The organism is Streptomyces sp. 7R007 (genome assembly GCF_054850255.1).
Window position 1 is genome coordinate 1 of record NZ_JBTWMV010000036.1, and the last position, 57,671, is coordinate 57,671.

Genomic DNA, 57,671 nt, shown 5'->3' on the forward strand with positions numbered 1-57,671 from the left:
CTGTACGCGCGCGAGGTGGCCCTCGCCGACCAGGGCGCCCATCTCGGTGGCAGGGTCGAGAGGGTCTCCGATGCGCAGTTCGCGGGCCCGTCGTACCACCGCCTCGCTGACCTGTTCGGCGATCGAGCGGTGCACGAGCAGCCGGGAGGGGGCGGTGCACATCTCGCCCTGGTTGAAGAAGATGCCCCAGGCCGCGGTGGCGGCGGCTTGGTGCAGATCGGGGGCGTCCGGGAGGACGATGTTGGGCGACTTGCCGCCCAGTTCCAGCCAGACACGTTTGAGGTTGGAGTCCGCGGCGTAGCGCAGGAACTGCCGGCCGACGGCGGCGGAGCCGGTGAAAGCGAGGACGTCGACGTCGGGGTGGAGTCCGAGAGCGCGTCCGGCGGTGGGCCCGTCACCGTTGACCACGTTGAGGACGCCCGGCGGCAGCCCGGCCTCGGTGGCGATCCGCCCCAGCAGCAGCGCGGACAACGGCGAGTTCTCGGACGGCTTCAGTACGACCGTGCAGCCGGCGGCCAGCGCCGGAGCCACCTTCCAGCCGGCCAGTGTCAGGGGGAAGTTCCACGGGACGACCGCGCCGACCACGCCGGACGCCTCACGGGTGACCAGTGCGAGGGCGTCCGGCGTGGTGTGCGGGGAGAGGTCGGCGAGTTTGTCGGCCAGCTGGCCGTACCAGCGGAAGGTGCTGATTGCGGCGCGCAGTTCGATGTCGTGGGCGTCGGTGATCGGTTTGCCCATCTCCAGACTGATGGTGAGCGCGATCTCCTCCCGCCGCTCTTCGAGCAGTTCGGCGATGCGCACGAGGACCCGTCCCCGCTCTGCGGGCGCCAGGCGCGGCCAGGGGCCGGCGTCGAACGCCCGGCGGGCGGCTGTCACGGCCGCGTCCACCTCGGCGGCGCCCCCGTCGGCGACCTGCGCGATCACCCGACCGTCGCGGGGCGAGACGGCGGCGAAGACCGCGCCGCCGCCCACGTCGACGCCGTCGATGTGATGCGCGCCGGACAGGTCGAAGGACTTGGCACGGCGCAACCACTCCTCGTGCGTGACGTCCGACATGGGGGTACCCTCCAAGATCATTTGGAATCAGACAACAAGGGCCGGCCACGGCGCCGAGGTCTTGGGCGCCACCCGCCGCCTGGTCGACGTTTCCTCGACCAGGCGGCGGGCTTGGCCCGCTGAGCGGCTGCCGGGTGACTCAGCCGTCGACGGCGACGGTGACGGTTCGGGCCGGCCAGGACGCGGCCATACCCAGGAGCAGGACCGCCGGGACGGTGAGCTCCAGCCAGACGGCGGTGCTCTGTGCGCCCCCGATCAGCGTGGTGAAGTTCTCGATGATCAGCCAGATCGCGCCGACGATGCCGACCGCGCCCAGGGCCGGGGCGACCCGCGTGTTCCACAGCCGGGCGTCCAGGCGCCCGCGGCGGAAGAAGACGACCACGGAGAGGGAGGTCAGCAGGTACAGCAGCATGATCCCCAGAACGGCGACCCCGCTTCCCCAGGAGAACAGGGTGAGAACCGGGTCCTGGCCCGCGAGCGCGAACGGAACCACCATCACGACGGCGACAGCCGTCTGAACCCAGCCGGCCACGCCGGGTGAGTGGCGGCGGTTGATCGCCGAGAGCCTGCGGGGCAGCAGCCCTTCACGGCTGAGCGAGAACAGATAGCGGTTGGCGGAGTTGTGGAAGGCGAGGATCCCCGCGAAGAGGGAGGTCACCAGCAGGACCGGCAGGACGTCGTTCGCCCAGGCCCCGAACAGGTCCGAGATCGGCGCGAAGACGAAGCTCGTCGAGTCACCGCCGGCGAGTGCCTTGCCCGCGGCCGCGGGCGCCGCGGAGGGACCGTAGGAGGAGATCAGCATCCAGGAGGCGAAGGCGTAGAAGCCCGCAACGACGGCGACGGCCAGATAGGTGGCCCGCGGCACGGTCTTGCGGGGTTCGCGTGCCTCCTCGCCGTAGATCGCGGTGGCCTCGAAGCCGACCATGGAGGCCACCGCGAACATGAGCGCGACTCCCGGAGCCCCCTTGACGGCGTTCGCGGGGGAGAACGACTGGACGAGGCCCAGCCCCTCCGGCCCGCCGCCCCTGAACAGGGTGACCAGCGAGAAGACACTCAGGATGCTGAACTCCGCCATGACGAAGACGGCCAGCACCTTGGCGCCCATCTCGATGCCCGCGGCTCCCAGGACCTGGACGATCACCATCGTGACCAGGGCACAGGCCCACCAGGGCACGTTGACGCCCGCGTGTTGCGCCAGCAGGCCGCTCACGGTCGCCCCGTAGAGACCGTACATGGCGGCCTGGATCGCACAGTAGGACAGCAGCGCCACTCCGGCGCTGCCGGAACCGAGGCGTTGGCCGAGCCCCGTGCGGATGTACATGTAGAAGGCGCCGGCGTCCACGACATGCCGCCCCATGGCCACGAACCCCACCGAGAAGAGCAGGGTGATCACACCGGCCGTCACGTAGGAGGCGGGCACACCCGCGCCGTTGCCGAGGCCGACGGCGATGGGGACGGCGCCCGCGACGCCGGTCAGCGGCGCCTGGGCGGAGAGCACGAAGAAGAGGATGCCCAGGACGCCTAGGGAGTTGGGCTTGAGCTTGCCTGCCGTGGAGGCGTCGGGCGCCGTGTCTGTGGCCACCGTCGGACTTTCCACTCGGATCACCTGCCAGGATGGGGAGAATTTCATTTCAGGCCAAACGAGTTGCCTCATAGTGGGCTGGAGCTATCCATTTGGCAAGGGGGTGGGGAGGCATTCCCGACCGGGCCGCGATTCCTTACGGAGCCGTAACCGTCACTTAACGCGCCGAGCGGCGTCCCGGCGCCGGCCCGCGGGAGCACCAGGACATGCCGTGGAGGCGGTCGGACGCCCGAGGAGCGGCCCGTGAAGGACCGGCCCTCAAGCTCGGCAGGCGCGGGATCGCGGGGTCTGCGAGACCGAGGACCTATTCCGTCGGTTCGGCATCGACGTGGCCGTCGACCGGACCGTCGGTGGCGAGGCGTCGGAGGAGGAGGCGCAACTCCTCGATGGCCGCGTCGGTGGTGCCGGGGCCGCCGAAGACCAGCTGGTGCAGCACCAGCCCGTCCAGGGCTGCGAAGACGAGCCGGGCGAGCGGGCGGCCGGTTCCTTCGGGCAGCATGCGGGTCAGCTCGCGCTGGGTGGCGTCGAAGTACTCGTCGTACAGCGTCCGCAGATGCGGCAGCAGTTCGGGGCGCCGGCGGGCCTCCAGCAGCAGTTCGTACTGGAAGGCCTGTTTGTCCGGTTCGACGGTGACCATCTGTGACACCCCGGCCGCGAAGTCCGCGGTCTCGCCGGTGCCGGGCTCGAGTGCGCTGGTGTCCAGCGAGGTGCGGACCGCGTGCGCGAGCGCCTCCTCGATGAGAGCGTCCCGGGAGCCGAAGTGGTGCACGACCAGGCCGTGCGTGGTGCCCGCCTCCTGCGCGACCGCCCGGTAGGTGAGCTTGCGCAGCCCGCCTCGGGCCACGACCCGCACGGCGGCGTTGAGCAGGGCCTCGCGGCCCTCGCCGTAGTTCATGCGCCGGCGCGGCTTGCGGCCCTCGGTTTCCCCGGGCCCCTGGGGTCCTCCCTCGGCGGGTGCGGTCATGTGCGCGACCTTACCCGCCGGGTCGGACACGGCCGTAGGGCTGGTCGGCACCAGGATCCCGGTCACCGCCGGGGCGGCCGGATGCCGCGGAACTCCCAGTCGCCGCCGAGTGCGGTGGACAGCACCTCCTCGGACTCGGTGGGCTGGGCGCCGACGTCGGCACGGATCGGAGTCGGGCCGGTCACGACGTGGTTGGTGAGGCGCCCCAGTCCCTCGACCTCCACCTCCACGACGTCACCGGGCTGCACCGGGCGGGAGTTGGCGGGCGTGCCGGACAACAGCACGTCGCCCGGGTACAGGGTGATGGTGCGGGCGATGTCGGCGACGAGGTAGTGCATGTCCCACTTCATCTCGTCGGTCGAACCGTCCTGCACCACGCGCCCGTTGACGTACGTGCGCAGGCTCTTGCCGTGGAAGTCCCAGTCGGTGACCAGGCCGGGGCCGAGCGGGCACAGGGTGTCGGAGCCCTTGACGCGGAGCATGGAGCCGGCGTCGGTGTCGCGGAAGTCGTGCAGACCGTAGTCGTTGGCGATCGTGTAGCCGGCGATGTACTCCCCAGCCTCTGCCGGGGAGACGTTCCGCGCGGTCCGGCCGATGACGATGGCGACCTCGCCCTCGTAGTTGAGCCACTTGCAGCCCTCGGGGCGCACGATCGCGCCCTTGTGGGCGTTGAGGGCGGAGGTCGGCTTGTGGAAGTAGGTGGGCGTGTCGGGCAGTTCGATCCGGAACTCGTCCACGCGGCTGCGGTGGTTGAGGTGGACGGCGATCACCTTCGACGGCACGACCGGGGGCAGGTGCTGGGCCTCCTCGGTCTTGACGCGGCGGCCGTCCCCGGCGACGAGCTCGTCCCCGTCGACGGTGACCTGGACGGCGGCGCCGTCGAGGAGGATGCGGCGGTATTCGGGCATGGCGTGACTCCTCAGGTACGGCTGTGGGGATGGCGGGGCGCGGCGGTCACGGGTGCCCGGGTGCCGGTCCAGCCGTCGGCCGGGCGGTCGAACCAGAGGTGGACCTGGCCGGTGCCGACGGAGTTCTCGTACTCGCCGTACTGCCGGGCTCTGGCGGTGCAGGCGTGTTCGCCGAGGGCGCCGGCCATCATCAGGTAGTGGAAGAACCTGGCCTCGGGCTTGTACCTCCAGAACTCGTCCATGGTGTCGAGGACCTTGTCGTGGCGGCCCTCCTTGAACCAGGCGATGCGCTCGCGGTCGGCCTCGCGCGCTTCGGGTGTGCGGATGTGCACGGGATCGCTGGCCTCGTGGTCGCGCAGTTCGCGCAGCGGCCAGAAGGTGTGCGAGAGGGCGCCGGAGGCGATGAGCATCACGCGGCGGCCGGGGGTGGCGGTGACGGCGTCGGCCACGGCGCGTCCGAGCCGCAGGTGGTCCGTCATGTCGCCGGTCTGGCAGACGCCGATGGTGACCCAGCGCTTGTCGGGCAGGCCCTCGCCGAGGTACTTCCAGAGGTTGATGGTGGCGTAGTAAATGGGCAGGTACTCGTCCTCGATCGCGGTGATCCACGTGCCGTGCTTGTCGGCGAACGAGGCGATGTTGTGGGCGAGTTCGGGGTCGCCGGGGAAGTCGTACGGCATCCGGCACATCCCTCGCGGCAGTTCCTCGGAGGTGAAGAGGCCGGCCCGGCGCTGCTGTGCGGTGACGACGAACTCGACGGTGGTCGCCCAGTGGGAGTCGAAGACCACGACGGTGTCGTAGTCGTCCCGTTCGAAGACGTCCCGGCGCAGTTGCCGCAGGCCGGTAACGAGGGTGATCTCCTTGCCCTCGTTCAGTTGCAGCCGCTCAGCCTCCGGCAGCACGATGGTGGGGACGTGGGCGAGCAGCCCGGCCCCGACGATCTCACCCATGGTCCGTCCATCCCTTCGGAGCGGTGACGGTGTTCTTCACGTCGCAGTAGAAGTCGAAGCTCCAGGTGCCGCCCTCGCGGCCCACTCCGGAGAGGCGGGAGCCGCCGAAGGGGGCCTGGAGGTCGCGGACGAAGAAGCAGTTCACCCACACCGTGCCCGCGACGAGCTGCCCGGTGACGCGTTCGGCGCGTTCCGGGTCGCCGGTGGCGACGGTGGCGGCCAGCCCGAAGCGGGTGCCGTTGGCCAGCCGGACGGCCTCGTCCTCGTCCGTGAAGGTCTGCAGCGTCAGGACCGGGCCGAAGACCTCCTCCTGCACGATCTCCGCATCCTGGTCGACATCGGTGAGCAGGGTGGGCGCGTAGTACTGGCCATCCTCCCGGTGCCCGCCGATGACCGCGCGGGCCCCCGCGGCGATCGCCCGCTGCACGAACCCGTCGATCTTCTCCAGCTGGCGGGGGTGGATGTTGGGCCCGATGTCGGTGGCCTCGTCGCGCGGATCACCCTGCTTCAGCGCGCTCGCCTTCTCGACGAACCGGCGCGTGAACTCCTCGGCGACCGACTCCTCGACCAGCAGCCGGGTGCCCGCCAGGCACACCTGGCCGGCGTTGTCGTACTGCTCCACGGCGAGGTCGACGGCGAGGTCCAGGTCTGCGTCCGCGAATACCAACAGCGGCGACTTGCCTCCGAGTTCGAGGCTGAGCGGGGTCAGGTTGGCGGCGGCGGACGCGGCGATCCGCCGGGCCGTGGGCACCGAACCGGTGAAGCTGATCCGGCGCACGTCCGGGTGGGAGGTGAGGGCGTCGCCGATCTCGGTGCCGTAGCCCTGGACGACGTTGAGGACACCGGGCGGCAGCCCGGCCTCGGCGGCGATGTCGGCCAGCAGCGAGGCGGTCAGCGGGGACCACTCGGCGGGTTTGAGGACGACGGTGTTGCCCGCCGCCAGTGCGGGGGCGACCTTCCAGGTGGCCAGCATCAGCGGCGCGTTCCACGGTGTGATCAGCACGCTGGGCCCGGCGGGGTCCCAGCTGACGTGGTTGGTGTGGCCGCGGGTATCGAAGTCCTGGTGCTCCAGCTTCAGCAGCCAGTCGGCGAAGAAGCGGAAGTTGTGGGCCACGCGGGGCATCACGCCGCGGCGGTGGGAGCGCAGCAGGGCTCCGTTGTCCGTGGTCTCGACGATCGCCAGTTCCTCGAGCCGTTTGTCGACACCGTCGGCGATGGCGTGCAGGAGGCGGGCGCGCTCCGCGCGGGAAGTGGCCGCCCAGGCGGGGAAGGCCGCCTTGGCCGCGGCGACGGCTGCGTGCGCCTCGGCCGGCGTACCGCGGGAGATCTCGCCGAGTACGGCGCCGTCGATCGGCGAGAGGTCGCTGAAGGTTTCGGCGGAGGCGACGCGCTCGCCGCCGATGAAGTGGCGGGTGTCGACTGCGACCCCGGCCACCGTGAGGGTGTGTGCGGTCATGTCCGGTCTCCAAGTCCTGGTAGTGGCTACGGTTGCTCGGCGCCCGACGTGCCGGACTCCAACAGCCGCCCGCCGTCCCAGACGACGCCGACCTGGCGGTAGTAGGCGGCGATCGGTTCGCGGATCTCCAGGCGGGCCAGTTCCTCCGTGGGCGCCTCGAACAGCTCCAGCTCGGCGTCACCACGCCAGGCCTGGCCGCCCTCGACGGAGGCCGCGCCGGACTCGATCAGCTCGTCCAGCGCGAGCCCCTTGCCCTTCTCGACGGAGGGCAGCCAGCGGTGGTGGGCCATGGGGTGGCCGTTGACGAAGCCGTTGGTCTGCGACGGCTCCCGCAGGGTGACCACCGCCTGCGCCAGGCGCCGGTCGGCGGCGGCGAGGGTGGCGCCGAAGCGGGCGCCGGCCTCGATGCGGGGGGCGGGCCCGTACGGGTGCGGGCGGGTCTGGTGGATGGAGCCGAGCTTCTTCGGATAGCCCTGGTGCAGTCCGCGGGCGATGGCGAAGTCCTTGTCGACCCAGATGTACACGCAGCGGGTGTAGGTCTGGCCGCGGTACTTGCAGCGGACGACCGCGAAGGCCTCCTTGTACTGGGCCAGCACGGGGTCGAGCAGCTCCGCGCCCGAGACGGAGCACGACTGCCAGTCGGCCCAGATGAGGGCGACCGCGCCGGGGTCCTCGTCCGCCGGTTCCAAAGGCGCGGGCAGCAGCTCGCGGACGCGGGCGGGATCGGTGCGGTACTCGACGGTCAGCAGGTCGCCCGAGTAGTGCCACGGCGGGGAGGGGATCAGCGACGAGGCTCCCGTCGCCGTCTTGGGATGGAAGTAACCACGGACAGGGGACATGGCGGGAGGTCCTTACACGGTGAGGGCGGGCTGCTTCAGGAGCTGGGCGCGGTAGCGGGCGGCGCTCATGGCGGCGGCCGGGCCACCGAGGGCCACGACGCCCACGAGGCGGCCACCGGTGTGGTAGCCGACCAGGACGTCGCCCTCCGGGTCGCCGTCCAGGATCCGCATGTCGTCCTTGCCGAGCGCGGGCGCGCCGAAGGACTGCAGCCGGAAGTCGTGCTGGTCGCTCCAGAAGGTGGGCAGTGGTGCGAACGGCTCCGGTTCGCTGTCCGCGCGGGTGAGATGGGCGACGAGGACCTTCGCGGCGTGCCTGGCGGTCTCCGTCGGGATGGACCAGTGCTCGACGCGGCGGGGCACGCCGTCGTAGCGGGCGTTGGGGAAGCGGGCGACGTCGCCGACCGCGACGACGTCCGGGTGCCCGCCGGCCCGCAGCTGCCCGTCCGTGAGCACGCCGTCGGACAGATCGAGGCCATTGCCGTCCAGCCACTCGACGTTGGCGACCGAGCCGACCGACTCCACGACCACGTCGGCCGGAAGGACCGTGCCGTCGCCGAGGACGACACCGGTGACCCGGTCCCCGCCCTCGAAGCCGGCGACGGAGGTCCCGAGCGCGAAGCGCACCCCGCGCTCCTCGTGCCGCTTCAGCAGCTCACGCCCCAGCAGGGCGCCCAGGGGGCCCACCATGGGCAGCGGCAGCGGATCGACGACGGTGACCTCCCGCACGCCGAGTCCCACGGCGGTGGCGGCCACCTCGCAGCCGATGAACCCGGCGCCGACGACGACCACGCGGGCCCCGGGCCGCACCAGTGCCTTCCGCAGGCCCTGGGCGTCGGCGAGCGTACGGACCGTGTGGCGCCCGTCGAGCGGTCCGGGGCAGCGCAGCCGCCGGGGCCGCATGCCGGTGGCGACCACCAGGCCGTCGTAGGACAGCGGGGAACCGTCGTCGAGTTCGACGAACCGCTCGTCGAGCCGGGCCGCGACCGCCTTCGTACCCAGGCGCCACGTGACGTCGGCGGCGGCTGCCTTCGGTGTGAGGGCCAGCGACTCGAACGGGGCTTTTCCGGCCAGGACCTCCTTGGACAGCGGAGGCCGGTTGTAGGGCATGTGCGGCTCGTCACCGACGACGGTGATCGCGCCGGTCCAGCCTGCGGCCCGCAGTTGTTCGGCGGCCCGCAGGCCGGCCATCGAGGCGCCCACGACGAGGATGTGCCCGCTCATGGGGGCTCAGTCCTCGATCCGGATGGCCTGCAGCGGGCATACGTCGGCGGCTTCCTCGACCTCGTCGCGCAGCGTGTCGTCCGGGTCGGAGACGTATACGAGATGTCCCTCTCCGTCCATCGAGAAGACGTCGGGGGCGGCGAAGACGCACTGGCCGTGGTCCTGGCACTTGTTGTTGTCGACGACGACCTTCATGGCCGGTCCTCCGGAAGGCGTGGGATCGGAGCAGGAGAGAGAAAGGAAGAGGGGCCCGGCCGCTGTCGGCCGGGCCCCGGCCAAAGGGCCACGGGATCCGCGCCCTTACTCGTTTGGCTCCAAACAAGGTAGGGATCCATCTCGATCGGAGTCAACACCTATCCGGGTGGATAATTTTTTGCCACCATCCCCTTGCGGGACGGTGACAGTCGTCCATATCGTTCGACCTCAAACGACTACCCCCAGGGGCTGCTCCCCCCTTCACGCCCCGTCTCCGTCCTCCGCGCCCTCCTCGTTCTCAGGACCACAGGACGCGGGGACGCGCCTGTCCTTCCGTCCAAGGAGACCCCGGTGAGCACATCCGACACCTCCGACGTCCGCCGGCACATGGAACAGCTCGCCGCCGAGGGCGTCGACGTGGTCCGCGTCGTCTATCCCGACCTCATCGGCACCGACCGTGCCCGCGACGTCCTGCTCGGCCATCTGCCCGCGGCCGTCGCACACGGCCTGGCCTTCTGCAAGGCCGTCTACCACACCAGCCCGCAGGGCGACGTCGTCCCCGTCCCAGGCGGACTGGACGCGGGCCTGCCCGACATCGCCGTACGACCGGACCTCGGCACGCTGACCAAGCTGCCGTGGGAGCCCGGTGTCGCCACCTGTCTCGGCGAGGTCACCGAGCCCGCCACCGGCGACCCGGCTCCCGAGTCACCCCGCGACCTGCTGCGCGCCGTCGTCGCCCGATGCCAGGACCACGGCCTGCATCCCGTCGTCGGGCCCGAGTTGGAGTACTTCCTGCTGGAACCCGCCCCCGGCACCCCCACCGGATGGCGGCGCGCCCCCGAGACCGTCGGCGCCGTCTACACCGCCGGGTTGCGCGCCGACCCCGGCAACCACCTGCTGCGCACCCTGCGCCAACTGCACGACCTGGGACTCGGCGTCGTTACGGGCAACCACGAGTTCGACGGCGGCCAGTACGAGATCAACCTGACCCACTCCGACGCCCTGGACGCCGCCGACCGCGCCTTCCGGTTCAAGGCCGCCGTCAAGGAACTGGCCCGCAAGGAAGGCAAGCTCGCCACCTTCATGGCCAAGCCCTTCGAAGGCGCCGGCGGTTCCGGTTTCCACCTGCACCTCTCCTGCACCGGCACCGACGGCAACAACGCGTTCGACGACCCCTCACACCCCTACGGCCTGTCCGCCACCGCCCGGCACGCCCTCGCCGGCATCCTCACCCACGCCCCCGCCCTGGCCGCCCTCGCCAACCCGACGATCAACTCCTACAAACGCTTCGGTCCGGACACCCTCGCCCCCTGGCTGGTCGACTGGGGACTGGACAACCGCAGCGCGATGGTCCGCATCCCGCCGGAGCGCGGCTCCTCGGCCCGCCTCGAACTCCGCCTCGGCGACGCCAGCGCCAACCCCTATCTGCTGATCGCGGGCACGCTCGCCGCCGCCCTGCTGGGCGTCCGGGCCGGCGAAGACCCGCCCGCGCCGCTGGAGGGCTACGGCTACGACATCACCCGTTCCCCCCTCCTGCCGACGACGCTGTCGGCCGCGCTGGACGCCCTGGAGTCGGACACCGCCCTCGCCGACGTGCTCGGCAAGGGCTTCACCGCCTCGTTCCTCACCTACAAGCGCAACGAGATCGAACGCTTCGGCCGGCACGTCACCGACTGGGAGTTCACCGAGTACGCCTACCACCTGTAAGCCCCCGGCTCCCGACCAGGAGATCACCGTCATGAGCAGCCCTGCCGTGCCCGCCACCCCCACCACATCCGCCGAGCTGCGGGAGCGCCTCGCCGAGCCCCTCCCGCTGGAGGAGGTGAACCTCGCCGACCTCGACCACTTCACCGACCCCACCACACCCTGGCGCATGTTCCACACCCTGCGCCACGAGGACCCGGTGCACTGGCAGCCGGAGGAGGCCCCCAACTCCGGTTTCTGGGCGGTGACCCGGCACGCGGACATCGCCCGCGTCGACCGCGACCCGGAGACCTTCACCTCCGCGAAGTTCGTCAACCTCGAAGAGGTCGACGAGGACCAGATCAAGAAACGCGCCTCCATCCTCGAACTCGACGGCGTCCGCCACCGCGCCCTGCGCAGCCTGCTCCAGCGTCAGTTCGGGGCCTCCGTCATCAACGGCTACGCCGACTTCCTGCGCGGTCTGACCGCGACGACACTGGACGCCGCCCTGGCCAAGGGCACCTTCGACTTCGTCAGGGAAGTGTCCGCCGACTTCCCCATCAACGTCCTCGCCCGGCTCCTCGACGTACCCCCGGAGGACAACCAGCAGCTGATCGACTGGGGCAACCGCATCATCGGCAACACCGACCCCGACTACGCCGACGTCCTCCTGCACAGCGAGGAGAGCGAGAAGTACCGCGACCTGCCCTTCCGCTCGCCCGCCTCCCTCGAGGTGTTCGCATACGGACGGGAACTGGCCCGGCAACGGCGCGGCGGCAACGGCAGCGACCTCGTCTCCCGCCTCGTCAACCAGACGCCCCGCGACGGCGTGCCACTGTCGGCGCAGGACTTCGACAACTACTTCCTGCTCCTGGTCGTCGCCGGCAACGAGACGACCCGCCACACCATCACGCACTCGATGCTGGCCCTGCTCCAGCATCCGGAGCAGCTGGCCCGCCTGCGCGAGGACCCCTCCCTCATCCCCACGGCGGTGGAGGAGTTCCTGCGCTGGGCGTCGCCGGTCTACCACTTCCGGCGCACCGCGACCCGGAACGTCGACCTCGGCGGCAAGCGGATCAAGGCGGGCGACAAGGTCGTCATGTGGTTCGCCTCCGGCAACCGCGACGAGGAGGTCTTCGGCAACCCGTACGACTTCGACGTCACCCGGCGCGACAACGACCACGTCACCTTCGGCAAGGGCAGCCCGCACCTGTGCCTGGGCAACCTCCTCGCCCGCACCGAGATCCGCATCATGTTCGAGGAACTGATCCCGCGTCTGGCCGGCATCCGCCTGGCCGGTGACGTCCCACGCGTGCGGTCCAACTTCGTCAACGGCATCAAGAAGCTGCCGGTCGAGGTCACCCTCACCTGACCCTCCGGCTGTCGGCCCGCCCGGCGCCGTGGACCCGCCCGCGCCTTGGGCGGGGTGCCGTCGGCCCGCTCCCCACCATGCATCGACTAGAGGATCGCCACGATGACCACTCCCCGCATGCAGCTCGTCCTGAGCGAGAACTGGACCATGACCGGCGGCCGCGCGGACCTGCCGGCCGTGGTCCGCTGGGCCCGCGAGGCCGAGGACGCCGGATTCGACTCCGTCATGATCAGCGAACACATCGTGCTCGGCCCCGACGCCGGCGCCAACGGCGTGATGGGCAACCCCCGCGACTACGCCCTGCCGGGCAACCAGGACCCGCACACCCCGTGGCCCAACTCGCTCATGCTGCTCAGCGCGATCGCCGCCGTCACCGACCGCCTGCGTCTGGCCGCCTCGGCGGTCATCGCTCCCCTGCGCCACCCCCTGCTCCTGGCCCGCGAGCTCGGCACCCTCGACCTCCTCTCCGAGGGCCGTCTGATGGTGCTGCCCAACGTCAGCTGGAGCCGGGACGAGTACGCGGCACTGGGCGTCCCGTTCTCCCGGCGCGGCAGGCTCCTCGACGAGCACCTGGAGATCTGGGCCAAGCTGTGGGGCCCCTCCCCCGTGTCCCACGAGAGCGAGTACTACACCTTCCAGGACGTCTACTTCGAGCCCAAGGCCCACCGCCCGGACGGCCCCCGGCTGTGCTTCGGCGGCGCGGGCATGCACGACGCGATGGTCCGCAGGATCGTGCGCTACGGCCATGCCTTCAACCCGCTGGGCAAGGTGACGCCCGAGCAGATGCAGACGCTGAAGGCCGCGATGGCGGCCGCGGGCCGTGACATCGCCGACCTGGAGATGATCGGGGGCACACGCGCCGTGTTCCCCGACGACGACTCCTGCGCGGACCTCGCCCAGGCCCTCGAACCCATCCCCGAGCAGATGGCGCAGGGCTTCACCACCTTCTGCATCAAGCCCTCTCAGTTCACCGACGACCCGAACGGCGTGGGCGCGTTCTGCCGCGAGGTGATACGCCGCGTGGAGTCCCTGACCTGAGAAAGAGCGGCAGCCGCAGAAGAACGACCCGTACGAGCCAAGGACCACCAGATGACGCATCCCGAAGAAGCCACCGGCACCCGTTCCACCCGTCCCCCAACACCCGCTGGGGCGACCAGAGATCCCCGTCGTCTCCCTGACGTGTCCGGCCTGGTCGTCGGCATCCTCGGCGGTACCGGTCCACAGGGGCGCGGCCTCGCCTACCGGTTCGCCCACGCGGGTCAGCAGGTCGTCATCGGCTCACGGAACGCCGGCCGGGCTGCCTCCACCGCAGCAACCACAGGCGAGGGTGTCCGCGGTGCCGACAACGCCACGACCGCGCGGGAGAGCGATCTGGTGATCGTCGCCACTCCCTGGGAGGGACACGCCGAGCTGTTGACCGCTCTCCGCGAAGAACTCGTCGGAAAGATCGTCATCGACTGCGTCAACCCGCTCGGCTTCGACGAGAAAGGGGCTTACGCACTCAGGCCCGCAGAGGGCAGCGCCGCGCAGCAGGCCGCGGCCCTGTTGCCGGACTCCCGGGTGACCGCCGCCTTCCACCACCTCTCCGCCGTCACCCTGGAAGACCGGCAAATCGAGACGATCGACACCGATGTCCTCGTCCTCGGCGACGAACGCGCCGCCACCGACATCGTCCAGGCACTCGCCTCGCGTCTCCCCGGCGCACGGGGCGTCTACGGCGGACGACTGCGCAACGCCCACCAGGTCGAGTCCCTGGTCGCCAACCTGATCTCGGTCAATCGCCGCTACAGGGCCCACGCCGGCCTGCGCGTCACCGACGTCTGAGGAAGGAGGGCGGTGCAAGTCGGCACTTCGGCCCCAACCGCCCGCCTGTTGTACTGAGTTGTTCACCAGCTGGGCACTTCCCCGCGAGGAGGGCGGCGGCTCCCACGGCTTCTTGGCCGCGGTGGTTTTCGAGGGAGTCCGGAACCTGGACGGCACGGTTGAGGATTACCCGCACCACAAGCTCTTCTCGTTCATCCCGGGCTGTCTCGTTCAAGGTGTGGGCCAAGTCGGCGGCCTCGTCGTTGTCGAATGGGCCAAAGTCCCAAGTCAACACAGTGGCCGCCTCGTCCTGCAATACGAGTTGATCACCGCATCGACCACCGACAACGGGTCAGGAGAGCAGGACACGTTTCCGAAGGCGCGTGAACTCCGCGCGTTCGAACATCTGCCGCTTGAGCATCTTGATCCGGATGACCGTTCCTTCAACAGCGCCGGAGTTCCCGTCGGTGGTCAGTCCGGCGGTCACCGCGTCGAAGTCGCTGCCCAGCCCGACGGCAAAGCCACGGGTGCCGGGGAGGCTGGCCACTGCGGCCGGAAGTGTGGCGAACGCATCCTCGCCCAGGCCGTAGGTTGCCGCCCGCGACCTCGCGGACGAGTCATGTCATGACTGCCTGAAACTTCTTCATGCAGGTGAAACAGTGCTTGTCCGAAGGCTCTTGTCTGTTGGGATCCTCCGGCTTGTCCACGCCGCACAGCGTGGAGTTCTTGTCCGCCGCCAGGACGTGCCACACCTGTTCTCCTGAGGGGTCTGGGCCCCACCACATTTCATGCATCGTCAGCTTCCGGGGTCGGCGTGGAGGACTCTCCCATACGAGCACGGCGGAGACGGGCGCGCCTCTTGCCCGCGGCCAGGCGGGTGACACCGGCAGCCGGCTTCCGGAGGGCTGCACCAGACCAGGACGAGATCGACCGCGCCGGCAGGGCTGATTCGCAGTCGGCATCCCGCGAGCCAGACTTGTAGAGTGAGGTGACGGTTTTCCTGCGTAGCGGCGAGGGTGGACGATGCAGCTGACATCTGCACAGGCATTCCATCATCGGTGGTGCGCGGCGCTGGCCGCCCAGGACACGGCCGCTCTGGGTGAGCTCTACCATCCCGACGCGGTGCAGCTGTCGGTGAGCACCGGCCGCACACTGCTCGGTGCGGAAGCGATCGCGACTGGTTACGCGGAGTCCTTCGGCATCGCAGGCGCTGTCAACACGACAGGAGTCGAGAATTTCATCGACCTCGGCACTTCGTTCGTCGCGGAGTCCACGCAGTCGACCAGCTTTGCGCAGGCCACGTCCTACGACGTCTTCGCCCTTGACGGCGGCCGCGCCCGCTTCCACGCCAGTGGCTCGCTCTTCCCACGCTCGCCCGGCGCGTTACCAGCTCAGGACCCCGCCGCCCCGGGCCAGGCGTTTTTCCGCCAGCTCTGGAACGCCATCAGCATGCAGGACGCCGCGACACTCACCAGTCTCTACGCCCCTGACGCCGTGCACGCCTCCGTGGCCGGCATCATGCGCGGCGGCCAGGTGATCACGGACAGCCTCCGGCAGCGCTGGCGGCAGGTCGGCCCTCCGCAGCTCAGGAGCCTGTCATGCTTCGTCGAGGGCCCTGGCGCGCTCGCGGTCGAAGGCATGGCGAACCTCGGCTTCGGCCCAGATGTACGACTCGACGTGGAATTCTACGAAGTCTGGCTGCTGCACCAGGGTCGGGCGGTGTTCGTCACTAGCGGCCTGATCAGCCCGCGTCCGGCCGAGCTGCGCCAAGGTCTTCAAAATTACGCCGACAACCAGATCCGCAACATTCAGATCGTCGCCCAGGGTTTGGCCCATCTCCACGCCCCCCGGTATTGGTACTAGCTTGCGATGCCGATCTTGCGGTTACAGCAGAGCTTGGCCGGAACCGCCACCGTGCACGGAGGAAGATGTTTCAGCGGCGCACTGTGACGGGCAGTAGCGTCACGCTGTTTGGCCCCCGGCCACAGCAGCCAACTGGCATTTCTTGGAGGGGACATGGCCACCGGCACGGTGAAGTGGTTCAACGACGCGAAGGGCTTCGGTCTCATCGTCCCGGATGAGACCGGCGAGGAACTCCCCGTTCATTACAGTGAGATCCGAGTGGACGACGGCTTCAAGTCACTTGCGGAGAACCAGAAAGTCCAGTTCGAGATCAAGACCGGTCCCAAGGGCGCACAGGCTGTCAACGTCGTGCCGCTGTAGCCCCGGCACTACGCCCCAGACAGCGCTCGGCGCCTGTGTGTCGAGCCGAGACGGCGCGGCACGAATGCTCATCCGGACCAGTCTCCACTCCTGCCGGCCCGCCCAGTCGAGGAAGAACAGCGGTTGTCTCACCTGCCGTTGAGCTCGAACGATAGGACTTCTGAGGATCCTGTTTCCTACAAGGAGGAGCACTTTCCAGGCGAAAGGAACCTATTTCGTCGTATCCCCGTGTCTGTGTCCAGGGAGACGGTCGGCAGGTAGCCTCACAAGCCGGTGCGGTCCTACTGCCGAGAAGGTCCAAAAGATCGGCCTCGGCCAAGCGATATCCGCGCAACTGGCGTCCTGGCGGAAGCCGCGGAGTGTCCACAATCCGGTGCGGTTCACCCTGATGTCTTGCTCCAGCGCCTGCACCGAGGTGGGGACGCCACGGCGGCTGAGCTTGTCGATCAGCAAGCCGAACCACCGCTCACGGAGCTTGTCGATCAGCAGCGGATCGGGCGAGATCTTGAACTCCTCCACCCCGTGCGGCTGCAGGCCGAAGGCCTGCCAGATGCGGTGCACGCTGGTGGGCGCAATCCCCACTCTCCCGGCCGGCTCACGCTCAGACCAATGGGTGCAGCCCCCGGCGCCTCCTCCGGGGTTCGCACCACCACTTCCTCCGCCTTCGCGTCAGTGATGGTACGAGGGACCCCAGGTCTCGGGCTCATCGCACAGACTGTCCAGCCGACGGCGCAGGAACCGCGCCCGCCACTTGTTGACGGTGCTACGGCTGACGCCCAGACGGGCAGCGACCGCGGTGTTGCTCTGGCCTTCGGCGCACGCCAGCACGATCATGGCCCGCTTCGTCAGGCCCTGCGCGATCGAGCGACGCGTCGCCCAACCGCGCAGCAGGGTCTCCAACTCGTCCTTCATCAGCTCCAGCGGCTTCAGCTTGCTGCCCATGCCCCCCAGCACACCGCCAACCCGGAGCCGGGGCCAACTCCGCGGAAACGGAACAGAACACGACTCACGAGTCGACCACGTACCTCGAAACCGGCTCGCTGGACCCGCGAATCACACCGTCGAACATCCTCCACTTCGACGACCGCTGGACCCTGGCCGCCTCGGGAATCGTCCGCCGGCCGCGAGACCAGACCGCCAAAGCGGGCCGCACCGGCCTCTGCATCGGCACCGAGGGCTTCGCCGCCCCGGAAGCGTCCGTAACACCGCACGAGGCCACGGCCTCCAGCGGCATCTGCGGCATCGCCAGGGTCATCGCCTGGGCCCTCACCGGGAAGGTGTCGGAGGCCAGGCTGCCGCTGCTGCACCGCCCTCCAGACCATGGCGCCCCGTCGCCGCGTGGGCATCCGCCAGGACCCGCACCGCCGCCCCGGACAGCCCACGACCTGCTCGCCCTCATCGAGCGGAAACACGCGGACATCCCGCCCATGCGCCAGGCGGAGGTCAGCGCCGGGGCGAGCAGCGCCGCCGCACAACCGCCGTCCGGGGCGTTGAACGCGGAGGTACGCGTGTTGATCGCGGACTGTGCGATCTCGTGCTGCTTGCGCCGCGCCTCCATCCGCTCTTCTCGGGGCGGTGGCCGCTGACCCGCCCTCCACACGGTGACCGCACAGGCGCCCCCTTCACACGCCTTTAACTCGCGGGACACGAGGGGGAATCGGGAGCCACTGAGCATGTTTTTGGATCCAATCCGACGCAGATTTCATCCATCTCAGGATCGGTGCCCTAGGAGGCCCCATGCCGGACCACACACCTGGATCGCCCTCGACCTCCGCCGCCTCGTCGTCGGTGTCGGCAAGCGCCTCGCACGATGTCTCGCGCCGGACGATGCTCCGGGGCGCCGGCCTGCTCGGGGTGGGCGTGGGGTTCGGGCTGCCCGCCCTGCTCAGCGCCTGCGGCGCCGCGGCCGATGACGCGAGCGCCGGCGGCAAGGGAGGCACCCTCACCCTGGCCATCGACGCCACCAGCGCCGTCAACGACCCCGCCTTCTACACGTCCCTGGGCGACTGGATGGCCGTCGACTGCATCTGCCGCGGCCTGACGTTCATCTCCTTCGAGACGAACGAGCCCACGCCGGATCTGGCGAAGAAGTGGACCATATCCGATGACAAACTGACGTACACCTTCACCCTCCGCGAAGGCGTCAAGTTCCACGACGGGACCACCCTGACATCGGCGGACGTCCTCGCCAGCCTCGGCCGGCAGTTCGACCCCGACGACAAGACCCTGCCCAAGGGCGCCACCCGGCCGCTCGCCAGCATGGGTGCCAACGTCGCCTCGCTCACCGCACCCGACGACATGACCGTCAAGATGGTGCTGAAAAAGCCCGACCGCACCATACTCGGCAAGCTCTCCGACATCGGCGGCCGCATCATCTCCAAGGCCGCGCTGGACAAGTACGGCGCCGACATCGGCAAGCACCTCGTGGGCACCGGCCCCTTCGCCTTCTCCGCCGCCACCTCGGGGCAGTCCATCACGCTCAAGGCGTTCGACGGCTTCCGACTCGGCACGCCCCCCATCGACCGGCTGGTGCTGCGCCAGGTCCAAGACCCCTCCACCATCGTCAGCTCCCTGCTCAGCGGCGACGTCTCCGCCACGCAGTTCGCCCCCTACTCGTCCGTCTCGCAACTGCGCAAGGACAGCGCGGTGAAGGTGTACGACACCCCGCACAACGCCAACGCGATCATGATGATCGACGCCCGCCGGGTCCCGGAGCTGAAGGTCCGCAAGGCCATCAACCTCGCCATCAACCGCAAGGCGATCCTCCAGCAGGCGTTCTACGGCATCGGTGCCGAACCCAAGGGCTACGCCATCCCGCCCGCCCAGACCGGCTACGACACCGCCCTGGCCGACATCAGCACCCAGGACACCGCACAGGCCAAGCGTCTGGTCGAGGAGGCCGGCGCGCAGGGGCGCACCCTGCGCCTGATGGCGGCCAGCGACTCCTGGCACCCCAAAGCGGCCCAGATCATCGCCCAGAACCTCACCGACGTCGGCTTCAAGGTCGCCACCACCTCCGTGGACCCCGCGACCTACTTCAGCCGGCTCCTCGACGCCGAAGACGACTACCACGACCTGATGATCTGGGAGCGCAACACCTACGTACCCGACCCCGACGACATGGTCGGCTCACTGGCCAGCCCCACCAGCATCTACGGCTCCAAGCTCTCCGGCATGGACACCCTCAAGGGCGCCTCCTCCCTCGCCGCCGACCTGTACGCGGCCAAGAACCTCACCGACACCAAGAAGCGCACCGCCGCCTACACCAGGATCCAGCGCCGCTGGGCGGAGGAGTACATGGTCCTGTCGATGCTGGCCTGCTTCAGCAACCTGGTCGTCAGCGGTTCGAACGTGAAGGGCATGAACACCGACGCGCTGGCCAACCACCGCTGCTACATGGAGAAGGCCAGTGTCTGAGACCGGCGCCGCGGTCGACGCCGTACCGGCGCCGGCCGCGGCACCCACTCCCCCGGCCTCCCCGCCCCCCACTCGCCCGCGCCACCTACGACTTCTCGAAGCGCTGCGCCACCGCCCGGTGGCCCGCTCCTGGCCCGCCCTGCTCGCCTGGCTGCTGCTGGCCGCGGTGGTGCTCACCGCCCTGCTCGGACCCCTGCTGGTGCAGGCCGACCCGCTGCGGCAGACCTCCTCGGCCCTGCTGGCCCCCGGCTCCCCGGGCCATCCCCTGGGCACCGACGACCTGGGCCGTGACGAACTGGCCCGACTCGTGCACGGCGCCCGGCCACTGCTGCTGGTCTCCGTCACGGCCACCGCCCTGGCGGCCGTCGCCGGCACCCTGGTCGGACTCGTCGCCGGATACGCGGGCGGCGTCCTGGAACAGGTGCTGATGCGGCTGGTCGACCTCGCTCTGGCCTTCCCCTCCATCCTGCTGGTCATCCTGCTGGTGGCGGCGGCCGGACCCGGCACGGTCAGTCTGGTCCTCGGCATCGGCGCTTCCCTGGCCCCCGGTCTCGCCCGCCTGGCACGCACCCTCACCGCCCGCGAGGCCGCCAAGGACTACATCGTCGCCTGCCGGATCGGCGGCACGAGCGTGCCGCGCATCCTGCTGCGCGAGGTACTGCCCAACATCGGCGGACCCCTGCTCGCGCAGGTCGTCATGACGCTGTCCGTCGCGGCCGGGTTCGCAGCCGGCCTGTCCTACCTGGGACTGGGCATCCAGCCGCCGCAGCCGGACTGGGGGTACATGGTCCAGGCCGGGCAGGAGTTCCTCTACACCGCCCCGCGGCTGGTGGTGCTGCCCGCCACGCTCACCCTGCTGTACGTCGTGGCCTGCAACTTCGTCGGCGACGACCTGCGCGACGCCCTCGACCCCAGGGGGACGGCATGAGCGCCGGCACCCTGACCCGGCCGCGACCGCCCCGACTGCCACGGCCCTCCTGGCTGTCCGGCGCCACGGGCACGTTCCTGCGCCGGCTGGCCGTCATCCCCGTCGTGCTGTTCGCCCTGTCCTCCCTGGTGTTCGTGGCGATACGACTGCTGCCGGGCTCCCCCGCAACCTCCCTCGCCGCGGGCGGAAACACCACCTCCGCCGAACAGTTCAACGCCAACGAAGAACGCGTCACCAAGGCACTCGGCCTCGACCAGCCACTGCCGACGCAGTACGGGCACTTCCTCGACGACCTCCTCCACCTGCGCCTTGGCACCTCCTTCTACGGCTCCAACAGCGTCCTCGGCCTGCTCGGCGACGCCCTGCCCGCGACCGTGGAACTCACCCTCGCCGCCATGGCGGTCGCCGTACTGCTCGGCGTCGTCACCGGCGTCGTCGCGGCCCTGCGCCGGGGCAGCTGGCTCGACACCTCCACCCGGGCCGTGGCCACCGTCAGCTTCTCCCTGCCCTGGTTCGCCCTCGGCGTGCTGTCCATCGTCGTGTTCGGCGTGTGGCTGCGCTGGCTGCCCGTGCTGGGGCGGCTCCCCAGCACCCTGGACTACCGGCCGACGACGGGCTTCGTGCTGCCGGACGCGATCCTGCAGAACCGGCCCGAACTCGTCTGGCCGTGGCTGCAGCACCTCATCCTGCCCGCGGTGACACTCGCGCTGTCGATGGCCGGGTTCATCACCCGGATCGTGCGCGCCTCCGTCCTGGATGTGCTCGGCGACGACTTCGTGCGCACCGCCCGCATGAAGGGCCTCAGCGAACACGCGGTGGTACGCCGCCACGTCCTGCGCAACGCCTGGCTGCCCATCGTCACCGTCCTGGGCCTGCAGTTCGGCTCCCTGCTGGGCGGCTCCGTCATCACCGAGACCGTCTTCTCCTACCCGGGCGTCGGTCACCTCCTCGTCCAGGGCGTGCTGCAACGCGACTACCCGGTCGTGCAAGGCGCCGCCCTCGCCATCGCCCTGCTGTTCACCCTCGTCAACCACGCGGTCGACCTGCTGTACACGGTCCTCGACCCACGCCTACGCAAAGGATGATCCCGATGGACATCGTGCTGGTCCACGGTGCCGGCGGCCGGCCCACCACCTGGTCGGCGGTGCAGCCGTTGCTCGCCGCCCGCGGACACCGCCTGTTCACGGTCACCAACCCCATGACCTCCCTGGCGGACGACATCGCCGAGACCACGGCCGCGCTGGAAGCGACGAGCGGCCCCGTGCTGCTGGCCGGACACTCCTACGGCGGCGCCGTCATCACCAACGTCGGACGCGACCCGCGCGTCAAGGGGCTGGTCTACATCGCCGCGTTCGCACCCGACGAAGGTGAGACCGTCAACGAGATCGTCGAGCGCTACGAGCCCGCCGAGATCGCCAAATACATGCGGCGCGGCCCCAACGGCGAGTGGAAGTCCGAGCCCGGCCCCGAGTTCTGGGCGGAGATCGGCCCGGACCTGTCGGCCGAGCAGCGAGCCGTCGTGGAGGCCGAGGGACGCAAGGCCGACAACCTCGTCTTCACGCAGGCCACCGGAGAGCCGGCCTGGCGGTCTCTGCCCAGCTGGTACCTGGTCGCCGACGACGACCGCACCCTGCGCCCGGAGATACAGAACTTCATGGCCGAGCGGATGAAGGCCACCGTCGAGCACGTGCCGGGCAGCCACTACACCACCCTGGTGTGGCCGGAACGGGTCGCCGACCTCGTCCACCGGGCGGCGCTGGCCGTGGGCAGGGTCGTATGACCGCGCCGGAGGCAGTGCTGCGGGTGCGGGACCTGCGCGTGCAGTTCGACGTGCCCGCGGGCCGGCTGCCCGCCGTGGACGGCGTCGACCTCACCCTGCGCAGGGGCGAGATCCTGGCGCTGGTCGGCGAGTCGGGGTCGGGCAAGTCGGCGCTGTCGATGAGCCTGGTCGGCCTCAACCGCGGGCCGCGCACCCACATCACCGGGTCGGTGTCCTTGCGTGGCCGGGAACTGGTGGGGGCGTCCGACCGGGAGCTGCGCCGGGTACGCGGCAAGGACGTGACGGTCGTCTTCCAGGACGCGCTGGCCGCGCTCAACCCGCTGCACCGGGCGGGCGCGCAGATCGCGGAGACGATCCGCGCCCACGCCGACGTACCGCGCGCCACCGCCGCCGCCCGCGCCGTCCACCTACTTGGCGAAGTCGGCATCGCCGGCCCCGCCCGCGCCGCGCGTGCCTACCCGCACCAGCTCTCCGGCGGCATGCGGCAACGCGTGATGATCGCCATGGGGCTGGCCAACGACCCGGCCGTGCTGATCGCCGACGAGCCGACCACCGCGCTGGACGTCACCATCCAGGCACAGGTGCTGACGCTGCTGAAGCGAGTGCAGCGCGAGCACGGCACCTCCGTCCTGCTGATCACCCACGATCTCGGGGTGGTCGCCGAGGTCGCCGACCGGGTGGCGGTGATGTACGCGGGACGGATCGTGGAACAGGGCACGCGCGACGAGGTCCTCTTCGACCCGCAACACCCTTACACCATGGGCCTGCTGGGCTCGGTGCCCCCGCTGGCGGGCCCGCTGCCCGCGCGGCTGCCGGCGATTCCGGGAAACCCGCCCGCCGGGGTCGAGCGGCCCGCCGGCTGTGGCTTCGCGCCCCGCTGCCCCTTCGCCCACGACGGCTGCGGCACCCGGCCGGAGCTGCGCCGCCGGCACGGCGGCACGGGACATCTGGACGCCTGTGTGCTGCCCGAAAAGGCCCGGGCACGGGCCCGCGCGACGGGGGCCGCCGTATGAGCGAGGTGCTGATGAGCGCCCGCGGGCTGCGGGTGGAGTACCCCGGCCGGGCCGGCGGCCGGGTCCTGGCGCTGCGAGACGTCGACCTCGACATCGCCCAGGGCGAAACACTGGGCCTGGTCGGCGAGTCGGGGTGCGGCAAGTCGACGCTCGGCCGCGCGCTGCTGCGCATCGTGGCCCCCTCGGCCGGCCGGATCGACTTCCTCGGCGCCGACCTGGCCCGGCTGCGCGGAAGGCGCCTGAAGAAGATCCGGGCCGAGCTGCAGATGGTCTTCCAGGACCCCTTCGGCTCGCTCAATCCGCGCCGCACGGTCGCCGACATCGTTGCCGAACCGCTGCTGCGCGCCCGCGGAGCCGAGCGGACCGAGGCCCGGCGCGCCGTGGCCGATCTGCTGGACCTGGTCGGCCTCGGGGCGGAGGCCGGCGGGCGCAAACCGCACGAGTTCTCCGGCGGGCAGCGCCAGCGCATCGGCATCGCCCGGGCGCTGGCGTCCGCACCGCGGTTCGTGGTGGCCGACGAGGCCGTGTCGGCGCTGGACGTGTCGATCCAGGCCCAGGTGCTGAACCTGCTGTCGGACCTGGTGCGCGACCGCGGCCTGACGATGCTGTTCATCTCCCACGACCTCGGTGTCGTACGGCACATCGCCGACCGGGTCGCCGTGATGTATCTCGGGGAGATCATCGAAACCGCCTCCCGCGACGCCTTCTTCACCGGCCCGGCCCACCCCTACAGCAGCGCCCTGCTGGCCAGCGTGCCCGTGCTGCGGCCCGGCCCGCCCACCGAACGGCAGCCGCTGGAGGGCGAGTTGCCCGACCCGGCCAACCCGCCCCGGGGTTGCCTGTTCCAGACCCGCTGCCCACTGGTGACCGACGTCTGCCGCACCCGGCACCCAGAGCTGCGCGAGATCGCCCCCGGCCGCAGCGTCCGCTGCCACCTGCCCCTCGACACCCCGAATGAGGACCCGCATTGATCATCGACGCCTACAACACCACGCAGGACGTCCGCGGCCGCTCCGACTACCTCACCGGGGCGCGCAAGGGCCAGGCACCGCCGCCGTACACGCCGTTCGAGCCGCGGCGCATCCTCGACCGGATGGACGCCGCCGGAGTGGACATGGCGATGGTGTGCTCGCTCGCCCAGCGGATCGAGAACGACTTCATCGCCTCGCTGGTGGCCGCCCACCCCGACCGGTTCTTCGGCTTCGGGCAGGTGCTGCCGCAGGCCGACGACGCCATCGACGAAATCGACCGGATCGCCGACGCGGGCCTGGTCGGACTGAAACTCCATCCCAGCCTGCACGGCTACCACGTGGCCGACCACGGACTGCTGGACCCGGTCTTCGAAGCCTGTGCCCGGCGCGGGCTCCTGGTGCTGATCAACGCCCTCGACGACGCGTTCTGCGCGCCGCTGGCCATCGAGGAGATCGCGCGGGACCACCCAGAGGTGCCGACGATCATCGCGCACATGGGAGCCGTGTGGAACGTGCCGGAGGCGATCATCGTCGCCGAACGGCAGCCGCACGTCTACCTGGAGACGTCCGCGACGCTGATGAGCGACGTCAAGCGGGCCTACGCACGGCTCGGGCCGCGGCAGATCCTGATGGGCAGCGAGTGGCCGGGCTCCGACTTCGACCTCGAACGCATGAAGATCGCCAAGGCCGTCGAGGACGAGAAGGACCGGGCGCTGATCGAGGGCGGCAACATGGCCCGTCTGCTGGGACTGGACGCATGAGCGCCGCACCGGTCGCCGTCCCGGCTCAGATGAGCGACCTGGACGCCGAACTCCTGACCACCGCACAGGAGTTGCTGGCCCGGGTGTGGCAGCAAGACCGCCACGAGGTCGCCACCGCGCTGCGCACCGCCGACGGCCGCATCCACACCGGCGTCCACGTCGAGGGTTCCTGCCGGCGCAGTTCGATCTGCGCCGAGGGCGTCGCCCTGGGCACCGCACGCGGCGCCCTCGCGCCCGGCGCGCCCCTGGCGGTGACGTCGGTGGTGTCGGTGCAGATCAAGCCCGCCGGCCAGTTCCGGATCATCGCCCCGTGCGGAGTGTGCCGGGAACTCATCAGCGACTACTGCCCGGACGCCACCGTGTGGATCACCACCGTCGACGACGACCGGCCCGCCGCGTTCCGCGCCCTGGATCTGCTGCCGCACAAGAGCCGGCGCCGCTGGTGAGACCCGCTCGCCCGCACCAAGCCCTTGAGGAAAGGAGAGCCATGCCGTCCGTCATCACCGGTCCGAGCGCGCTGCGCGTGCCCACCGGACTGGACGTCCCCGCACTCGCCCAACAGCTCGGCGGTACCGGCACGCCGCTGCCCTGGGAGGAGCTGACCTGGCAGGAGGCCGAGACCACGGTCGCCGGCCACGACGCCGTCATCATCCCGGTGGGCGCCACCGAACAGCACGGTCCGCATCTGCCCCTGGCCGTGGACACGCGGATCTGCGAAGCGGTCGCCCTGGGCGTCTCCGCGCTGACCGGGGTGCCGGTGCTGCCGCCGCTGAGCTTCGGCGTGTCGGCCTCGCACGGCGGCTTCGCCGGCACGGTGGCGCTGCGCCCCGAGACGCTGATCGCCGTCGTCGAGGACGTGATCGACTCCCTGTACGCCTGCGGGGTACGGCAGTTCGTCCTGCTCAACGGCCACATCTGGAACAACGGCGCCCTCGACGTCTCCGCCGAGAAGCTGAGGGTGCGTCACCGGGACGCGCGAGTGCGGGCGTTGGGGTACGTGACGATGTACCCGGGGCCGGAGGTCGACGGCCATGTCACCTACGGCCGTGCTCTGATGCACGCCAACTACTTCGAGACCTCGGTGATGCTGCACCTGGCACCCGAACTGGTGCGGATGGAGCGGGCCACCTCGCATGTCGACGTCGACTCCTTCTGGGACTACCGCATGGACCAGGTCAGCGAGACCGGCGTGTGGGGCAGGGACGTGACCGAGGCGAACGCCACCCACGGACAGGCGGAGTTCGACCGCTGCGTGCTCACCACCGCCCGCGCCGTCTCGGCCGCCGTGCGCGAGCCCTGGCCCAGCGCGACGCACCGGCCCGTCTAGAGCCCGCCCGAGCCACGGGCCCGAACGACCGCCGTCCCGCCCGGACTTGTGCCGCCCCCGCCGCGCAGCCGGCCCTTCACCACCCCCGCCGCGAAGCCGGCCTCCGCCACGCCGGCCGCTGCGGCCCGCGGCCCCGAACCACAAGGAGAACACCTTGGACCCCTGCATCACCCTCCCGCGGTTGCCGGAGCGCGAACCGATGCTCATCGGCGGCGAGTGGACCACGGGAACCGCGACCCGGTGGATCCCGGTCCTCAACCCCGCCACCGGTGAGACCCTGACCACCGTCGCGCAGGCCGACGGCAGCGATGTGGAACAGGCGGTGGCCGCCGCCGCGGCAGCGCACCGCGACGGACGCTGGCGCACGCTGCCTCCCCGCCGGCGCCGGGACGTGCTGCTCCGGCTCGCAGACCTGGTCGAGCGGGACGCCGAGGCGCTGGCGGTCCTGGACACCCTGGACAACGGCAAGGCGATCGAACGGGCCCGCGGCGACGTGGAACTCGGCCTGCAGGCGATCCGGCACTTCGCGGGCACGCCGACCCGGCTGACCGGCACGGTGCACGCCTCCCCGCCCGGCCGGCACGTGTACAGCGTGCGCGAGCCGGTCGGTGTCGTGGCGGCCGTACTCCCCTGGAACTTCCCCTTCATGATCGCCGCCTGGAAGGTCGCCCCCGCCCTGGCGGCCGGCTGCACGGTGGTGGTCAAGCCCGCCGAGCAGACCCCGCTGACCGCGCTGCGGCTGGCCGCCCTGTGCCTGGAGGCGGGCGTTCCGGAAGGCGTCGTCAACGTGGTGACCGGGGACGGCCGCACCGGGGCGGAACTGGTCGCCCATCCCGATGTCGCCAAGGTCTCCTTCACCGGGTCCACCGACGTCGGACGGCTGATCATGGCCGCGGCGGCGCCGTCGGTCAAACGGCTCACCCTCGAACTGGGCGGCAAGTCCGCCAACATCGTCTTCGCCGACGCCGACCTGGACGCCGCCGTACCGGCCGCCGTCCGCGCGGTGTTCGGGCACTCCGGTCAGATGTGCACGGCCGGCAGCAGACTGCTGGTGCAGCGCTCGGTGCTCAAGGAGTTCCTCGACCGGATGCTGCCGACGGTGGACGCCCTGCGCATCGGCCCCGGTCTGTCCGGCGGGATCACCATCGGTCCGCTGGTCTCCCAGGAGCAGTTCGACCGGGTCACCGGCTACCTCGGCCTCGGCCGCGCCGAGGGCGCCCGGCTCGTCACCGGCGGAGAGCCACTGCCGGGGCCCGGCTGGTTCGTGCGGCCCACGGTGTTCACGGAGGTGACCCCGGACATGCGGATCGCCCGCGAGGAGATCTTCGGGCCGGTCGTCACCGTGCTGCCCTTCGACACCGAGGACGAGGCGATCGCACTGGCCAACGACAGCGACTACGGTCTCGCGGCCGGCGTGTGGACCACCGACCTCGGCCGCGCCCACCGCGCCGCGTCGGCACTCCAGACAGGCACCGTCTGGGTGAACACCTACAACGAGTTCGACCCCGCCGTGGCCTTCGGCGGTACCAAGCAGTCCGGTCTGGGCAGGGACCTCGGCGACGCGGCCGTCGACGGGTTCACCGAGCTCAAGAGCATCACGATCGCGCTGTGAGCGCCCCCGTGACGGCCACGTCGCCGACCCCCACGACCCTGGACGTCGCCGCCGAACGCGTACGTACCCCGGGATGCTCCACCGGCCACCACTTCAACTCGGCCGGCGCGGCCCTTCTCGCCTCCTCCACCGTCGAGGCGGTCATCGACCACCTGCGCGCGGAGAGCCTGCACGGCGGCTACGAGGCGGCCAAGCTCGCCGCCGACGAGCTGGCCGCCGTCTACGACCGCACCGCCGCCCTGCTCGGCGTCCACGCGGACGAGGTCGCTCTGGTCGAGAGCGCCACCGCGGGCTGGCAGCGGATCGTCTCCTCGCTGCGGCTGCGGCCCGGAGACCGCGTGCTCGCCGCCCGCTCCAGCTATGTCAGCAGCGCCCTGCACCTGCTGGCAGCCGAGCGGGACGCCGGCATCCGGGTGGAGGTGCTGCCCAACGGGCCCGACGGAGCCACGGACCTGGAGATGCTGGAGCGCGCCCTGCGCGCGGGACCGGCCGCGCTGGTGACCGCGGCGCACGTGCCGACCTCGTCCGGGCTGGTCGAACCGGCCGCCGCGATAGGCGCCTCGGCGGCGGCGCACGGGGTGCCGTTCCTGCTCGACGCCACCCAGTCGCTGGGGCAGTTGCCTACCGACATGGAAGCCCTCGGCTGCGACCTGCTGATCGGCACCGGCCGCAAGTTCCTGCGCGCCCCGCGCGGCACCGGTCTGCTCGCCGTGCGCCGGCCCCTGCTGGAGCGGCTCGCCCCGCAGGCGCCGGATGTGCGCGGAGCACGTTGGACGGGTGAACGCAGCTGGGAACTGGCGCCGGACGCACGACGGTTCGAGCTGTGGGAGGCCGCCCACGCCCTGCGCCTGGGCCTGGGCTCGGCGCTGGACGACCTGCACAGGCTCGGCCCCGGGGCCGTCTTCGCCCACCTGGCCGCCCTCGCGGCGAGGCTGCGCGAACGGCTCGGCGTCGTACCCGGGGTGCGGCTGGCCGATCCTTCCGCAGCGGGGGGCGCCATCGTCACCTTCGTGGTCGACGGACTCGACGCCGACGAGGTGCAGCGCCAACTCGCCCTGCGCCGTGTCTACTTGGTCGCCGTACCGGCCGCCCACGGCCGCTGGGACATGGACCCGCGAGGACTGGCCAAGGTGGTACGGGCCTCGGTGCACGTCTACACCGACGACGACGATCTGGACGCCCTGGTGGAGGCCGTCGCGCAGATCGCGGCCGCCGCGCGCGGCACGGCCCGCACGCCGTCAGACGTCACGGCCACCGCCGCCGAGGCGGCAACGGCTCCCGCCCCGGCCGCCGTACGGGCAACGGACCCCCCTCCGGCTGCGGCATCGACGCCCGTTCCCACTCCGGCATCAGCGCCCGCCCTCACCACAGACGACTCCCTTTCGGCTTCGGCGTTGGGCCCCTCCCCCACCGGCCTCCCCCGCACCCGTCCCGCTCGGCATGCGGCCGGGCACCTGTACGACGCGGTGGTCGTCGGCCTCGGTGTGCACGGCAGCGCGGCGCTGCGGCAGTTGGCCGAGCGCGGCCTCGACGTGCTGGGTCTGGAGCGGTTCGCCCTGGGCCACGACCTCGGTTCCTCGCACGGTGCCACCCGGATGATCCGCCGCGCCTACCCCCACCCCGACTGGGACGGCCTGGTCGACACCGCCTACCGGGCCTGGGCGGAGCTGGAGGAAGCCGCCACGAGCCGTCTGGTCGACGTCACCGGCGGTCTGTACGCCGCGCCCGCCGGCCGGCCCGATCCGCTGCGCGGTCCGGGCTGCCGCTCGGTCGACGCCGACGAGGCGGCCCGCATCTTCCCCGGCCTGCGGCTGCCCGAGGGGTTCACCGCGGTCCACGACCCGGCCGCGGGAATCATCGACGCACGCGAGACCCTGCGCGTCCAGCTCACCCTCGCCGAACGGGCGGGAGCCCGGATCGCCGACCGCACACCGGTCACCGACTGGCAGCCCGACGGCGACCACGTCCTCGTCCGCACGGCCGCGGGGCCGGTACGCGCCAGGCGGCTGGTGCTGTGCGCCGGGCCCTGGACGCCGACTCTGGTGCCCCCGCTGGCAGGCCATCTGACGGTCACCCGGATCGTGAACGCCTACTTCGCCGCCGATCCGCGCGGCCCGCTGGGCCCCTCCGGACTGGGCAGTTTCTCGGTCGACCTGCCGGAAGGACTGCTGTACGGCTTCCCGGCCGACGGTGGCCGGGGGCTGAAGGCGGGGCTCGACGCGGGCCCGCCATGGGACCCCGAGGCCGCACGGCCCGCCGCCACCGCCGACGAACTCGCCCTGCTCACCCGGGCAGTGGCACGGGTGCTGCCCGGCGCGGGCGCGGTGACCGAGAGCCTGACGTGCCTGTACACGATGACCGCGGACCGGCGCTTCCTCGTCGGCGAGGTGCCCGGCGCACCGGGGGTGCTGATGGCCTCGGCGTGTTCCGGGCACGGCTTCAAGTTCGGTCCGGCGATCGGCGCGGCCCTGGCCGACCTCGTATGCCAACGTCCGCGCCCGGACCTGGATTTCCTCTCGCCCGCCCGGCTGGTCCCCGGCGGCGCCCGATGAGCGCCGCCGGTGCTCCGGGACGCCGCTCAGCCGTGGAAGACGGTCTGCGAGCGCCTCTCGTACCAGGCCGTCAGGTGCTCACCGGCGCTGATGACGTGCTCACGCATCGCCTCCTGCGCCCGGTCCGCGTCCCGGTCCGACAACGCGGCGACCAGTTCGTCGTGCTGACGGACGTTCAGTTGCCGGTGGCGTTCGTCGCCGGCCAGTGCCAGCGAGGACACGTTGCGCGGGAAACTCTCGTTGATCCGGTCGATCATGCGGCTGAGCCAGGGGTTGTCGGCCGCCTGGCAGACCACGGTGTGGAAGCAGTCGTTGGCCCGCGTCGTGTCGGCCGCACCGCCACCCAGGCCCTCCACCGCCGCGCGCAGCACGTCGTTGTGGCGGCGCAGTTCGGCGAGCTGGCTGTCGGTGATCCGGTCGGCTGCGCGCCGCGCGGCCAGGGCCTCCAGCTCCGCGCGGACCTCGTACGCCTGGCGCACCTCCCACGGCGCCGGCACCCTCACCACCGCACCGCGGTGCGGCTGCATCTCGATCAGCCCGCCGTTCTGCAACTGGCGCAGCGCCTCGCGCACCGGAGTGCGGCTCACCCCGAACTCGGCGGCCAGCGCGGCCTGGCGCAGCGGTTTGCCGATCGGGAGCTCCCCGTTCATGATCCGCGTGCGGATACGGGCAGCGATGTCGTCGACGAGGGCGCCTTCGTCGGTCTGGGACGTCATCGGAGTGGGTCTCACCCTTCTCGGGGGCTGACGGGGCCGCGCGGTGGTGGAGCAGTCTGCCACGCGGCAGCGGCTCACCGTCCACCGGTTTTGGATCCATTCCCACAGTATCCGCATCCAATAGGAGTGTGTCGTGCAACTTGACGTGACCAAGGCAATAGACGTCTCCGTGCCCATCCACCCCGGCATGCTGCACTGGGGCCGCCGCCCGGAAGTGGAGGTCGTCGAGTCGCGCACCGCGGGCGACCCGTCCAACGTCAGCCGCTGGCGCATCGGCGCCCACACGGGGACGCACATCGACGCCCCGGCCCACTTCGTCGACGGCGGCAAGACCGTCGACCGGCTGGACCTGACGGCGCTCAACGGCACCGCCCGCGTCCTCGACCTCACCCATGTCAAGGAGCAGATCACCGCCGCCGACCTGGACTCCGCGGGCCTGGGCACCGAGGAGCGGGTGCTGCTGCGCACCAGCAACTCCGACGGCGTGCTGCGCAGCCCGTGGAAGGCCCGGCACTGGGTGGGGCTGGCCCCGGACGGTGCCGAGCGGCTGATCGAGGCGGGCGTGCGCACGGCCGGCATCGACTACCTCAGCATCGAGGCCGTCGCCTACACCACCCACTGGGAGACGCACCAACTGCTGTGCGCGGCGGACGTGCTGATCCTCGAAGTGGTCGATCTGCTGCACACCCCGGCCGGTGTCTACGACATGCTGTCGCTGCCCGTGCCCCTGCAGGGCGCCGAGGCCGCCCCCTCGCGCACCCTGCTGCTGCCCCGGGACCAGACGTGAGCCCCGGCCACGAACCGGTGCTGGCCGCACCGCACCCAGCCGCCCTCGACGCCGCGGCCCGGGCGGCCGGGCGCGGCGGCAACGCCGTGGACGCCGCACTGGCCGCCGCCGCCGCGCTGACCGTCGTCTACCCCCACCAGTGCTCCCTGGGCGGCGACCTGATCGCCCTGGTGCACACGTCCGACGGCACGGTGCGCGCCATGCTGTCGGTCGGGGCGGCGGCACAGCACGTCGACGTCCCGGCCCTGCGCGCCGCGGACACGCGGATGCCCGCGCAGGGCCCGCAGACCGTGACTGTGCCCGGCGTGGTGGCCGGCTGGGCGGCGCTCGCCGCGGCGTTCGGCACCCCGGGCGCGCTGCCCGCCGCGCTGCGCGACGCCGCCGCTCTCGCCCGCCAGGGGGCGACGGTCTCCGCCGGGCTGGCGCGCGCCGTACGGGGCAACGCACCGCGGATCGCCGCCGATCCGGGACTGTCGGCGCTGCTGAGCGGTCCCGACGGCCGGGCCGTGGACGAGGGGGACGCGCTTCCCCAGCCCCGGCTGGCGAAGGTCCTGGACGAACTGGCCGACGATCCCGCGTCGTTCTACCGGGGGGCCGTCGCCGAGACGCTCGCCGCCGGCCTGCGCCGCCTCGGCAGCCCGCTCACTGCCGCCGACCTGGCCGCCCATCGCGCCCGCTGGGCCGAGCCGTTGACCGTCGAAGCGGCAGGGGTGCGCTGGTGGGCCGCTCCCCCGCCCAGCCAGGGCGCCGTCCTGCCCGCGCTGCTGACGGCGGCGGCCGCCGCAGCGGGCCTGACCGAACCCGAACGCACCCGGCTGCTCACCGCCCGCTGCCAGGACGCCTCGGCGGCCCGCGACCGCCTGCTCGGCGACCCGTGCGGACAACCGCTGGACATGCAGGGGCTGCTCGATCCGGCGCCCCTGGCCGGGGCCCTGCCCCCCGAGCCGCCGTTCCGGCCCTCCGGCGACACCGTCGCGGTGACCGCGGTGGACCCCTCGGGGCTGGCGGTGTCCCTCATCCAGAGCGTCTACCAGACCTTCGGCTCCGGACTGTGCGAGCCGGACACCGGGATCGTCCTGCACAACCGCGGCTCGGCGTTCAGCCTCGTCGCGGGCCATCCCGGCGAACTGCGGCCGGGCGCACGACCGCCGCACACCCTGTGCCCGGTGATCGGCCGCTGCGACGTCCTGCTCCTGGCGGCCGGCTGCCAGGGCGGCCGGGCCCAGCCGCAGATCCTCGCCCAGACCCTGCCCGCCCTCGCCGCGCCCGACGCCGACCCGGTCGGTGTGCTCGGGCGCCCGCGCTGGGTGCTCGGCGCCCGCGACATCGGCTTCGAGGAGCAGACCCTGCTCGCCGAGCCGGGCTCGGTGCCGGCCTCGGCACCGGCCGTCTCGCCCGGAGTGCCGGTGGTGGTCGCCGAAGCACCCACCGACCTGGCCGGCCACCTGCAGGTGGTCAGGCTGGCCCGCGGCGGCCGCCTGGACGCCGCCTCCGACCCCCGAGCCGACGGCGGCGTGCTGCACCGCGCCGCGGCCGTCCCTCGCACCACCGTGGAAGGAACGACCGTATGAGCATCCTCGCCCCCGCGCCCACGCCGGCCGCGCAGCCCCACCCGCTGGATCCGCTGAGCGCGGCCGAACTCGCCGTCGCCGTCAAGGTGCTCAGGTCCGACCCCCGGGTCACCGAGGATGCCCGCTTCTGGGGAGTCGCCCTGGACGAGCACCACGCGCGCACCGCGGCCCCGGGCCAGGCGCGGCGGGCCCGCGCCGTGGTGATCTGCCCCTCGGCCCGCCTCGCCTACGAGGTCGACCTGGAGCTGGGCGAGACGCCGCAGACCACGGCCTGGCGGGAGCTGGACGTGCGCAGCCCCGGCTGCTCCTCGGAGGAGGCCCGGCAGGCCGCCGCCGCGTGCCGGGCCGATGCGCGCTTCCGCGAGGCGCTGGCCCTGCGCGGCATCCACGACGTGTCGCTGGTGATGGTCGACCCCGAGTCGATCGGCGGTTTCGAACCCCCGCGGTACGCGGGGCGCCGGCTGACCTGGGGCAGCGTGTGGCACCGTACGTCCGAGGACGACAACGGCTACGCCCGGCCCGTGCAGGGCGTGGTGCCGATCATCGACATGGAGTCGATGGAGGTGCTGCACGTCGAGGACCACGGCGTGGTGCCGCTGTCCGCAGAGCCGGGCGTCTTCGCCGCGGGCACCGTGCCCGAGCGGGCCGGGCTGCGGCCCCTTGAGGTGGTCCAGCCCGAGGGACCGAGTTTCACGGTGACCGGGCAGCGCGTCGACTGGCAGGGCTGGTCGGTGCGGGTGGGCTTCACCCACCGCGAGGGCCTGGTCCTGCACGACCTGACCTTCGACGCGGGCGGCAAGGGCCCGCGCCCGGTGCTGCGCCGGGCCTCGGTCAACGAGATGTACGTGCCCTACTTCGACACCGCCTCCACCCAGTACCGCAAGAACTTCTTCGACTGGGGCGAGTACGGCGCCGGCCCGCTGACCAACTCCCTCGCCCTGGGCTGTGACTGCCTGGGCGTCATCCACTACTTCGACGCGGCCGTCCTCGGCGGCGACGGCGTGCCGCGGGTCATCCCCAACGCCATCTGCATGCACGAGGAGGACGACGGCATCCTGTGGAAGCACCACGACGGCCGCACCGGCCGCACCGAGGTGCGCCGCTCCCGCCGGCTGATCATCTCGGCGTTCGCCACGGTCGCCAACTACGACTACGGCTTCTACTGGTCCCTGTACCAGGACGGCTCGGTCATGCTGGAGATCAAGATGACCGGCATCCTGTCCGCCACCGGCGTCGCGCAGGACGAGGAGACCCCGTACGCGCGGCGGGTCGCCCCGAACGTGGCGGTCACCAACCACCAGCACTTCTTCGCCGTACGGCTGGACATGGCCGTGGACGGAACCGCGAACCGCCTGGTCGAGGTCACCGCCGAGCACGAACCCGACCCCGCGCTCGACCCGTACGGCAACGCGGCGCGGACCGTGCTGCGGCCGATCCTCAGCGAGCGGGAGGGCGGGCGCAGCGTGGACGCCTCCCGGGCCCTGCACTGGCGGGTGGAGAGCACCGAGGCCCGCAACCGGATGGGCGAGCCGACCGCGTACCGGGTGCACGTGGAGAACACGGCGGTGCTGCCGGTGCGCGCCGACAGCGTCTGCGCGCGGCGGGCGCCCTTCGTCGCCCGGCAGCTGTGGGCCACCGCGTACGACCCGGCCCGGCGCTTCGTCGCGGGCGAGTACCCCAACCAGGCCGAGCCGGGCGCGGACGGAGTGCACCGCTGGCAGCAGGAGGACCGCTCGCTGGACGGCACGGAACTGGTGCTGTGGGCGACGGTCGGCTCGCACCACTTCCCGCGTCCCGAGGAGTGGCCGGTGATGCCGGTGGCCCGGGCCCGGCTGCGGCTGGAGCCGGACGGTTTCTTCGACCGCAATCCCGCGCTGGACGTGCCCGCCCCCGTCTCCTGCCACGCGCCGGCCGCCGAGGCGGACGGCGGCGCCGGGCACTGCTGCGGATGACGGGCCGGCGCAGCTCGCCGCCGCCGGGCCGGCTGCTGGCCGGGCTCGCCGCCCTGGTCGTGACGGCCGCCGCCGCACACGCGGGCGGCGGCGGTGGACACGGCGAGCACCCGGCGCGGACGCCGGCCGCCGTCGGCGTCCTGTCCGCGGTGATCGCCTGCACGCTGGCGTTCGCCTGGCCGGCGCTGGGCGTCGCCTGGGCGCCGGAGCGGCGCAGGCTGACCGGCCGCGCGGTGCTCGCCGCGGCGGCCGCCGCCTGCACGCTCGGTCCGCCACTCGCCCTGACGCGGGCGCCGGGCGCCGTGGACGGCCATGTGTGGGCGATGGCCCGCTTCGAACTCCTCGCGGTCCTCGGCCCCTTGGCCCTCGCGTCCGCCGTCCGCGCGACGGCCGCGCCGGCACGGCCGGAGGGCCGCGGGGCGGGCCTCGGGGCGGTGGTGTGGAGCGTGTCGGCGTACGCCTGGCACCTGCCGCCGCTGCACACCCTGGCGAGTCCGGGAGCAGAGCTCGCGCGGTCGTTCACCTGGGTGACGGCCGGCTTGCTGCTGTGTCTTCCCCTGGCCGCCCGCCGCGGGCCCTTCCTCGCCGCGCATCTCGCCGCCCTGCCGCTGGCTGCCCTGATGGTGAGCAGCGGGCGAGGGACGGCGGGCCTGCTGATGGCTGTCGTGGACGCGGTCATGGTCGCGTGCCTGCTCAACGGAGCCGTCAGGAAGGGCTGTTACACCGACGTAAATATTGGATCCAATCCATGGCTGACTGGATCCGACCTTCGCTACCGTCACCGTGACCGGGACAGAAAGGCGTCAGATGCGCGAGGAAGAGAACAAACGGCTCACCAGGACCGGACCGGGCACACCCGGCGGCGACCTGATGCGCCGGTACTGGCAGCCCGTCGCCCTCAGTGAGGAACTCGACGGCGTACGACCCCTGGTCGCTCCCAAGGTGCTAGGACAGGACCTGGTCCTGTTCCGCGACGAGCACGGTGAGCTCGGCCTGGTCGATCGCGGCTGCCCGCACCGGGGCGCCGACCTGGCGCTGGGCCGGCTGGAGGACGGCGGGCTGCGCTGCTGCTTCCACGGCTGGCTGTTCGCCCGCGACGGCGCCTGCCTGGACACCCCGGCCGAGCCGGCCGGCAGCACCCTGACCACGCGGGTCCGCCTGGGCAGCTACCCCGTCCGCGAGATCAACGGGGTGATCTGGGGCTACCTCGGACCCGGCGAGCCGCCCGCGCTGCCGGCTCTGGACTGCTTCGAGGCCCCGGCCGACCACGCCTTCGCCTGGAAGGGCCTGCTGGAGTGCAACTGGCTGCAGGCCCTGGAGGTCGGCATCGACCCCGCCCACGCCTCCTACCTGCACCGCTTCTTCGAGGACGAGGACCCCTCCGACAGCTACGGCAAGCAGTTCCGGGCCACCTCCCAAGGCACCGACCTGCCCATGACGAAGATCCTTCGCGAGTACGGCCGCCCCGACATCGACGCCGTCCGCACCCCCTACGGCCTGCGCATCACCGCCCTGCGCACCCTGGACGGCACCGACACCGAGGGCCGCGCCATGGACGGCAGCCGCACCCACGTCCGCGTCACCCACCAGGTCTTCCCGCACGGCTTCCACATCCCGCTCGACGCGGAGACCGCCATCACCCAGTGGCACGTACCGATCGACGACACCTCCTGCTACTGGTACGCCCAGTTCACCAGCGTCGGCCAGCCGGTCGACCAGGAGGCGATGCGCCGCCAGCGGGTGGACGCGGTCACCCTGCCCGACTACCGGCCCCGCTTCAACCGCGCCAACGACTACGGCTACGACCCGGTCGAGCAGCTCACCACCACCTACACCGGCCTGGGCACCGACATCAACGTGCACGACCAGTGGGCGGTGGAGGGCCAGGGCGCCGTCCAGGACCGTACCCGCGAACACCTGGGCCGCTCCGACAAGGCCATCGTCATGTACCGACGCATGCTGGGCGAGGCGATGTCCGCCGTCGAGCGCGGCGAGGACCCGCCGTTGGTCCTGCCCGCCGAACGTGCGGCCGCGATACGCGGCCCCGTCACCCTCGACGGCATCGGCCCCACCGAGGGCTGGGCGCAGTACTGGGCGGCCGTGACCGCGAAGCAGCGCGCCGACAGCAGTTGGGCGCAGCCCACGGCGACGGACGGCTGAGCGGCGTGGGATTCGTCGAACGCCACGCCGGGTGGACGGCCGAGCAGACGGCCGCCGCCCAGGAGATCCGCGACCGCGCCCAGGGGGGCGGACTGAACGTCGTGCGGCTGGTCTTCGCCGACCAGCACGGACTGCTGCGCGGCAAGACCGTCACCGCCTCCGAAGTGCCCACCGTCCTGCGCGACGGCACCGGCATCGCCTCCTCCCTGCTCGCCAAGGACACCTCCGGCCGGACCGTCTTCCCGCTGTTCACCAAGGAGACCCCGCTCGGACTTCCCCAACTACGCGGCGCCGCCGACATGGTGATGGTCCCCGACCCGCTCACCTTCCGGATGCTGCCGTGGTCACCGGGCACCGGCTGGCTGCTGTGCGACCTGCGCTTCACCTCCGGCGCACCGGTCCCCCTGTGCACGCGCGGCCTGCTGCGCTCGGTCCTCGGCCAGACCGGCGGCCTCGCCTACCGCACCGGACTGGAGGTGGAGTTCCACCTGTTCCGGCTCGACGACGCGCGCCTGGGCCCGGCCGACCTCGGCCAGCCCGGGGCCGCGCCCGAGGTCGGCATACTCAACCACGGCTACCAGTACCTGAGCGAACTGCGCTACGACGAACTCGACCCGCTGCTCGACGTGCTCCGCACCCACATCGAGGCCCTCGGTCTGCCGCTGCGCAGCCTGGAAGTCGAGTTCGGGCCGAGCCAGGTCGAGATCACGCTGCGTCCCGCGGACGGCCTGGGCACGGCCGACGCGATGGTGCTCCTGCGCAGCGCGGTCAAGCAGGTCGCCGCCCGGCACGGCCACCACGCGACGTTCATGTGCCGCCCCCACCTGCCCGGTGTCTTCTCCAGCGGCTGGCACCTGCACCAGAGCATGCTGCGCGGCGGCGAGGCGGTCTTCGCCCCGCCGCCGGGCGCCCCGTGCGCCGACGGGCCGGGACTGTCGCCCTACGGCAGCGCGTTCCTCGGCGGACTGCTCCGCCACGCCCGGGCCACCAGCGCGTTCTCCACCCCTACGCTCAACGGTTTCAAGCGCTTCCGCTCCCTGTCCCTGGCACCCGACCGCGCGGTGTGGGGACGCGACAACCGCGGCGCGATGGTCCGCGTCCTGGGCGATGGGCCCTCCTCCACCCGGCTGGAGAACCGCATCGGCGAGCCGGCCGCCAACCCCTACCTCTACCTGGCCTCCCAGCTCGCGGCCGGCCTGGACGGTGTGGCACACGACCTCGACCCCGGTCCGGCCGCCGACGAACCGTACGCGGCCCGGGCGGAGCCGCTGCCGCGCTCCCTGGGTGAGGCGCTCGACGCGCTGGAGGCCGACCAGGCGCTCACGGACCGTCTGGGCAAGGACTTCGTGGCCTATTACACCGGCGTCAAGCGCGCCGAGATCGCCCGCTTCGACCAATCGGTCACCGACTGGGAACAACGGGAGTACTTCCGTGTCTTCTGAAGCAAGCCCCTCCCCCTCCCTGCGGCTGCTGGTCCGGCAGGCACGCTGGATCGCCCAGGACGTCCTGGAACTGCGGCTCGCCCGCAGAGACGGCGGTGCGCTGCCGGACTGGCAGCCCGGTGCCCACGTGGAGCTGACCCTGCCGTCGGGGCTGCGGCGGCCGTACTCGCTGTGCGGCGATCCGCACGACCGCGGGGCCTGGACGGTCGCCGTGCACCGCGCGCCGGACAGCCGGGGCGGATCCCGCGAGCTGCACGAAACAGCGCTCGTCGGGCGGGAGTTGACGGTGGACGGACCGGTCAACCGCTTCCCGCTGGAACCTGCCCCCGGCTACCTGATGCTGGCCGGCGGCATCGGCGTCACCCCGCTGCTGCCCATGGCCCGGGCCGCGGCCTCCCGGGGCCTGCCGTGGCGGCTCGTCCTGGGCGCCCGGGACCGTTCGCGGATGGCCTACGCCGAAGAGCTCACCGCCCTCGGCGGCGACCGGGTCAGCCTGGTACCGCAGGACGAGGCGGGACTGCCCGACCTGGCCGCCGAACTCGCCGCCACACCGGCCGACCACGCCGTGTACGCCTGCGGCCCCGCGGCGATGCTGGACGCGGTGAGCGAGCTGTGCCGCTCGGCCGTGCCGTCCCGCCCGCTGCGCCTCGAACGCTTCGGACCGGCCGAACCCGAAACACCGGTCCGCCAGGGGCAGTTCGACGTCGTCCTGCGCAAGTCGGGACTGCGACTGGCGGTGCCTGCCGACCGGTCCCTGCTGGAGGTCGTACGCGCACACGTGCCCGAGGTGCCCTCCTCGTGCGAGGAGGGCTACTGCGGCAGTTGCGAGACGCCGGTGGTGGCCGGGACGCCCGACCACCGCGACACGGTGATCGGCCCGGAAGAGCGCGCGACCGCCACCACCATGATGATCTGCGTGAGCCGCGCGGCCTCACCGGTCCTCGAACTCGACCTGTGACCCCAGGCTCGGCCCACCATCGCCCGCAGAGGAGCACCATGACCCGACACGGCGTGCGACGCGTGCTGCCGCTCCTGCTGGGCTGGGAGGAACTGCCCCGGGCCGTGTCGGTGCACGGCGCCTCCCGTGCCGAACGCGTGCGGGAACCCGTGCCGGGCGTCCTGCTGGAGTGCCAGGACGGGTGGCTGTTGCTGGACACCGGGTTCAACGCCACCCTGCTGCGCAATGCCGCCCTGCGGCGGCGCTTCTATCCTTCCCCCTCCTACCAGCCACAGCTACCCGGCCCTGGGGAGCCGTTGGAGGAGGCACTCGCCGCGGCCGGCGTCGGCCTGGACGACATCTCGGCGGTCGCCATCAGCCACCTGCACGCCGATCACGCCGGAGGCCTGAAGCACTTCGCCGGGCGGGTGCCCGTGCACATCCAGCGAACGGAGCTGGAGTTCGGGATGTCAGGGCGGCCGGAAGTGGAACGCAACACCATCTTCCGGGTGGACTTCGACGATCCGCGCATCGACTGGCGTCTCGCGGACGGCGACCAGGAGATCGCGCCGGGCGTCACGGCCGTCCTGACCGCCGGACACACCCCGGGCCACCAGAGCCTCGTCGTGGACCTCGCCGAGGGAGGCGGCTACGTGTTCGCCTGCGACGCGGCCGACCTCACGCAGAACATCGCCGAAGAGCGGCCGGCCGGCACGTCGATCGGAGTGCCGCCCGAGGCGACGGTCGAACCCATCCGGCGCCTCAAACGCATCGCGGCCGACAAGGGATACGAGCTGATTCCAGGCCATGACCCGCAGGTGTGGCCCGAGTTGACACGACGCCTGACGGGGGCGAGTGGAGCGCGGTGACCGCGGACCCGGCAGTCGAAGGCGGCGATGGCACGTCGGCGACCCCGCCCAGATCCCCTGGGCACAGAAGGCCGCCTGTTTCAAAGAGCGGCACGGCACGTCCAGAGCCAAGAGCGGCAAGGGCGACGCGCACGCCCTCACGGACGTGGTCCGTATCGACCGCAACCAGTTGCGGCGCGTTCACGCTCCTCCAGCAGACCCACCACCGACGGCATGCCGGCACCTCCGCCCACAAAACGACACCGCGCCCCGGATCGCGACCCGCGACGTGGTGTAGCGATGCGGAGTTCGCGACTCCGCAGCTCAAGGGGACGGTGTGGCCGGCCGGCGCTTGCTTCATCGCGCTGGACGGAGCCGCACGGCCCGGATGGCTCCACCACTCCGCGGGGCACCACCCTCACCGGCGGGCACGCGATTACGGCAGCGGAGGGGTAGGCGTTCTGCATCAGCTGCTGACTGGGCGGAGACCCAGTGCCCGGCGAGCGATACGTTCGACAGTACCCCGGTGGGGTTGTCGCCCCTGCGGCCGTTGCACCGTTGGCGTCCGGCTCACCCGGCGGCTTGACAGATCACCATGCCACGCAGGCCCCACCCGCAGGCGGCCTTCCAACGCAGACGGCATCGCAGTACCGACCTGAACCGTCTCGGGACGCGACAGTTCACGCCGGGGCCTGTAGCGATCCGGCAGAGATGGGCGCCCACGCCCCTTCGCAGGCACTCCCGGCCCCGGTGCGACGCAACCGCAGGTCTAGAGGGTGAATGGACGCGTTTCCCCTGGGGTGCGTCCGAAACGGCTGCGGAAGACGCGGGTGAAGTGGGCCTGGCTGGCGAACCCCCAGCAGTGGGCGACTTCGGCGATCGTCAGATGCCGGGAGCTTGGATCGGCCAGCACCTGCCGGGCTCTGTCGAGCCGCTGTTCGAGTATGTACCGGGAGGGGCTCACCCCGGTGGGCTGGAAGATACGGCTGAGGTGCCGCGCTGACACGCCGATCGCCTGGGCGACCCGCCCCGCGCTCAACCCGGGGTCGGCAAGATGGCGGGCTATGTAGTCCTTGGCCACTGCCAGCTGGGAGACCATGGCGGGCGACACGGAGCCGCCCAGCCGTGCCGCCGCCAGCGTACGGACGAGGTCCAGCACGGTGGCCTGGGTACTGACCGGGTTTGCGCCGCCCCGCCCCGTGACGCATTCAGCCAGAACGGCCTCCAGGGCAGAAGCCTGGGCTCCTTCTGCGGCCGACCCTCTGCCGAGCAGTATCGGCGCGGACACCTCGTCGGCGGCACATTGCGCGGCGAACACCTCTCGGGGGATGTCCACCAGCAGTTGACGCATGGGAGCGGGGAACCCGAACAGATAGGGCCGCCGCGTGTCGTAGAGGATCAGGTCCCCCGGCTGGAGACTGACGCAGCCGTCCTCGTGGAAGAAGACCCCGCAGCCCGCTGTCAGCAGGGTGACGAAGATCGAGTCCTTCGGCAGGGTCCGACAGGTCCGCGGGCTGCGTTCGATGATGTGCTCGTTGCCGGCGATCTCGGCCAGCCGCAGGTCTCCCAGCTCAACGTTCGTCTCCGTGGCCACCAGGCCATGTCGCGAGTACGTCGAACAGGTCAGACCCACGAGAGCCTGTCGGTTGTGTTCCTCCCAGAAGTCGATGCGATCCGCCGGATCGACCGACTGCGTGGACACGTGGGAGACGATAGGCGCGTTCACCTGAATCTCCTTTCCAGCCCGTGCATCCGTGCTCACGGTGGTGCAGGACCGCTCTGCCACTGGGGACAGGGAACTGTCGCGGCCGCTGGGCCGGCCCTCGTACGCTGACGTGCGGGGCCGTCGAGGTGCCTGGTGTTGTCTCGGGGCGAGGCTACCCGCCGGTGTGGTGCCGCGTCACGGGTGGCGTACTGAGGCCGAGCCCGGCTTCCGCACGGGGGCCGGCGGAACCCGCACGCTTGGGCCGGTCGGGATACCGGCCTCGACCGGGGCGACCGCGCCCTTGTCGCACAGCAGGCGGCGGTGAGCGCTGCATCAGCCTGCACATCCCGTCGCCCGGCCGAACCGGTCCCGTCCGAGCACCACCCACGCGAGAGCGCCCACGGCAGGGAGCACAGCGGCCGCATCAGATGCCGCCGCGCTCCCGCGACTGCCGTTCATCCGGGCTCGGCCGCTGACCGCTCGGCCGGAGAGCGCCGTCCGCGCGGGCGGCTGGGGGCCGGCCCTGCCGCTCACCCGCGGGCGATCACGGTGTGCTGGCCTCAGACCCTCCTCCCCCGGTCCGAGGTCGCACGCGTCGTGTCCCGGCTGATGCCTCGCGGGAGCCGAGCCGCTTACTGCGCTCGGCGGGGTCGACAAGGATCTTGATCTGGTGACCCGGGCCCTCCAGCAGCGCCTCGAAACCGTCTGGGACCAGGGCGTCGAGGGCGATGGTCGAGGTGACGAGCGGTGTCAGGTCCAGCCCTCGTTCCGCGACGAGCCGGATGAGTTCCGGATAGGTGTCCCGGTAACCGACGCTGGCGACGATCGACTGCTCGTTGTTGACGAGCGCGAAAGTGTCCAGGGACATCTCCTGCGCCAGGCCGACCAGGACGACCCGCCCACCACGCCGAGTCGCGTCCAGACAGGCACGCAGGGTGCTCTCGGACCCGACCACCTCGAACGCGACATCGACGCCCTCACCGCCGGTCAGCTCACGGATCCGCTCTGCCACACCCTCTTCCAGACGGGCGTCGACCAGATCGGTCGCGCCCCATTCGGAGGCGCGGTGCAACCGGCCTGGAGAGACGTCGACGGCGACGATGCGCCGCACCTCGCGTTCCGCAGCGAGCCGCACGGTGAGCAGGCCGACCGGGCCAAGGCCCACCACCATCACGCTCCCGGGTGTGGCCCCGGCGCGCCGCAGCGCGTGCAGGGCGACCGACGCCGGTTCGAAGAGCGCAGCCTGCTCCAGCGACACGTTCTCCGGCAGGCGGTGCGCCATGTAAGCGGGCACGGCGGCGTACTCGGCCATGCCGCCGTTCCCCATCAGCCCCGCGAACCCGAAGTGCCGACAGATGTTGTACTCGCCCGCCCGGCACCGCGGGCACACCCCGCACCGGTAGTTCGGCTCGACCGCCACTCGGTCGCCCACGGTCAGGCCGGTCACCGACGGCCCGAGCGCGACCACCGTCCCGCAGAACTCGTGGCCAAGGATGAGCGGAGCCGTGGCGCCGGAGCCCGGATGCGGCTCGATGACGGGGATGGCGTGCGGTCCGTCGGCGTACTCGTGCAGATCACTGCCGCAGATGCCGCAGTACGCGACCTCGATGAGTACCTCTCCGCGTCCGGGTGCGGGCACGTCCACCTCGGCTATGCGGACGTCCTTGGCTCCGTACCAGACAGCAGCCTGCATACGCTGCGTGCCGGCGCTCACTCGGCCGCTCCCGCAACCACCGGGCCCGGTCCGAGCGCGGCTGCGGCCCGCTCGGACCGCCGACGCAGCACCCGCGGCGCGGTCTCCCGCAGGCCCAGGGACAGCAGGGCGACCACGATGGCGCCGCCGGCGGACATGAACATGGCCGTCTGCAAACCCCAGACGTCCGACGCGCGCCCTGCGATCACCGGGGCGAGAAAGCCGCCGGCCAGCTCTCCGACGCCCATGACCAGCCCAAGTGCGGTGGCCAGCGCGCCGCGGGGCACCGTCTCGGCGGGGATGGTGGCCATGAACAGGGTGAAGCAGCCGAGTCCGGTGTAGGTGAGCACGACCGCCAGGCCCAGCAGCACCGGATCGGTGACGTAGACCATCGCGAGCGGGCACAGGGCCGCTGTGGCGGAGAAGGCGATCATGGTCGGCTTGCGGCCGATGCGGTCGGAGACAGCCGGGGTGAGGAAACCCCACAGCACCCATCCCACGCCCAGACAGGTCATCACTCCGCTCATGGTGCTCGGGGAGAAGCCTTTGACGGTCAGCAGGTACGAGGGGGTGAAGGTGACGATGACGATGAACCAGGTGAGGAAGCAGCAGGCGACCGCCATGCACAGGACGATGTTGCGATGCCTCAGAACCTCCCGCACCGACGGCTTGGGACCGGCGGCCGAGTCGGGCATCGCCTCGGCGGTGGTCTGGACACGGCCGCCGGGCGGTACTTCCCGGACCGACTTCGCGATCCAGGCCGCGATGAGCAGACCTGGCACGATCGTCACGAGCAGCGCCGTCCGCCAGCCGTGGGCCTCGGCGATCCACACCACCACCAATGGGGCGAGGATCCCACCCATCAGACCTGCCGAAGAGCCTTGCAGCAGCCCCATGTTGAGGCCGCGACGGCTCTCCCGGGAGGCCTCCACCATCAGTGACTGGGCCAGTGGCAGCACGGCCCCCTCCGCCACGCCCATCAGGGCTCGGGCGAAGAGCAGTCCGAGGAAGCCGGTCATCAGCCCGCCGGCAGCGGAGAAGCAGGAGAAGAGGACCACGGCGGCGATCAGAATGGGTTTGCGTCTGCCGAGCTTGTCCGACAGCCGGCCGGCGACCAGCCCGGACAGGGCCCATGTCAGGGCCAGCACTCCGGACAGTGTGCCGAGCTCGGTGTTGGAGAGGTGGAAGTCCTTGCTGATGTACGGGGCGAGGAAGGGCAACGCCTGGCGGTCGAAGAAGACGAATCCGAAGGCCAGGAAGAGGATCAGCAACAGCCGGTTCTCATAGCGGTGTGCTGCGCCGTCGATCACGGTGGGTGTTTCTGCGTCAGGCCGGACCCGGTTACGGCTACGTGGCATCGGAACCTCGTTCGAGCGGTGGGACACAGGGTCACCGGAAGAGTGAGTTGACGTAGTCGGCACCGATGCCGACCTTCTCGTAGTGGTTCCGGCACAACTCGATGTAGTCGTGGACATCGAAGTAGCCGACGGTTCCACCGTCCTCGTCCAGCCAGATCAGCGGCCCCTTGACGATGAAGAACGCCTTCATCGGCTCGTCACTCTCGTAGGCCACCAGCGTGTGTCCCTCGCCCGGCGCCTCGTAGATGAAGTCACCGGCCTGCGCGGTCCAGGGCCGCTCCAGGTAACCCCACTTGCCGGAGATCGTGTACGCGAACACCTCGTGGGGGTGGTAGTGCCGGTTGACGAGTCCGGCCTGCTTGGCGCAGAGGATGTCGGCCCAGGAGTTGTCCTTGACGTTGATCCACAGCGGGCGCGATCCGACGGTCTCGCTGAGCGGCGCGTAGTACCGGTCGTCGTCGGTGGCCACCTGGGACAGGTAGACCTCCGGCTGCGCGTCGGGCTTCACCGAGTCGGTGATCGGCTTGAGGCCCTTCCAGAATTCCGACCTGGCTTCCTCGGGCATGTTGCGGCTCCTTTTCGTCGAGGTGGCCGATAGTGAACCCCCAGATCCGCGGCCAGGTCTTTCTTCTGGCAGACATGACGGATTGCCTGTTTGGGACATGCGCGTCTCCAGGCCCTCGAGTGCACAGCGGCGGGTCGGCTCCCACGCCTTCTGCCGACGTGTCACCTGAGGCGTGGTGATCGGCGGCGGCTGGCACCGCGGTACCGGTCGGGCGGTGACGTGACTCCCGTGTATGGCCTCGCCGTCAGCCACGTCTACGCCGGACTCGCCCCCGCCGAGCAGCGCGCGGTCCTCACCTCTGGCCTCACCCACCTCGTCACCGCCCGGGCCAGGCCCGTCGCAACGGCACCGCCTGCGACACCGGCATCGATGCCGTGGTCGTCCGCGACGGCAAACTCGTCCTGCTCCAGAGCAAGCACGCCGGGGACATCGCCGCCCCGCCCACCAGCCAGGACACGCCCGCCCCTGGCTTCCCGCCCTGGCCCTCCGGCCTCGGCAACCGCGCCCAGTACGCCGCCTCGGCGTAACCCACCCCGAGCACGGCGGCACACAGCCCTACGACGCGGCTGGCACCGAAGCCGGTGCCAGCCCCCGTACCAGCAGACACAGGCCGATCCCGCGGGCTACCGCGGCCAGCTGGTGCTGGACGGGCCGTGCCGTACGCTCCCGCACCGCCGACGTTTCAGGGACGCGGCGGATGGCGCCGGTCCGATCGGGGACGTGGCGAGGGCGCCATCCGGCGGTGATGCTGCCCAGCGCAATTCGGAACGCGGAGTCCGACCCCGCCCAGAGGCCCGGGCTCGGGCGAAGACCACCGCGTCTGAGCGACTTCTAGTTGGTGCCGGCGGCCAGCTCGCTGAACAGCTTGTTCGCCGGCTCGGAGGCGAACAGGCGCTGGAGCTCGGCGCGCGCGATCTGCTTCTTGAACTCGCCTTCGTAGCCGGTGAATCCGGCGTTGTGCATGGTGTCGGTGATCCACGTTGCGAACGCCTGGTAGTTCCAGATGTGCGGCAGGCAGGTCTGCGAGTAGCTGTCGAGGAGGCTGGAGTCGCCCTCCTTGGCCTGGCGGATCACCGCGCGGGCGAACACCTCGGCGTCGTGCAGAGCGAGGTGGATGCCCTTGGCGCTCATCGGCGGCACGATGTGCGCGGCGTCGCCCAACAGGTAGAGCCTGCCGTAGCTCATCGGGTCGAACACCACGCTACGCAGCGGAATGATCTGCTTGGACAGGATTTCGCCACGCGAGGGCGGAGTGCCGAAGCGGGCTTCCAGCTCGCTCCAGATGCGCTCGTCCGGCCACCGCTCGGGGGTGTCGTCGACCGCGCACTGCAGATAGATGCGGCTGGCCTCGGGGCCGCGGGGGATCATCCCTGCCAGGCCCAGTTCGTGGATCGCCATGCCCGAGGGCTTGGTTTCGGTGGCGGCCAGGACGCTGAGCCAGGAGTAGCCGTATTCGTGAGAATATTCGGTCAGTGCAGAGGCGGGGATGGAGCGCCGGGAGACGCCGTGGAAGCCGTCGCAGCCGGCGATGAAGTCGCACTCGATGGCCCGCGCCGCGCCCCCGGCGTCCTGGTAGCGCACCACGGGGTGGCCCAGGGTGAAGTTCTCCAGGACAACGTCCGCGGCTTCGTAGCGCAGGTCACCGCCCTCGTACAGGAAGACCTCGGTGAGGTTGCGCACCAGGACCTGCTGCGGGCAGTACAGGTTCTCGTTGTCGTCCTCGTCCACGTCGAGCGGCAGCGCGCGGCCGTCGAGGTAGAAGCCGTCCTCGTTGAGCGGGATCGGATCGCCCGTCAGGACTTCCTCCAAGCCCCACTCGCGGAACAGGCGTACCCCGAAGGTGTCGATCGTTCCGGCGCGCTGGCGCTTCTCGACGTAGGCGCGAGGGTGCTTCTCCAGCACGATGCAGTCGACGCCGTTACGCAGCAGGAAGTTGCCAAGGGTCAGACCGGCGACGCCGGCCCCGATGATGACGACGGCCGTGTCGTCGTGTGTCTCAGTCATGCGTGCGGGCCTTTCGTGATCCATACAGTGGTCGGTAACGCGCCGAGGGCGTACACCACGGCGCCCGCCGTGAGGGCGGGCGCCTACTCGCTCTCCACTGTGAAAGGCTGGGCATGCTGTGATCCACTGGTAAGTGGACACCTGATACCGGAAACCCGCCAAGCAACTCCGACCGCGCTCACCGCGTACTCGGCCAGCGCAACTCAGGCATGTCGGCCGTGGCAGCAGCTAGCGCCCGTGGAGGCGAAGCCCGGCCTGGTAGCGGCCGGGTGTCTGGCCGACGACCTCAGTGAAGGCGTCGATGAAGGTGGAAGGATTGGACCAGCCGCACGCCACCGCGGTCTGCGTCACCGTCATCCCGTCGGTCAGGTGCGCCAAGGCGTGATGCATGCGCAGGGTGGTCCGCCAGCGGTGGAAGCTCATGCCCAACTCAGTGTGGAACAGGCGGCTCAGCGTGCGCTCGCTGGCCCCCACCGTTCGACCCAGCTCGGCCAGGGTGACAGGCCGGGCGGGGTCCGCGCGCAGCAGATCGGTGGCGGCGCGCAGCCGGTCGTCACTGGCTTCGGGAAGGTGCAGAGAGGTCTCGGCCGCATCAGCCAACTCGTCCACGATCACGGCGAGAAGACGCCGGTGGGCGCCGGCCCGCCGCTCCGGTTCGTCGGTGAGCGTCAATAGGGCCTCGCGCAGCAGCGGGCTCACAGCGAAGACAGTGGGGTGATCGATGAGGTCGGCGCACAGGTCGAGCGGCACGGACACCAGCCGTACATCGGTCTGGCCGTAGAAGCGGTGTGAGTGAGCGAAGCGCGGGGGCGTCCAGGTGATCCGGTCCGCCGGGGCGACCCAGGTGCCGCGCTCCGTCGCGGTGGCCAGGGCTCCGGCGGCGGCGTAGACCAGCTGGCCCTGGACGTGGCTGTGTGGGTCCAACTGAAAGCCGTGCGGCAGCCAGGCACCGCCTCGCAGGATCTGATCCTCTGCGCCAGTGACCATCGGCGAAGGATGGCGGGTTGTCGGCATCAGGCGTCAGTTTACCGGTGGTCCCGGATGGAGTACCACGCCGACAGTGGTCAGATGACCCCAACGAAGCCCAAGTGCGGCACCCGAAGCAGGTAGCGATGGCCTCCCGGATCCAGCGCCCGCGCAAGCGACGGATGCTGTCGCTGACCGTGCAGGGCAGCGAGCAGCCCAGTCCGCATTTCATGACCGTTACGCTGGGCGGCGAGGACGTCCAGTACCTGGAGCAGTCAGGCTTTGATCAGGCAGGACGTCTGTTCTTCGCCGACCCCGACAACGACGCGACGGCGGTCTTGCTCCCCACCAGCGAGCGGTGGATGCTCCAGCTCACGTTCCAGCGCGGCAAACACCGTCCGCGGGTCAGGACCTACTCGATCCGACGCTTTCGGCCCGACGCGTCGGCGTTCGACATCGAGATCTCCCTCCACGGAGTGGACACGTCCGCCAGTGCGACCACCCCAGGCACCCGATGGGCACTGGCTGCCAAGCCCGGCACCAAGGTCACCTTCCTCGACGAGGGACACAGCTACGCGCCCCCCCGGCGCCGCCTGGCAACTCCTGGTCGGCGACGAGAGCGCCCTTCCGGCGATCCTCGCCATCCTGGAACAATCCGCGGCGAACCTGCCCGCCGAGGTGTTCCTGGAAGTTCCGTCACCCGAGGACATCCGAAGCGACATACAGGCACCACCGGGCACCACCGTCCACTGGCTGCCCCGCACCGACGCGGGCGCGAAACCGGGCGTCCTCGCTCTGGAGGCGGTGAGACAAGCCCGCCTTCCCGAGGGCCGCTTCCACACCTTCACGGCCGGCGAATCCTCACTGGCCACCGGGATCCGCCGCCACCTGGTCAACGAACACGGCGTGGCGAAGTCCGACATCTCCTTCCGCGGCTACTTCAGCTATGGCCGCGCCGGCCTCTGAGATGAGACCGGCTGGTACTTCTGCGGACGACAGCAGCTGCTGCGGCGCATCATCGGGTGGCTCGACACTGTCCGTACCCGCCCTGCAAACCGCGGCCGAGGACGAGGGAACCCTCAACGACACGCCCACTCCTGTCTGCCGCCTCTGGGTTCGGTGAGTCTCGCACCGTCCTGCCGGAACAAGACATTGGGTGACCGTCTGCGGGCAGTGGCGGCGACCGGCCCTGCGACTTCCGTCGCAACAAGACCCCTGGCCTCGTTCCGCTCAGGTGGTCCGGCAGGTCGGGGACCTCAAACGGCCTGTGGCCATCGTCATCGACGGACTTGACGAGGCTCAGTCGGGCGAGGCCGTGCCGATCGCGGCGGACCTGCTGGCCCTCGCTCCGGAAAGGCCCACACCCAGCACGTCCTGACGGCCATCGCCGTCAACATCGAGCGCCTCAGCAGACCGCCACCGGCCGAGGAAGCCCCCACACCCCGCCAGCCGACCGCCTTCCAGAACTACCCCAACCAGCGCGAGATCCCTCGCCTCAAGTCCTGGCAACTGCGGGCAGTTGACCTACCAACACCAAGATCCCCGACAGATCAAGCCTAGTTCGGGGTGCCCGACCTCACGACCCGCACCCCTCCGGCCGGTATGCGCAATTCTCCACCGACCGGCTCGTCTGTGAGCATCTCCTGGCCCCGCGCCGTAATGATCGCCTCGCTGTCCGCGTGGTTGACGAAGAAGGTGAAGGCTTCTTCGTCATTGCGGCGCACAAGCACTTCGAGCCCTTCCGGCATGTCCGCCAGGTCGGAGGGGATCAAAGAACGTGCCACGTCGAGCAGCGCATCGCTGTCAAGTCCGGCCGACACGTAGACCGCACGGCCTCCGCTCCCGAGCGTACGCGACGTGATCGCTGGATGGCCGCTGAGGGGGCCTCCGCTGTAGCGGGCGATCACGTCGGCGTCGCGTACGCGGACGAGTTCGGTCCACTCGGTGCCGGACCAACCGTTGTCGAGGGTGAACGTCTCGCCCTCTTGCAGGGGCCGGAACTCCTCGCACCACACGCCCAGGAGTTCACGGAACGCGCCGGGATATCCGCCAAGCCTCACCTGGTCGTGCTCGTCCACGATCCCCGAGAGGAAGCCGACCACGACCGTCCCGCCGGCCTCGGCGAAAGCACTCACGCGCGCCGCGGTGTCGTCGTCGGTCAGGAAGAGTCCGGGCACCACCAGCACCTCGTGCCCGGTGAAGTCGGACCATGGCGCCAGGACTTCGATGCTCTCGTTCAGCCTCCAGAACGCGTGGTGCCAGTCCCGGACGATGCGTCCGTAGGCGAGGTGGTTGTTCGGCTTGACTCCCTTCATCATCGCCCAGCCCGCCTCGTCGTCGAAGAGGATGCCGACGCGGGCCTGGGGCGTGCGTGAGCCCATGACCGGGGCGAGGCGCTGCAGGTACTCGCCCAGCTTGCACACGTCGCGGTAGAGCTCGGTGTCTTCGCCGGCGTGGGGAACCATCGCCGAGTGGAACTGCTCCGCCCCGGCCCGGGAGGCGCGCCACTGGAAGAACAGGATGCCGTCGGCGCCGTGACCCACGTGGCTCAGGCTGTTGCGGATCATCTCCCCCGGCGCCTTGGCGCGGTTGCGCGGCTGCCAGCTGACGGCACTGGTCGAGTGCTCCATCAGCATCCATGGACGGCGCTGTGTCGTCATCGCCCGCATGCGGTCGCCGGAGAAGGCGACGTCCTGCTCGGGCACCGGGTCGGGTGAGCGCGTGTAGTGGTCGTTCGCCACGATGTCCATGTGGCGTGCCCACCGGGGGTAGTCGACGACGTCGGGCTCGGCGCCCGCCATGAAGTTCGTCGTGACGGGCAGGTCGGGCGTGACGCTCTTGAGCACGTCGCGCTCTGCGAGGTAGTGCGCCAGGAGCTCGTCCGAGGAGAAGCGGTCGAAGTCCAGGACGAGGGACGGATTTTTCGCGTCATTGCCGCGAGGCGGCAGGATGTGCGCGAAGTCACGGTAGGTGTGGCCCCAGAAGGCGGTTCCCCATGCCTTGTTCAGCGCGTCGAGGGATTCGTACTTGTGTCGAAGCCAGTCGCGGAACGCCGCCGCCGACGTGTCGCAGTAGCAGCGGCCGTTGCCTCCGCCCAGCTCGTTGCTGACGTGCCACATGACGACGTGTTCGCGGTGGCCGTAGCGGTCCGCGAGCGCTCGGACCATGCGGAGCGCGTAGGTGCGGAAGACCGGGCTGCTCGGGCACCAGCCGAGCCGGGCGCCAGGCCAGTGCGGCTGCATGTCGTGGTCGACGGGGCGGATCTCGGGGTGTGCCGCCAGCAGCCAGCCCGGGGGCGCGGCCGTCGGTGTGGCGAGGTCGATGGCGATGCCGTTGCTCGCCAGGAGGCCGACGATCTCGTCCATCCACTCCCAGTCGTACTCTCCGTCCGCGACTTCGATGAGGCCCCAGGAGAAGATGCCGAGCGAGACGAGGTTGACCCCCGCCTGTGTCATCAGGCGGACGTCTTCCTTCCATACGTCCCTGTCCCACTGTTCGGGGTTGTAGTCGGCTCCATAGCTCAGCCCGCGTGTGGGCCAGGCGTTGTCGACGTGGGACCAGGTCATCCTTTGACTCCTCCGGCGATGAGGTCGAGGCGCCAGAACCGTTGCAGGAACAGCACCAGGGCAATGAGGGGGACGATCGCGAGCGCGGCGCCGATGATGGCGAGCGTGTACAGCGACGGCGAGCCGGAACCGCGCTCGAGCAGCGAGTTCAACCCCACCGTGAGAGGGAAGGTCCGGGTGTTGGAGAGCATGATGTACGGCAGCAGGAAGTTGTTCCAGATCCCGACGAACTGCAGCAGGAACACCGTCACCATGCCCGGCCCCATGAGGGGGAGCACGACGCTGCGGAAGATCCGCCACTCGCCGGCGCCGTCGATCCGGGCCGCTTCGAGCATCTGCGCCGGGATGGCGCTCGCGGCGTACACCCGGCAGAGATAGATGCCGAACGGGCTGAGGATGCTCGGGAGCAGCACCGACCACTGTGTGCCGGCCAGATGCAGGTCGGACAGCAGCAGGTACTGCGGCACGGCGAGGGTGATGCCCGGGATGAGCAGCCCCGCGAGGATGGCGGCGAAGAAGATCCGGCCGCCTCTGAAGTCGAACTTCGCCAGGGCGTAGCCCGCGGAGGCCGACACGAGCGTCGACAGGGCGCCACCCACGCCCGCGTACAGGAGCGAGTTCAGCGCCCACAGTCCGTAGGCACCGCCGTCGTAGGAGAACAGGTCGCCGAGATTGTCGAGCAGACCGGATCCGGGGGCGAAGGTGAAGGAGTCGAACAGCTCGCCGGGGGCTTTGCTGGCGGCGACGAATACCCAGGCCACGGGGAGGAGGCAGTAGAGCGCACCCGCCACCATGATGAGCGTGGGAACGATTTTGGTTCGTTCGCGCCTCCTCTCGTTGATCGCGCTCATCGCATGCCCCGCCTCGTCGAGATGCGGACCAACGCCAGAACTGCGATCGATACCAGCGCGGTACCGAGGGCGAGGACGATCGACGCCGCCGCCGCGTCATGGAGGTCGTCGAGCGCGAACGCGTCCTGGTAGATGGACATCAGCGGCACCCACGTGTTGGAGATGGTGTTCGTCAGGGGTTTGAGCATCAGCGGCTCGCCGTAGAGCTGGAGGGTGCCCAGCAGTGCGAAGATCGCGGTCAGCAGCAGCGCCGGGCCGACCAGCGGCACCTTGACGCGGAGAGCGATCTGGATCTCGTTGGCCCCGTCCAGGCGCGCCGCCTCGATCAGCTCGTGGGGGATGCTGCGCAACGCCGTGTAGATGACGAGCATGTTGAATCCCGTGCCGCCCCAGACGGAGATGTTGGCGAGCGAGGCGTAGATCCCCCCTTGGCCGAGGAAGGGGATGTCCCCCCAGCCGAGGGACCGAGTGACGTACGAGAACGGGCTCGTCCCCGCCAGGTACATGAACCCCCACATCAGCGCGGCCACGACGCCGGGCACGGCGTAGGGAATGAAGATCGCCGTGCGCCCGAAGCGCCGCAGTTTCACCCCCGGCGCGTCCAGCAGCAGAGCGAACAGCAGCGCGAGGCCCAGGGTCAACGGCACGGCGATGACACCGTAGAGCGCCAGGTGTCGGAGCCCGGCGATCAGTTGGGAGTCGTGGAAGACCGAGACGTAGTTGTCGAACCAGACGAACACCGTGGAGCGGGTGCCGAGGGCGCCACCGCCGGTTCGCCGCTGGGCGTAGAAGCTGGAGCCGAGCGCGTACACCACGGGGATCACCGTGAACACGGTGTACAGCACCATGGCGGGTGCGCTGAACAGGTACGGCGCGATACTCCGACGACGACGGTGACGAGTCGGCGGCGGAGCGGCCGCTGTCGCTGACCCGGTGTCCTTGTCGGCAACGGCTGTGGTGGTCATGCGGATGCCCTCTCTGACGCTCTGCGCTTTCCTTCAGTCCACCGCTCTATCCCTCGCTCACCTTGAACCCCTGCTTCTTCAGGTCCTTCACGACGGCCTTCTGCGTGACGGTCAGAACGTCCGCCCATGAAGTGCCGTTGTGCACGGCCGCGTTCATCGCGTCCGTGAATGCGGTCGCTGCGACGTCCGTGTTCGGGCCCCAGGTCACCGGGCGGGTGTGCTTGGCGATCCCGGCGACGACCTTGTAGTAGTCGGTCTGCTGCGGCATGAGGGCCGGGGGCTTCTGCGCGGTTGCGGCCTTCTGCCCCGACAGTGCGGCGGGATAGCCGTTCTGCACGTTGAGGATCATCTTCGCGCCCGTGTCACTGGCGTTGAGCCACTTCGCGAACTCGGCGGCCTGCTTGGGGTGCTTGGACTTGGAGGTGACGATGACCGAGGAGCCGCCCTGGAAGGAGACGGTCGGGTCGTTCGCGTTCCACCGCGGCAGGGGTGCGAGGGCCCACTTGCCGGCGGTCTTCGGCGCCACGCCGTAGATGACACCGGGCGCCCAGGCGGCGGAGGGCCAGGACAGCATCGTGCCGTTGTTCAGCTTCTGGTTGTACGTCGGTGTGAGGATCGGATCGGCCGCGATCAGCCCGTCCTTGAACATCCCCTGGAAGAAATCCATCACCTTGCGGGAGTTCGCGCCGTCGATGTTGACGGTCCACTTGTCCCCGTGGACCGACCACCAGTCGTCGCCGGCCTGCGCCGCCACGGCGGCGTACCAGCCCCAACCGTCGGTGCTCAGGGAAGCCATCGTGAGCTTGGGGTTCCGGGCCTTGATCCTGGCGGCCGCCTTGCGGTAGTCCTCCCACGTCACAGGCGCCTTGATGCCGTACTTGTCGAAGACGTCCTTGCGGTAGAGCAGCGCCATGGGGCCGACGTCCTGCGGCAGTCCGTACGTCCGGCCGCTGAAGGTCGTCTGCGCCCACGAGCCGCTCGAGTAGTTCTTCCGGACGTCGGAGACGTAGTCGGTGATGTCCAGCGGCGCACCGGCGACGATCATGCGAGGCAGCGCCGTGTTCTCCACCAGCGCGAGATCGGGTGCGTTGCCCGCGCGAATCGCGGCCAGCAGCTTGGCGGACGACTGCTCGCCACCGCCGGCGTCGGTGTGGACCACTTTGATGTCCGGATGCGTGCGGTTGAATTCCTTGACTTCCTGTGCACTTCCGGGCGCCCACGCCCAGTACTGCAGGGTGACCTTCCCGTCAGAGGAGGTGGAGGTGCCCGCGCTGGAACAGGCGGAAGCGAGGAGTGCGGTCGCGGCTGCAGCGGCCACGGCAGCCACGATCGTGCGGAACTTGCTGGTACGCATGAGTCTCCCTTGACTCGGAGCGGACTCGGTCTCTCGCGGCGATGAGCATCACTCGCACCACCAGAGTTTGTCAATGGAGGTGACAAACTCTGGTGCGCCCGTCCGCACGGCAGACGTTTTCCGCCAGCGCAACGAAGGCTTCGGGGTACAGACGACGCCGCAGCGACCGGCGCTCAGCGGTGGTGGAACACCGCGGTCGGCGCAGGAATCGCCCGGCATCGAGACCGGCGACCGGCTGATGACGCCCGGTCCGCAGTGCGCCTGTGCACAAGGGAAGGCCGGTCATGCGGCGAAGAAGTCGTCTGCGCCGCCACGCACGGGAGTGGCCGTCGTAGCAAGCGGCGTCCGGGCAGTCCCGGTCGGCTCAGCGGTCGGCCGCCCGCTGATCGCGGTGACGCCCGGCGCGGCCTGTGCGGTGAGCCGGGAAGCCGGCCGGTCCGGCGGCGCACAGACCGCCGGTGCCGGCAGAGCATGACGGCCGGCGCCGGGATGGCGTCACCGGGCGCAGAGACCGAAGCGGCTTTCCCCGGGGGCGGAGCGGACAGGCGGCGTCGCACACTGCACGCGCGCATCGATGCCCCACGGGCAGGCCGGCGTGCGAAGCCTCCGGCGTTGGCGGACTGTGTGGTCGACACCCCTCTGCCGGAGACTTCACCCGCACCTCAGCACCAACCCCTCGCCCGCCCGAGGCGAGGGGCCACTCACTGGTCGTACTCGGCGAGCCGGCGGTACAGCGCCAGCCCGGCGGCCGCGCGCGCCCATTCGAGGAAGTCGAACACCGTGACCTCGATGACCGGCGAGTCCGGCACGGTGTACACGGAGCGCATCCCCTCGTCGAAGTCCTCGGTACGGGAATCGAGGAGCGACGGGCTGTCCCCCGTCAGGATCACCTTGTCGGGATCAAGCAGATTCAGGATGTGCCCGGCCGCCACGCCGATCCCACGCGCAGCGCGCGCCAGCCGCTCGCACGCCTTCTGCTCCCCCTGCGCGGCTCGGTCGATGACGTCACCGAGCGTCTGCGCGCCGGCGACATCGTTCACGATCGAGGTCGTGGAGCTTTCCGCCCACAAGCAGCCGCGATGTCCCAGGGGGCACCTCGCGCCGTCATGCGCGACCTGGACGTGGGAGAACCTGCCCGCCCTGCCGTGCGCGCCCAGGATGATCTTGCGGTCCACGACCAGTCCGAATCCGATGTCCCGCCCGAGGGAGATGAGGGCCATGCTGTCCTGGCCCTCGGCCAGGCGCGGCCATTGCTCGAACGCCGTGAGGGCGATGATGTCGTCCTCGGCCCATACCGGTATGCCGAACTCCTTCTCCCATTCCGACCGGGTCGCCTCGGGCGCCACGGCCTGGAGGCCGATCCCTTCCGCGGCTCCGTCGATCCGCTCCACTGATCCGCACACGGCCAGAGCGGCCACGCGCAGGCCATCGGCCTTCGCCGCAGCCAGCCAGGTGCGGCATTGCGCGCCGACGACGGCCGGATCCAGTTCGTCGATGTGCTTGCGCCGCTCCCAGACCACCTTGTTGGTCAGATCGATCACCGCGGCGACCAGTTCGCCCGCACGGACATGTACGCCGAGGAAGTGGAAGAGGTCGGTCTTGGCGAGAAGCATGTCGGCCG

General features: G+C 70.8%; 50 protein-coding genes and 3 pseudogenes (1 of these 53 running past the window's edge). 29 read left to right on the forward strand and 24 right to left on the reverse strand.

What is annotated here, in order from left to right; translation table 11 throughout:
• The 9 genes from ACYF6T_RS32960 to ACYF6T_RS33000 all read right to left on the reverse strand — a co-directional run.
• Positions 1–1,056, reverse strand: a 1,056-nt coding sequence (locus tag ACYF6T_RS32960; RefSeq protein WP_461701100.1) for an aldehyde dehydrogenase family protein, incomplete at its 3' end; no start/stop codon positions are given.
• A 139-nt stretch (positions 1,057–1,195) separates the two neighbouring features.
• On the reverse strand, positions 1,196–2,653 hold the full coding sequence (locus tag ACYF6T_RS32965; RefSeq protein ID WP_461701101.1) for an APC family permease: 1,458 nt from the start codon (positions 2,651–2,653) through the stop codon (positions 1,196–1,198).
• Between the two features lie 289 nt (positions 2,654–2,942).
• Positions 2,943–3,602 (reverse strand): TetR/AcrR family transcriptional regulator, encoded by a 660-nt coding sequence (locus ACYF6T_RS32970; RefSeq protein ID WP_461701102.1) that lies wholly within the window; start codon positions 3,600–3,602, stop codon positions 2,943–2,945.
• Between the two features lie 62 nt (positions 3,603–3,664).
• Entirely contained in the window at positions 3,665–4,510 is an 846-nt protein-coding gene (locus ACYF6T_RS32975; RefSeq protein ID WP_461701103.1) for a fumarylacetoacetate hydrolase family protein, read from the reverse strand.
• Positions 4,511–4,521: 11 nt separating this feature from the next.
• Positions 4,522–5,457, reverse strand: a complete 936-nt coding sequence (locus ACYF6T_RS32980) for a 3,4-dihydroxyphenylacetate 2,3-dioxygenase (protein WP_461701104.1) — start codon at positions 5,455–5,457, stop codon at positions 4,522–4,524.
• The gene (locus ACYF6T_RS32985) at positions 5,450–6,913 is read right to left on the reverse strand and encodes an aldehyde dehydrogenase (RefSeq protein ID WP_461701105.1); all 1,464 of its coding nucleotides are present in this window, start codon (positions 6,911–6,913) and stop codon (positions 5,450–5,452) included. Before ACYF6T_RS32985 ends, ACYF6T_RS32980 begins: the two co-directional genes overlap by 8 nt.
• Before the next feature lie 26 nt (positions 6,914–6,939).
• On the reverse strand, positions 6,940–7,752 hold the full coding sequence (locus ACYF6T_RS32990; RefSeq protein ID WP_461701106.1) for an acetoacetate decarboxylase family protein: 813 nt from the start codon (positions 7,750–7,752) through the stop codon (positions 6,940–6,942).
• Positions 7,753–7,764: 12 nt separating this feature from the next.
• Complete coding sequence (locus ACYF6T_RS32995) at positions 7,765–8,973, reverse strand: NAD(P)/FAD-dependent oxidoreductase (RefSeq protein WP_461701108.1); 1,209 nt, start codon at positions 8,971–8,973, stop codon at positions 7,765–7,767.
• Positions 8,974–8,979: 6 nt separating this feature from the next.
• Positions 8,980–9,168, reverse strand: a complete 189-nt coding sequence (locus tag ACYF6T_RS33000) for a ferredoxin (protein WP_461701110.1) — start codon at positions 9,166–9,168, stop codon at positions 8,980–8,982.
• A 351-nt stretch (positions 9,169–9,519) separates the two neighbouring features.
• Between ACYF6T_RS33000 and ACYF6T_RS33005 the strand changes: the two genes are divergently transcribed.
• The 4 genes from ACYF6T_RS33005 (at position 9,520) to npdG (ending at position 14,047) form a co-directional block, all read left to right on the forward strand.
• Entirely contained in the window at positions 9,520–10,875 is a 1,356-nt protein-coding gene (locus tag ACYF6T_RS33005) for a glutamine synthetase family protein (protein ID WP_461701111.1), read from the forward strand.
• Positions 10,876–10,906: 31 nt separating this feature from the next.
• Positions 10,907–12,223 (forward strand): cytochrome P450, encoded by a 1,317-nt coding sequence (locus ACYF6T_RS33010; RefSeq protein ID WP_461701112.1) that lies wholly within the window; start codon positions 10,907–10,909, stop codon positions 12,221–12,223.
• A gap of 102 nt (positions 12,224–12,325) precedes the next feature.
• Positions 12,326–13,261: a TIGR03619 family F420-dependent LLM class oxidoreductase gene (locus tag ACYF6T_RS33015; RefSeq protein ID WP_461701113.1), complete on the forward strand. Its 936-nt coding sequence runs from the start codon at positions 12,326–12,328 to the stop codon at positions 13,259–13,261.
• A 51-nt stretch (positions 13,262–13,312) separates the two neighbouring features.
• On the forward strand, positions 13,313–14,047 hold the full coding sequence (gene npdG / locus ACYF6T_RS33020; protein ID WP_461701114.1) for an NADPH-dependent F420 reductase: 735 nt from the start codon (positions 13,313–13,315) through the stop codon (positions 14,045–14,047).
• Here the strand turns inward: npdG and ACYF6T_RS33025 are convergent.
• Positions 14,034–14,321 carry a DUF4259 domain-containing protein gene (locus ACYF6T_RS33025; RefSeq protein WP_461701182.1) on the reverse strand — a complete coding sequence of 96 codons (288 nt, stop codon included), beginning with the start codon at positions 14,319–14,321 and terminating at the stop codon, positions 14,034–14,036. The two genes, npdG and ACYF6T_RS33025, sit on opposite strands and share 14 nt — an antisense overlap.
• A 57-nt stretch (positions 14,322–14,378) precedes the next feature.
• Positions 14,379–14,564, reverse strand: a pseudogene (locus tag ACYF6T_RS33030) (ISL3 family transposase); the annotation flags it as partial.
• Positions 14,565–15,049: 485 nt separating this feature from the next.
• On the opposite strand from ACYF6T_RS33030, the gene ACYF6T_RS33035 reads away from it, so the two are divergent.
• The 3 genes and pseudogenes from ACYF6T_RS33035 to ACYF6T_RS33045 form a co-directional block, all read left to right on the forward strand.
• A complete protein-coding gene (locus ACYF6T_RS33035; protein ID WP_461701115.1) occupies positions 15,050–15,889 on the forward strand; it encodes a nuclear transport factor 2 family protein in 840 nt (279 codons plus the stop codon).
• A gap of 153 nt (positions 15,890–16,042) precedes the next feature.
• The gene (locus ACYF6T_RS33040; RefSeq protein ID WP_461701117.1) at positions 16,043–16,249 is read left to right on the forward strand and encodes a cold-shock protein; all 207 of its coding nucleotides are present in this window, start codon (positions 16,043–16,045) and stop codon (positions 16,247–16,249) included.
• 212 nt (positions 16,250–16,461) lie between these two features.
• Positions 16,462–16,637 (forward strand): annotated as a pseudogene (locus ACYF6T_RS33045) (IS1380 family transposase); the annotation flags it as partial.
• A 281-nt stretch (positions 16,638–16,918) separates the two neighbouring features.
• On the opposite strand, the gene ACYF6T_RS33050 reads toward ACYF6T_RS33045, so the two are convergent.
• Positions 16,919–17,191: a helix-turn-helix domain-containing protein gene (locus ACYF6T_RS33050; protein WP_461701118.1), complete on the reverse strand. Its 273-nt coding sequence runs from the start codon at positions 17,189–17,191 to the stop codon at positions 16,919–16,921.
• A gap of 795 nt (positions 17,192–17,986) precedes the next feature.
• Here ACYF6T_RS33050 and ACYF6T_RS33055 point away from each other — a divergent pair.
• The 11 genes from ACYF6T_RS33055 to solA all read left to right on the forward strand — a co-directional run bounded on the left by ACYF6T_RS33055 (position 17,987) and on the right by solA (position 30,610).
• Entirely contained in the window at positions 17,987–19,666 is a 1,680-nt protein-coding gene (locus ACYF6T_RS33055) for an ABC transporter substrate-binding protein (protein WP_461701119.1), read from the forward strand.
• Positions 19,659–20,594, forward strand: coding sequence for an ABC transporter permease (locus ACYF6T_RS33060; protein ID WP_461701120.1), 936 nt, complete (start codon positions 19,659–19,661; stop codon positions 20,592–20,594). Before ACYF6T_RS33055 ends, ACYF6T_RS33060 begins: the two co-directional genes overlap by 8 nt.
• On the forward strand, positions 20,591–21,679 hold the full coding sequence (locus tag ACYF6T_RS33065) for an ABC transporter permease (protein ID WP_461701121.1): 1,089 nt from the start codon (positions 20,591–20,593) through the stop codon (positions 21,677–21,679). The genes ACYF6T_RS33060 and ACYF6T_RS33065 overlap by 4 nt, the downstream gene beginning before the upstream one ends.
• Positions 21,680–21,684: 5 nt before the next feature.
• Entirely contained in the window at positions 21,685–22,374 is a 690-nt protein-coding gene (locus ACYF6T_RS33070; RefSeq protein WP_461701122.1) for an alpha/beta hydrolase, read from the forward strand.
• Entirely contained in the window at positions 22,371–23,387 is a 1,017-nt protein-coding gene (locus ACYF6T_RS33075; protein ID WP_461701123.1) for an ABC transporter ATP-binding protein, read from the forward strand. The genes ACYF6T_RS33070 and ACYF6T_RS33075 overlap by 4 nt, the downstream gene beginning before the upstream one ends.
• Positions 23,384–24,358 carry an ABC transporter ATP-binding protein gene (locus tag ACYF6T_RS33080; protein ID WP_461701124.1) on the forward strand — a complete coding sequence of 325 codons (975 nt, stop codon included), beginning with the start codon at positions 23,384–23,386 and terminating at the stop codon, positions 24,356–24,358. Before ACYF6T_RS33075 ends, ACYF6T_RS33080 begins: the two co-directional genes overlap by 4 nt.
• Positions 24,355–25,119, forward strand: a complete 765-nt coding sequence (locus tag ACYF6T_RS33085) for an amidohydrolase family protein (protein ID WP_461701126.1) — start codon at positions 24,355–24,357, stop codon at positions 25,117–25,119. Before ACYF6T_RS33080 ends, ACYF6T_RS33085 begins: the two co-directional genes overlap by 4 nt.
• Positions 25,116–25,565 carry a cytidine/deoxycytidylate deaminase family protein gene (locus tag ACYF6T_RS33090; protein WP_461701127.1) on the forward strand — a complete coding sequence of 150 codons (450 nt, stop codon included), beginning with the start codon at positions 25,116–25,118 and terminating at the stop codon, positions 25,563–25,565. Before ACYF6T_RS33085 ends, ACYF6T_RS33090 begins: the two co-directional genes overlap by 4 nt.
• A 41-nt stretch (positions 25,566–25,606) precedes the next feature.
• On the forward strand, positions 25,607–26,446 hold the full coding sequence (locus ACYF6T_RS33095; protein ID WP_461701128.1) for a creatininase family protein: 840 nt from the start codon (positions 25,607–25,609) through the stop codon (positions 26,444–26,446).
• A 154-nt stretch (positions 26,447–26,600) separates the two neighbouring features.
• Positions 26,601–28,058, forward strand: coding sequence for an aldehyde dehydrogenase family protein (locus ACYF6T_RS33100; protein ID WP_461701129.1), 1,458 nt, complete (start codon positions 26,601–26,603; stop codon positions 28,056–28,058).
• Positions 28,055–30,610, forward strand: coding sequence for an N-methyl-L-tryptophan oxidase (gene solA, locus ACYF6T_RS33105; protein WP_461701130.1), 2,556 nt, complete (start codon positions 28,055–28,057; stop codon positions 30,608–30,610). The genes ACYF6T_RS33100 and solA overlap by 4 nt, the downstream gene beginning before the upstream one ends.
• 26 nt (positions 30,611–30,636) lie before the next feature.
• Here solA and ACYF6T_RS33110 read toward each other — a convergent pair whose 3' ends face one another.
• Positions 30,637–31,326 (reverse strand): GntR family transcriptional regulator, encoded by a 690-nt coding sequence (locus ACYF6T_RS33110; RefSeq protein WP_461701131.1) that lies wholly within the window; start codon positions 31,324–31,326, stop codon positions 30,637–30,639.
• Positions 31,327–31,459: 133 nt separating this feature from the next.
• Between ACYF6T_RS33110 and ACYF6T_RS33115 the strand changes: the two genes are divergently transcribed.
• The 8 genes from ACYF6T_RS33115 to ACYF6T_RS33150 are packed head-to-tail and all read left to right on the forward strand — an operon-like array spanning position 31,460 to position 41,044.
• Positions 31,460–32,113 (forward strand): cyclase family protein, encoded by a 654-nt coding sequence (locus ACYF6T_RS33115; RefSeq protein ID WP_461701132.1) that lies wholly within the window; start codon positions 31,460–31,462, stop codon positions 32,111–32,113.
• The gene (locus tag ACYF6T_RS33120) at positions 32,110–33,684 is read left to right on the forward strand and encodes a gamma-glutamyltransferase (RefSeq protein WP_461701133.1); all 1,575 of its coding nucleotides are present in this window, start codon (positions 32,110–32,112) and stop codon (positions 33,682–33,684) included. The genes ACYF6T_RS33115 and ACYF6T_RS33120 overlap by 4 nt, the downstream gene beginning before the upstream one ends.
• Entirely contained in the window at positions 33,681–35,636 is a 1,956-nt protein-coding gene (locus tag ACYF6T_RS33125; protein ID WP_461701134.1) for a primary-amine oxidase, read from the forward strand. The genes ACYF6T_RS33120 and ACYF6T_RS33125 overlap by 4 nt, the downstream gene beginning before the upstream one ends.
• Complete coding sequence (locus tag ACYF6T_RS33130; RefSeq protein ID WP_461701135.1) at positions 35,633–36,541, forward strand: hypothetical protein; 909 nt, start codon at positions 35,633–35,635, stop codon at positions 36,539–36,541. Before ACYF6T_RS33125 ends, ACYF6T_RS33130 begins: the two co-directional genes overlap by 4 nt.
• Complete coding sequence (locus tag ACYF6T_RS33135; RefSeq protein WP_461701136.1) at positions 36,444–37,796, forward strand: Rieske 2Fe-2S domain-containing protein; 1,353 nt, start codon at positions 36,444–36,446, stop codon at positions 37,794–37,796. The genes ACYF6T_RS33130 and ACYF6T_RS33135 overlap by 98 nt, the downstream gene beginning before the upstream one ends.
• A 5-nt stretch (positions 37,797–37,801) precedes the next feature.
• The gene (locus ACYF6T_RS33140; RefSeq protein WP_461701137.1) at positions 37,802–39,238 is read left to right on the forward strand and encodes a glutamine synthetase family protein; all 1,437 of its coding nucleotides are present in this window, start codon (positions 37,802–37,804) and stop codon (positions 39,236–39,238) included.
• Entirely contained in the window at positions 39,228–40,196 is a 969-nt protein-coding gene (locus ACYF6T_RS33145) for a PDR/VanB family oxidoreductase (protein WP_461701139.1), read from the forward strand. The genes ACYF6T_RS33140 and ACYF6T_RS33145 overlap by 11 nt, the downstream gene beginning before the upstream one ends.
• A gap of 38 nt (positions 40,197–40,234) precedes the next feature.
• Complete coding sequence (locus ACYF6T_RS33150; RefSeq protein ID WP_461701140.1) at positions 40,235–41,044, forward strand: N-acyl homoserine lactonase family protein; 810 nt, start codon at positions 40,235–40,237, stop codon at positions 41,042–41,044.
• 748 nt (positions 41,045–41,792) lie between these two features.
• On the opposite strand, the gene ACYF6T_RS33155 is transcribed toward ACYF6T_RS33150, so the two are convergent.
• From ACYF6T_RS33155 to ACYF6T_RS33170, 4 genes are all read right to left on the reverse strand, one after another.
• Positions 41,793–42,725, reverse strand: coding sequence for a helix-turn-helix domain-containing protein (locus tag ACYF6T_RS33155; protein ID WP_461701141.1), 933 nt, complete (start codon positions 42,723–42,725; stop codon positions 41,793–41,795).
• Positions 42,726–43,272: 547 nt separating this feature from the next.
• A complete protein-coding gene (locus tag ACYF6T_RS33160) occupies positions 43,273–44,442 on the reverse strand; it encodes a 2,3-butanediol dehydrogenase (RefSeq protein WP_461701143.1) in 1,170 nt (389 codons plus the stop codon).
• A complete protein-coding gene (locus ACYF6T_RS33165; protein ID WP_461701144.1) occupies positions 44,439–45,731 on the reverse strand; it encodes an MFS transporter in 1,293 nt (430 codons plus the stop codon). The genes ACYF6T_RS33160 and ACYF6T_RS33165 overlap by 4 nt, the downstream gene beginning before the upstream one ends.
• Positions 45,732–45,810: 79 nt before the next feature.
• Positions 45,811–46,344 (reverse strand): 2,4'-dihydroxyacetophenone dioxygenase family protein, encoded by a 534-nt coding sequence (locus ACYF6T_RS33170; RefSeq protein WP_461701146.1) that lies wholly within the window; start codon positions 46,342–46,344, stop codon positions 45,811–45,813.
• Between the two features lie 374 nt (positions 46,345–46,718).
• Here ACYF6T_RS33170 and ACYF6T_RS33175 point away from each other — a divergent pair, with 374 nt between their 5' ends.
• Positions 46,719–46,871, forward strand: a complete 153-nt coding sequence (locus tag ACYF6T_RS33175; RefSeq protein WP_461701148.1) for a hypothetical protein — start codon at positions 46,719–46,721, stop codon at positions 46,869–46,871.
• Positions 46,872–47,175: 304 nt separating this feature from the next.
• Here the strand turns inward: ACYF6T_RS33175 and ACYF6T_RS33180 are convergent, their stop codons facing one another.
• Both ACYF6T_RS33180 and ACYF6T_RS33185 read right to left on the reverse strand, forming a co-directional pair.
• Positions 47,176–48,348: a 4-hydroxybenzoate 3-monooxygenase gene (locus tag ACYF6T_RS33180; protein WP_461701150.1), complete on the reverse strand. Its 1,173-nt coding sequence runs from the start codon at positions 48,346–48,348 to the stop codon at positions 47,176–47,178.
• Between the two features lie 228 nt (positions 48,349–48,576).
• Positions 48,577–49,362 carry a helix-turn-helix transcriptional regulator gene (locus ACYF6T_RS33185; protein ID WP_461701152.1) on the reverse strand — a complete coding sequence of 262 codons (786 nt, stop codon included), beginning with the start codon at positions 49,360–49,362 and terminating at the stop codon, positions 48,577–48,579.
• A 182-nt stretch (positions 49,363–49,544) separates the two neighbouring features.
• Between ACYF6T_RS33185 and ACYF6T_RS33190 the strand changes: the two are divergent.
• Both ACYF6T_RS33190 and ACYF6T_RS33195 read left to right on the forward strand, forming a co-directional pair.
• Positions 49,545–49,814 (forward strand): annotated as a pseudogene (locus tag ACYF6T_RS33190) (siderophore-interacting protein); the annotation flags it as partial.
• Entirely contained in the window at positions 49,807–50,280 is a 474-nt protein-coding gene (locus ACYF6T_RS33195; protein WP_461701153.1) for a siderophore-interacting protein, read from the forward strand. The pseudogene ACYF6T_RS33190 and the gene ACYF6T_RS33195, both read left to right, overlap by 8 nt.
• A 590-nt stretch (positions 50,281–50,870) precedes the next feature.
• On the opposite strand, the gene ACYF6T_RS33200 is transcribed toward ACYF6T_RS33195, so the two are convergent.
• The 5 genes from ACYF6T_RS33200 to ACYF6T_RS33220 form a co-directional block, all read right to left on the reverse strand.
• Positions 50,871–52,880 carry a beta-galactosidase gene (locus tag ACYF6T_RS33200; RefSeq protein WP_461701155.1) on the reverse strand — a complete coding sequence of 670 codons (2,010 nt, stop codon included), beginning with the start codon at positions 52,878–52,880 and terminating at the stop codon, positions 50,871–50,873.
• A complete protein-coding gene (locus tag ACYF6T_RS33205) occupies positions 52,877–53,641 on the reverse strand; it encodes a carbohydrate ABC transporter permease (RefSeq protein WP_461701156.1) in 765 nt (254 codons plus the stop codon). Before ACYF6T_RS33205 ends, ACYF6T_RS33200 begins: the two co-directional genes overlap by 4 nt.
• 86 nt (positions 53,642–53,727) lie before the next feature.
• Complete coding sequence (locus ACYF6T_RS33210) at positions 53,728–54,579, reverse strand: carbohydrate ABC transporter permease (RefSeq protein WP_461701158.1); 852 nt, start codon at positions 54,577–54,579, stop codon at positions 53,728–53,730.
• A 163-nt stretch (positions 54,580–54,742) separates the two neighbouring features.
• A complete protein-coding gene (locus ACYF6T_RS33215; protein WP_461701159.1) occupies positions 54,743–56,050 on the reverse strand; it encodes an ABC transporter substrate-binding protein in 1,308 nt (435 codons plus the stop codon).
• A gap of 701 nt (positions 56,051–56,751) precedes the next feature.
• On the reverse strand, positions 56,752–57,671 hold the 3' portion of the coding sequence (locus tag ACYF6T_RS33220; RefSeq protein ID WP_461701160.1) for an ROK family transcriptional regulator. Its footprint extends 289 nt past the window's final position; the window shows 920 of its 1,209 coding nt (coding positions 290–1,209); its start codon lies beyond the right edge, outside the window — the gene reads right to left on this strand; the stop codon is at positions 56,752–56,754.

Bases quoted from the DNA above. Each gene is read 5' to 3' on its own strand.
- ACYF6T_RS32995 (WP_461701108.1), bottom strand. From the start codon at position 8,973: ATGAGCGGGCACATCCTCGTCGTGGGCGCCTCGATGGCCGGCCTGCGG.
- ACYF6T_RS33070 (WP_461701122.1), top strand. From the start codon at position 21,685: ATGGACATCGTGCTGGTCCACGGTGCCGGCGGCCGGCCCACCACCTGG.
- ACYF6T_RS32975 (WP_461701103.1), bottom strand. From the start codon at position 4,510: ATGCCCGAATACCGCCGCATCCTCCTCGACGGCGCCGCCGTCCAGGTC.
- ACYF6T_RS33215 (WP_461701159.1), bottom strand. From the start codon at position 56,050: ATGCGTACCAGCAAGTTCCGCACGATCGTGGCTGCCGTGGCCGCTGCA.
- ACYF6T_RS33040 (WP_461701117.1), top strand. From the start codon at position 16,043: ATGGCCACCGGCACGGTGAAGTGGTTCAACGACGCGAAGGGCTTCGGT.
- ACYF6T_RS33000 (WP_461701110.1), bottom strand. From the start codon at position 9,168: ATGAAGGTCGTCGTCGACAACAACAAGTGCCAGGACCACGGCCAGTGC.
- ACYF6T_RS33125 (WP_461701134.1), top strand. From the start codon at position 33,681: ATGAGCATCCTCGCCCCCGCGCCCACGCCGGCCGCGCAGCCCCACCCG.
- ACYF6T_RS33135 (WP_461701136.1), top strand. From the start codon at position 36,444: ATGCGCGAGGAAGAGAACAAACGGCTCACCAGGACCGGACCGGGCACA.
- ACYF6T_RS33110 (WP_461701131.1), bottom strand. From the start codon at position 31,326: ATGACGTCCCAGACCGACGAAGGCGCCCTCGTCGACGACATCGCTGCC.
- ACYF6T_RS33090 (WP_461701127.1), top strand. From the start codon at position 25,116: ATGAGCGCCGCACCGGTCGCCGTCCCGGCTCAGATGAGCGACCTGGAC.
- ACYF6T_RS33180 (WP_461701150.1), bottom strand. From the start codon at position 48,348: ATGACTGAGACACACGACGACACGGCCGTCGTCATCATCGGGGCCGGC.
- ACYF6T_RS32980 (WP_461701104.1), bottom strand. From the start codon at position 5,457: ATGGGTGAGATCGTCGGGGCCGGGCTGCTCGCCCACGTCCCCACCATC.
- ACYF6T_RS33150 (WP_461701140.1), top strand. From the start codon at position 40,235: ATGACCCGACACGGCGTGCGACGCGTGCTGCCGCTCCTGCTGGGCTGG.
- ACYF6T_RS32985 (WP_461701105.1), bottom strand. From the start codon at position 6,913: ATGACCGCACACACCCTCACGGTGGCCGGGGTCGCAGTCGACACCCGC.
- ACYF6T_RS33185 (WP_461701152.1), bottom strand. From the start codon at position 49,362: ATGCCGACAACCCGCCATCCTTCGCCGATGGTCACTGGCGCAGAGGAT.
- ACYF6T_RS33035 (WP_461701115.1), top strand. From the start codon at position 15,050: ATGCAGCTGACATCTGCACAGGCATTCCATCATCGGTGGTGCGCGGCG.
- ACYF6T_RS32990 (WP_461701106.1), bottom strand. From the start codon at position 7,752: ATGTCCCCTGTCCGTGGTTACTTCCATCCCAAGACGGCGACGGGAGCC.
- ACYF6T_RS33010 (WP_461701112.1), top strand. From the start codon at position 10,907: ATGAGCAGCCCTGCCGTGCCCGCCACCCCCACCACATCCGCCGAGCTG.
- ACYF6T_RS33050 (WP_461701118.1), bottom strand. From the start codon at position 17,191: ATGGGCAGCAAGCTGAAGCCGCTGGAGCTGATGAAGGACGAGTTGGAG.
- ACYF6T_RS33015 (WP_461701113.1), top strand. From the start codon at position 12,326: ATGACCACTCCCCGCATGCAGCTCGTCCTGAGCGAGAACTGGACCATG.
- ACYF6T_RS33200 (WP_461701155.1), bottom strand. From the start codon at position 52,880: ATGACCTGGTCCCACGTCGACAACGCCTGGCCCACACGCGGGCTGAGC.
- ACYF6T_RS33055 (WP_461701119.1), top strand. From the start codon at position 17,987: ATGCCGGACCACACACCTGGATCGCCCTCGACCTCCGCCGCCTCGTCG.
- ACYF6T_RS33080 (WP_461701124.1), top strand. From the start codon at position 23,384: ATGAGCGAGGTGCTGATGAGCGCCCGCGGGCTGCGGGTGGAGTACCCC.
- ACYF6T_RS33065 (WP_461701121.1), top strand. From the start codon at position 20,591: ATGAGCGCCGGCACCCTGACCCGGCCGCGACCGCCCCGACTGCCACGG.
- ACYF6T_RS33130 (WP_461701135.1), top strand. From the start codon at position 35,633: ATGACGGGCCGGCGCAGCTCGCCGCCGCCGGGCCGGCTGCTGGCCGGG.
- ACYF6T_RS33095 (WP_461701128.1), top strand. From the start codon at position 25,607: ATGCCGTCCGTCATCACCGGTCCGAGCGCGCTGCGCGTGCCCACCGGA.
- ACYF6T_RS33170 (WP_461701146.1), bottom strand. From the start codon at position 46,344: ATGCCCGAGGAAGCCAGGTCGGAATTCTGGAAGGGCCTCAAGCCGATC.
- ACYF6T_RS32970 (WP_461701102.1), bottom strand. From the start codon at position 3,602: ATGACCGCACCCGCCGAGGGAGGACCCCAGGGGCCCGGGGAAACCGAG.
- ACYF6T_RS33210 (WP_461701158.1), bottom strand. From the start codon at position 54,579: ATGGTGCTGTACACCGTGTTCACGGTGATCCCCGTGGTGTACGCGCTC.
- npdG (WP_461701114.1), top strand. From the start codon at position 13,313: ATGACGCATCCCGAAGAAGCCACCGGCACCCGTTCCACCCGTCCCCCA.
- ACYF6T_RS33075 (WP_461701123.1), top strand. From the start codon at position 22,371: ATGACCGCGCCGGAGGCAGTGCTGCGGGTGCGGGACCTGCGCGTGCAG.